This window comes from Ruegeria sp. YTSB088, assembly GCF_059609825.1.
In genome coordinates this window covers 1-56,597 of the sequence record NZ_JBXWMM010000007.1, presented here as the reverse complement: position 1 = coordinate 56,597, position 56,597 = coordinate 1, and the positions used below count along the sequence as shown (strand labels likewise).

Here is a 56,597-nt window from a genome sequence, read left to right as displayed (position 1 = left end):
TGTTTTGCCTCCAGCCCGACCTTGCCGATCTGGAACCGGGGAATTCGCAAAACCGGCTCGGGGTCTTCAAGCTTGCTGAGATCATAGTCGCTGACCGGGCCGACATAGCCGACGATATGGGCAAAATCCTCATAGCGTGGGTATTGTCGCGTCAGGCCGACCTCGGGCGTCACACCCGGCAGGGCCGGGGCATTGACCGCGACTTTCGAGATGTCTTCCCAAGTGACCTGATCCGCCAGTGTCACTGGCAGGAACGGGGCTGATCGGCGCATTTCGGTCCGGGCGCGCTCGATCTCATCATCGTTCAGCGGGATGAGTTCCGACAATTTGGCAATCACTTTGTCGACGTCTCCCGCATCCTCACGCACGATGACGATGCGATAGGATGGTGAGTTCTGACCGATGATCTGCCCGTTGCGGTCATAGATTCGTCCACGGGTCGGTGGGATCAGGCGAATGTTGATGCGGTTTTCTTCAGCCAGCAGGCGATATTCGTCGGCCTGATCCACCTGCATGAAACGCATTCGTGCAGCCAGCCCGCCGATAAAAGCCGCCTGCAAACCGCCCAGCACCAGCGCTCTGCGTGGCAGGCGTTTATAGGCAAGGCCCTGCGACTTGGGTTTGCGTTGCTTCATGCCCTGCCTCCCACGGCTCCGGCATCCGCCGCAGACAAGCGGTGGACACCAAATACGCTTTGGGTCAGCAGCACGATGACCGGGTAGAAGGCGATTGTCAGCACAAGTTGAATCACCACTGGCCACAAAGCGGCCTGCTGCACCGACAAGATCGACAAAACGACTCGGTTCATCAAAAACACCATGGCAATCACCACACCGACCGACATCCATTCTCCGACAAATCCCGTGTCCTTCATACCCGGAGCGGCGGCGCGCAGATAGGCTGCGCCAAACACCACCAAGGCGGCCAGAAGGCCGGGCGGGCGTTGCAGCAAAAGGTCCGCCATCAGCATGACAAACGCAACCAGAAGGGTGGGCACATAATCGGGGCGCCGCAACACCCAGGCAAAGGTCAGTGCAATCAGCACATCGGGAAAGGGCCAGCGATCCGGTTGCGCATCAAGCGGCAGCAAATGCAGGAACAGCACGACAAAGGACAGCGCAGCGTAAAGGCCGCGCATGGCCCAGCTGTATGAGGCCGGCCTATCCATCACTTACCTCATCCGGTACAAGCGCAGTTTCGGGTCTCGTTGGCCCGACGATCCCACCCGGATCCTGAATTGGGGGGGGCGAATGGAAGCGCAGAACACGAAGAAATTCGAGCCGTTCAAAATCCGCCGAAAGGCGAACGCGCAGGCGGCCGCCCGGATCGGCGGCGATCTGGCCGATTAGCAGACCTGCCGGAAACACGCCACCGTCGCCGGATGTGATCACCCGATCACCGGGACGGACCAGCTCGCGGTTTTCCAGGAACTCGACCACTGGGGCCGGGGTGTTATCTCCTTTGATCAGTGCGGTCTGACCAGAAGGCTGGATCGTTGCCGGGATGGCACTGGTGGCGTCCGTTACCAGAATCACCCGTGCCGTATCCGGCCCGACGCCGGAAATCCGGCCTACCAGTCCGATGCCATCCATCGTGGCCCATCCATCGACGATCCCGTCGCGCTCCCCCACATTCAACAGGACGGACTGTCGGAAGGGGGAGCCGCTGTCGGCCATCACGACGCCCGTGATGTATGTCAGGCGCGGGTCGAGGCGAACATTGTTCAGATCCAGCAGCCGTGCATTTTCCTGCTCCAACTGCAGTGCGGCCTCTTTCCAGGCACGCATCAGGCGCAGTTCGCTACGCAACTCGCGGTTTTGCTCGCTCAGGCGCTGATAGCTTTGGAAATCGCGGATAAGGTTTACAGCGGCAGTCACGGGCACCATGGCCCAATCCATCGAGGGCACGATCGTGTCCACCACCTGGGCGCGGAACCGCTCGACGCGCGGGCTGTCGATCCGCCAAACCAGAAAGATGCCCAGCAAGCACAGAATGACGATCCCCAGCAACAATCTGCGCAGAGGGGTCGTGTAGTCATCGCGCTGTGATCGGTCTTTTGCCACAGGTTACCTTCCCGTGCTGCTCGTGCCGAATTAAGCCTGTCCCTAAAAGGTGCGTGCCTTAGCTTTCGTAGTCAATCGCGTGGCGTAGCTGTTTTTCGTATTCTAGCGCCTTGCCCGTGCCCAAAGCCACACAATTCAGGCTTTCGTCCGCAATGGACACGGCCAGGCCGGTCTGTTCGCGCAGGGCGAGATCAAGATCGCCCAGTAATGCACCACCACCGGTCAGCATGACGCCCCGGTCCACGATATCGGCGGCCAGATCGGGCGGAGTGGTCTCGAGCGCAGTCATCACTGCCTCGCAGATCTGCTGGACGGGTTCCGACAGCGCCTCGGCGACCTGGGCCTGGCTGATCTCGATTTCCTTCGGTACGCCGTTCAGCAGGTCACGACCTCGGATATGCATCGACTGGCCGCGTCCATCATCGGGCATACGCGCCGTGCCGATTGTCGTCTTGATGCGTTCCGCAGTGGATTCACCGACCAGCAGGTTCTGCTGGCGACGCAGGTACGAGATAATGGCTTCATCCATGCGGTCACCACCAACGCGGACCGAACGGGCATAGACAATGTCGCCCAGCGACAGAACCGCCACTTCGGTTGTACCACCGCCGATGTCGACGACCATGTTGCCGGTCGGGTCGGTGATCGGCATGCCCGCGCCAATCGCGGCGGCGATCGGTTCGGCGATCAGGCCAGCACGGCGGGCACCAGCGGACAGAACCGACTGACGAATTGCGCGTTTTTCAACGGGTGTCGCGCCATGGGGGACGCAGACAATGATCTTGGGCTTCGAGAAAGTTGAGCGCTTGTGAACCTTGCGGATGAAGTGCTTGATCATTTCCTCGGCGGTATCGAAGTCAGCAATCACACCTTCGCGCATAGGGCGGATGGCTTCGATCGAACCGGGCGTTCGCCCCAGCATCAGCTTGGCATCTTCGCCGACAGCCAGAACTTTTTTCACGCCGTCCTTGACGTGATAGGCTACGACCGAAGGCTCAGACAGGATGACACCGCGCCCCTTGACGTAAACCAGCGTGTTCGCTGTTCCAAGGTCAATGGCCATGTCCGCTGTGAACAGGCCGCCCAGATTGCCAAAGATCCCCATGTTTCCCCTGATCCTGTATGTCGGTTTTTCTACTGCCCGCGACTCGACGGTTCCGGGACGGATGACTTATAGGGTGCCATCACGCCCGGTAAAAGGGCTGATTCCGCGACGATCAGCACCTTTCCGCCTTATTGATTGGGACTTTAGAAGGCAAAATGCTCTCTTATCAACACATTTACCATGCCGGGAATCTGGCTGACGTCCAAAAGCACGCGTTACTGGCGTGGGTGCTGGATTATTTGACGCGCAAGGACAAGCCGCTCAGCTATATCGAAACGCATTCCGGGCGGGGTCTGTACCAGTTGGACGCGGACGAATCCATGCGGACAGGCGAGGCGGCGGCTGGGATCGTGCGCGCGCAGAGAGAAGGGTGGTTCGGACCCGAGCATCCAATGGCGCGGGTTCTGGAAAACGTACATGCCCGGCACGGTGACGCGGCCTATCCGGGGTCGCCGATGATTGCAGCAAGTCTGTTGAGGGATCAAGACAGTCTGCATTTTGCAGAGCTGCACCCTCAGGAACATGCCGCGCTTTCTTTGGCGATGTCGCCGTTTAGGGCGAGGGTGTATCAGCAGGACGGGTTTGAACTGGCGCAGTCCCTGCTGCCTCCGACGCCTCGACGGGGAATGTTGCTGATCGACCCAAGCTATGAGGTGAAGACCGATTACGATCGACTGCCCGGTGTGATTGCCAAACTTCACCGGAAATGGAATGTCGGGGTGATCGCGCTGTGGTACCCGGTCCTGACGGACAAGCGTCATACCCGAATGATCGCGGCGCTCAAATCGCAAAACTTCCCTAAGACCATTTGTCATGAGGTGACGTTTCCACCGGTGCGCGAGGGGCATCGGATGGTGGGATCAGGGATGTTCATCCTGAATGCACCATTCGGCATCGAGGAAGAAACGTCCCGTCTGTCGCAGCTATTTGAAGGTCTCTGAGGTCAACCAACGGGATTCCAACCGATACTCCCGCCTTGTTTGCCTGCATCAGAGATGCCGTCAAACATGTTGGGCCCGGCAGCGCGCTGCCGGGCCCAAAGCTGCAAAGGTGTCCGGCGCAGCCGGGCAACCGCAGGTGCGGGAGCCCTTTATCGCGCCATTATTTGAATCAGGTCAGGTCTTTGTAGCTGATTTCGCGGGCATCCGCGCCCGGGCCGGTCTTTTCCCGGCGCACGATCAGGCGGTTCAGCGCGTGGATATAGGCTTTGGCCGAGGCCACGACGGTATCCGTGTTCGCCGACTGACCCGTGGCAATCATGCCATCTTCTTCCAGCCTGACCGAAACCGTGGCCTGCGCATCGGTGCCTTCGGTCACCGCATGAACCTGATACAGCTGCAAACGGGCTGTGTTGGGATAAATCGCACGGATCGCCTTGAAGGTCGCATCAACCGGCCCGTCACCATGTTCAGTTGCGATGACGTCCTTGCCGTTGACTTCCAACTCGACTGTCGATTCCGCCTGACCGCCGGTGCCGCAGGTGACTTTCATCGACACCAGTTGCAGATAGTCGTCCGCCTCATCCAGCGTCATCAGCGCAATGAGATCGTCGTCGAACACTTCTTTCTTGCGATCCGCCAGGTCCTTGAAGCGCACAAAGATATCTTTGAGTTGATTGTCGCCAACTTCAAAGCCAAGCGTCTCAAGTTTGTCGCGCAGTGCCGCGCGCCCGGAGTGTTTGCCCAGTGGCAGGGATGTGCCCGACAGGCCGATATCCTCGGGACGCATGATCTCGAAATTGTCGCGGTTTTTGAGCATTCCGTCCTGATGGATGCCGCTTTCGTGGGCAAAAGCGTTCTTGCCGACAATGGCCTTGTTGAACTGCACGTTGAAGCCCGACACCGTAGCGACCCGGCGTGAGATATGCATGATCTTGGTCGTGTCGATCCCGGTGTGGAAGGGCATGATGTCATTGCGCGTGCGCATTGCCATAACGACCTCTTCCAACGCGGTGTTGCCGGCACGTTCGCCCAGGCCGTTGATGGTGCATTCGATCTGGCGCGCACCGCCGATGACGGCCGCCAGCGAATTCGCTGTCGCCATGCCAAGGTCGTTGTGGCAGTGGGTGGCAAAGATCACCTCATCTGCGCCCGGAACCGTCTCGATCAGGCGTTTGATCAGATCCGCGGATTCCAGCGGCGCAGTATACCCCACGGTGTCAGGGATGTTGATGGTGGTCGCCCCGGCCTTGATCGCGATTTCGATCACGCGACACAGGTAATCCCATTCGGTTCGGGTTGCATCCATCGGCGACCACTGCACGTTTTCGCACAGGTTGCGCGCGTGGCTGACCGTTTCGTGGATTTTGTCAGCCATCTCGTCCTGTGTCAGGTTCGGAATGGCGCGGTGCAGCGGAGAGGTGCCGATGAAGGTGTGAATGCGGTTCTGTTCCGCATGTTTGACCGCCTCCCAGCAGCGATCGATATCGGTGAAATTGGCGCGGGCCAGTCCGCAGATGCGGCTGTTTTTCGATCGTTGCGCGATCTCGGACACCGCTTTGAAGTCACCTTCTGATGCGATCGGAAAACCTGCTTCGATGATGTCGACGCCCATGTCATCCAGCAGTTCGGCAATCTCAAGCTTTTCGTCATGGGTCATGGTCGCGCCGGGGCTCTGCTCGCCGTCGCGCAAAGTGGTATCGAAGATCAAGACGCGGTCTTGGTCGGTCACGTTGGTCATGGGAATCTCTTTCTTGTCTGTCCTAAAGCCTGTTGGCGCGCTGGCGTCCTCCTCTGAGCGGGCGCGCCGGATGGCACGCTCAGAGGCGGATTAGGATCAGTAGGCCACGCAGAGACACACCGCGAAGGGCGGAGTCGACACAAAGGATATCTGCGCGGTTGATCATGGAATTGAGGTTATACAGACGACGACAAGAATGAAAAGAACCAATTTTCGACAAGTTGCGGTGTAGGTGTTTCCAAATTCCTTTTCCCTTGATTGATCCGGCCATGCCGCTAGCTGATCGCAGATGGATACAGCTTTGATCATTGGTGCGTCCGGCGGGATTGGTGCGGCCGTACGCGAGCAATTGGAGGCACAGGGCGTTGCGGTGACGTGCCTCTCGCGCTCTGTCGAGGGGTTCGATCTGATGGAACCAGACCGAGCGAGCCGGATGCTTGACCGCCTTTCAGGACCGTTCGATCTTGTTCTTGTCGCTTCCGGGGCGCTGGAAGTTTCAGGCAGTGCGCCCGAAAAGACCATTCGATCTGTTTCGGCAAGGGCAATGATGGACCAGTTTGCTCTGAATGCCGTTGGTCCGGCGTTGGTGCTAAGCCGGGCCCATCAGTTGTTGCCGCGACAGCGGCGTTCGGTATTTGCTGTTTTGTCCGCGCGGGTCGGGTCCATCGGCGACAATCGGATGGGCGGCTGGATCAGCTACCGCGCGGCCAAAGCAGCGGTTAATCAGATCGTCCATACTTCGGCAATTGAATTGGCCCGGACACATAAACAGGCGATATGTGTTGCGCTGCATCCGGGTACGGTCAAGACAGAGTTCACTCGGAAATATCTGAACCGGCATCCCGCCGTTGAACCCGGCGAAGGCGCGCGCAATCTGTTGTCTGTGATCGGCGGGTTAAGCCCAGCAGATACCGGTGGGTTCTTTGACTGGGCCGGAAAACCTGTTCCCTGGTGAGTGATCATTCGCCAGATGGAACTGGTTGTACCGCCTCTGTATCAGGGTCTGTCTGCTGTGCCGGAGTGTCAGCGCCGCCCTGTTGATCCGGGGTTTGATTTGGCAACACACCGTTTTCCCAAATTCCGGTTTCCTCTTGCCCGTTGGCGTAACGCATGGTCCCGCTGCCCTGTCTCTTGTTGTCGACAAAGTTGCCCTCATAGACATCGCCGTTCGAGTAGGTCGCTTTGCCTTCGCCGTTGATTTTGCCCTCGGACCAGTCGCCACTATACTTGAATCCGGCAGGGGTCACGATTTCTCCTTTGCCGTGACGTTTTCCGTTCATGAAGTCTCCGGTGTATACCGTGCCATCAGAGTAGGTCGCCTTGCCTTTTCCCTGACGGACCCCGTTGAACCAATCCCCGTCATAGATCGAACCGTCTGCGCGGGTCATCACACCCTTGCCGTGGCTTTGAGCGTTCTTGAACTGACCCTTGTAGATCATACCGGTGGCATAGGTCGCCGTACCCTGACCTTCGATTACGCCTGCGATCCACTCACCCTCATAGGTGGAGCCGTCGGGATAGGTAATGCGGCCGTTTCCTTCCGCCAGGTCGGCCACGAAATCGCCCACGTAAACCGAGCCGTCGGGATAAGTCAGCTCACCCAGGCCTTCTATCTGACCCTGGTTCCAGTCGCCGGTGTACACAAAACCATCGGTTCCGGTGAACGTGCCCTTGCCATGGCGGCGATCATCGACAAAGTCGCCCTCATAGACGTCCCCTGACGCGTGAGTTACTTTGCCCTTGCCCTGGCGGCGCCCTTCCACAAGCTCACCTTCATACACATCGCCATTGGCATAGGTCAGGCGACCTGTCCCGGTGATCTGGTCCTGCGTCCATTCGCCCTCGTATATCATTCCGTCAGGCATCGTCTGGGTGCCCGTGCCGTCGCGCAAGCCGGCGTTGACATCGCCTTCGTAGACGCTGCCATCGGCATAGGTGATCGTGGCTTTGCCTTGCCGCTGGCCGTCTACCCAATCGCCATCGTAGATGTATCCGTCGGGAAAGGTCAGTTTGCCCTTGCCGTGCCGTTGTGCATTCTTGAACTCACCCTCATAGCTCGAGCCGTTGGCAAATTCAGCTAAGCCTGTGCCGTTGATGGACCCGTCAGACCACTCACCGTCATAGCTGCTGCCATTGGCATAGACGATCTTGCCGCGGCCTTCCGGCTGACCTTTTGCGAACGAGCCTTCGTAAACCGATCCATCAGGGTACTTGGTGATGCCCTGACCCTGAATCTCGCCTTCCACCCACTGGCCGGTGTATTCGAACCCGTTGGGCAGCCGATACGTACCCGTCCCGTGGCGCAGGCCGTTTTCATAGGTGCCCTCGTAGACGCCGCCCACTTCGTCATCCTTGACGATAACCGTACTGTCCTGCGCGAAAGCGGTCACAGCTGCCAGGCTCATGGCCACAGCTGCAATTGAGTTTCGGATCACGTTCATTTTTGGTCCTGCCTGCCGGATCATCGTTGGTTGCATCCCTGTGCGCAAAACTAGGGTACCGTCGAGGGCAGGGCAACGGGTTTTGCCGCATTGGCCTTTTACTCGCGCGGTGATCTGCTAAATGGCAATAGGACTGACGAGGCAAGAGGGCAGCATGGCCGACCGATTCCGCATCACTCTGGCGCAATTGAACCCGACAGTAGGGGATATCGAAGGTAACGCGGCCAAGGTCGTTGCCGCGTGGGAACAAGGCAAGGCCGAGGGTGCCGATCTGGTGGCGTTCCCCGAGATGTTCATCACCGGCTACAACACGCAGGATCTTGTTCTGAAGCCGGTGTTTCATCACGCGGCCATGGATGCGGTCGAGTCTCTGGCCGAGAAATGCGCCAAAGGGCCCGCGATTGCCTTGGGTGGTCCGTGGGTCGATGACGGAAAGCTGTATAACGCTTATCTGATCCTGAAGGGGGGGCGGATCACCAGCAAGGTTCTAAAGCACCACCTGCCGAATGAGACTGTTTTCGACGAAGTGCGCCTGTATGATGCGGGTCCTCTGGGCGGTCCGTATTCGGTTGGCAACTTCCGGATCGGCAGCCCCATCTGCGAGGATGGCTGGCACCCGGATGTGGCGGAAACGCTGGAGGAAGCCGGGGCCGAGTTTCTGCTGATCCCCAATGGATCGCCCTATTTCCGGAACAAATACGATGTACGTCTGAACCATATGGTCGCGCGCGTGGTCGAAACGGGCCTGCCGCTGATCTACCTGAACATGGTTGGCGGGCAGGACGATCAGGTGTTTGACGGTGTCAGCTTCGGTCTCAACCCGGGCGGAGAACTGGCCTTCCGGATGCCGGTGTTTGACGAAGTGGTTGCGCAGGTGGATCTTGCGCGTGGCGATGATGGCTGGCGCATTGTGCCTGCCGAGATCGTGCCTCAGCCGGATGTGTGGGAGCAGGACTATCGCGCGATGGTTCAATCCCTGCGGGACTATATGGGCAAGACCGGTTTCAAAAAGGCATTGCTGGGATTGTCCGGCGGGATCGATTCCGCGTTGGTGGCAACTATCGCGGTGGACGCTATCGGGGCCGACAACGTTCGCTGCGTGATGTTGCCGTCGGAATATACCAGCCAAGCATCATTGGACGATGCCGAGGCCGTCGCCAAGGCACTGGGTGTGCACTATGACTATGTGCCGATTTCGGAAAGCCGGGCTGCTGTCACCAACACTCTGGCTCCGTTGTTTGCGGGGTTGGATGAGGGATTGACCGAGGAAAACATTCAGTCCCGCCTGCGCGGGCTATTGCTGATGGCGATCTCGAACAAGTTTGGTGAAATGCTGTTGACCACCGGCAACAAGTCCGAGGTCGCGGTAGGTTATGCCACGATCTACGGCGACATGAATGGCGGTTACAACCCGATCAAGGATCTGTACAAAACCCGCGTGTTCGAAACCTGCCGTTGGCGCAACGCCAATCATCGAAACTGGATGATGGGGCCTGACGGAAAGGTCATTCGCCCGTCAGTCATCGACAAGCCACCTAGCGCCGAACTGCGTGAGGATCAGAAGGACAGCGACAGCCTGCCGGACTATCCCGTACTGGACGGGATACTTGATATTCTGGTCGATCAGGATGGGTCCATCGCGGATTGTGTCGCCGCTGGATTTGACGAGGCGGATGCGACACAGGTCGAACATCTGATCTATATCAGCGAGTACAAGCGTTTCCAGTCCGCTCCGGGTACGCGCCTGAGCAAACGGGCATTCTGGCTGGACCGGCGGTACCCGATCGTGAATCGCTGGCGCGAACGTCGCTGAAAGCCGAAGGTTCACCAGGTAATTGGAAACAGTGAAGTTTCCTTTGCGCGCATTGTTCCCAGGTCGGGGGGTGTTGCCTGTGGAAAGAGGCAAAAAAGGCCAACCCAGACTTGTTTGGATGACATTTTTCTGACACATTTTTGCTTGGAAGTTGCCCAATGTGGGGCGGATGCGACGCATTGTTTGTTGAAATTGCAAAGCTGATTTTGGTGAACGCGACGTATCCGAGGTTGGATGTCTGAGTGAATGGTTTGGTGTTAAAATGTACGAGGACTATGGAAGATCGCTTCATGCGCCTTTGAGATGGCGCACAATGGAATCTTCGCCGCAAGAGTTGGATGAAGAGAAGCTGGATTCAGCAATTGCCGATTTGTTGAATGAGCAGCGGCAGTCGGAAGATCAGAGAGTGGCGATGTTGCGGCCAGAGTTTCCGCAATTGCTTCCACAGGAAGATGTGTCTGCACAAGCAGCACTGAAAGAAAAACGGTTGTCTGCGATCTTGCGCCAGAAATGGGCGGAACTGTCCGGCGCAGCGTAACCTTCGGCCCGCATTCATAGCCTCAGGCGTCTGGGTCACAGATGCCAAAATTCGCTTGGTCGCGGTGACGGTTTGTATTGCCTATGCTTTGTCTCTTGGTCTCCATAACGGTCCAAGCGACAGAGTAAGGCCTATCGATGACCGCTCCTAAACCGACTCCTGTAGAATCTGATCTTGCCCTGCCAAAATCCGTTGATGTTGTGGTCATTGGCGGCGGTATCATTGGCGTTTCAACAGCGCTGGAACTTGCAGAGCGGGGCGCCTCGGTCCTTTTGTGCGAAAAAGGGCAGATTGCCTCCGAACAAAGCTCTCGCAACTGGGGGTGGGTCCGTCTTGGGATGCGGGACCCAAGGGAAATTCCCCTGATGCAAGAATCGTTGCGCATCTGGCAGACGCTTGATCACCGGCTGGACCGCAAGACAGGGTATACCCAATCCGGTATCCTTTTTGGCGCATCAGGTAAGCGGGATGCGGGGAACATGGAACGTTGGCTGCACCACGTGGAGGGTTTGCAGACCGGCGCGCGGATGGTTTCGGGCGGTGAGTTGGCAGACCTTTTGCACGGCAACCAAACGGGCATTGAAACCGCGCTGTACATGCCACAGGACGGACGTGCTGAACCACAATGGACAGCCCCTGTAATCGCCCAGGCTGCGCAGGATCGGGGCGCTGTGATCATGACGAATTGCGCCGTACGCAGTGTGGACGTTCAGGCTGGCTGTATCGCTGGTGTTTTCACGGAACGTGGCAAAGTTGCCAGCAGCAGTGTCGTTCTGGCCGGGGGCGCGTGGTCGCGCCTGTTTGCTGGCAATGCGGGGATCGAACTGCCGCAGCTGAAAGTCCTGAATACGGTGCTGCGCACATCCCCCATCGCAGAGGGGCCCGAGGCATCGTTGTGGTCGGATGACTTTGCGATCCGAAAACGGGCCGATGGTGGTTACACAATTGCGTCCGGTCACGAGAATACTGTGGACATCGTGCCGGACAGTTTCCGGTTGGCGATGCGGTTCCTGCCAGCTTTCGCACAGGAGTGGAAATCTCTGCGCTTTCGCCTGTCCAAACGCTGGCCGGTCGAAGCAAAACAGAACCGGATATGGCTGCCAACCGATGTGACACCATTCGAACGGTGCCGGATCCTGGACCCTGAACCGTCGCAAAAAACGTTGCGACGCGCCTGGGCCAGCGCGTGCAAGGGATATCCCGCTTTGCAAAAAAGCGAGATCGTACAAAGTTGGGCAGGTATGATCGATGTGACCCCGGATGCCATTCCGGTCATCTCGGGCGTGGATGACCTGCCGGGAATGTACATCGCCACGGGGTTTTCAGGCCATGGTTTTGGAATCGGACCCGGGGCGGGACGACTGATGGCTGATCTGGTCTCAGAAACAGTGCCTTGCGTGGACCCGGCTGCCTTTCGCCTGTCGCGGTTCAGCGACGGTTCAAAAGTGCGACCGGATCCGGGGTACTGAAAGCTTAGCCCATCATCTGGTAGCTGACCGGGACAAAGCGGAAGCCTTCTCCGCGTGCCTCAACATAACCAGCACCGGGGAAAGGCATGTGATAGCCGACCATAGGCACCTTGTCGGCAGCCAGCATGCCAAGGACATTGCGGCGTGCGGCAGTTGCTGCGGCCTTGTCCATATCGAACCGGACTTCCCATTCGGGATGCGCGAAAGACCAGACATAGTGGTTGGCCAAATCCGCTGTCAGCACCAGACGTTGCCCGTTGCTTTCCAGATGGTAAACCGTGTGGCCCGGTGTGTGGCCATAAGCGGCAACCGCGGTAATGCCAGCGGCAACCTCGCCCCCGTCTTCGACAAAGGTCATTTTCTCGGCCAGTGGTGTGACTTTTTCAGCGACCAGATCGCCCACACGATTGCCTGCGTCCTGCGCAGCCCAAAAATCATATTCCGAAGCCGCCGTCACGTAGCGCGCATTTGCGAAGGTGGGCGTGCCTTCGGTCGTCATGCCACCGATATGGTCAGGGTGCATATGCGTTATCACGACCACATCGATCTGATCCGGGGTCACACCTGCATCTGCCAGAGCGGCCTGTATGCCGCCTTGCCCCAGGCCGGTATCGAACAGAACCAGCTCTGAGCCTGTATTGACCAGCGAGGGGGTAAAGAAAAACTGTGTGACGTCCGATGGAATAAAGTTCTCAGAAGAAACCCGGGCGAATTCTTCGTCCGACGCTCCGCCCCCAAAAATCTCTTTGACTCCGTCGCGTGGAAAGCTGCCATCCAGCAGGGTCGTGACCGTGAAGTCGCCAACATGAAATGACTTGGCGATGGTCGAGTTTGCTTTGGTTTCCGGGCTTGCGGCCAGAACCGGTGCGGCCGCAGTTGCAAACGGCAAGGCGGCAGCAGTTCCCAAAGCGGCGCGGCGTGTGAGTTTAATTGTCATCTTCGTTCTCCCTGTCAGGACTTCATTGGTTCAGTTAGGGCGTCGTGAGTCTGTTGCCAGTTTATACGCCATCCAGATGGGGTGCATGGATGAATATTACGTGTTAAATTTTGTTCATGGCGCGATCAGACAACAAGACAGTTCCGACGGATCAAAGCGTTGAGCATTTCCTGACGACGGTTCAACCGGCACGTCGCGCCGAAGACGCGCACGAGCTTGACAAACTGTTTCGCGCCACCACCGGGTATACACCGCTCATGTGGGGACCGTCGATCATCGGGTATGGCCGCTACCACTATCGCTATAAATCGGGTCGTGAAGGGGACTTTCTGGCAACCGGATTTTCACCGCGCAAATCAGCTTTGGTGATTTATATCATGCCGGGTTACGCAGATTTTGGAGATCTGGTGGCCAGATTGGGAAAGCACAAACTGGGTAAGTCCTGTCTTTATGTCAACAAGCTGGCGGATATCGACTCGGGAGTATTGTCCGAGCTAATTCGCGCCGGATTGGACGATCTCAACAGGGTGTGGCCGGTAAAACCTTTCTGAATCACCTGATGGACCAAGCGGCGGCTGGACAAAAACGCCCCCATGTGACAAGAGCCGCGCCAACAGGAGACACCCATGACAACCACCCGTTTTGCCCCGTCGCCCACCGGTTACATCCATGTGGGCAACCTGCGCACCGCCCTTATGAACTATCTGATTGCCCGCAAAGCAGGCGGTACGTTCATCCTGCGCATCGATGATACCGACCCTGAGCGGTCGAAAGAAGAATATGTCGATGCCATCAAGCAGGACCTGGAATGGCTGGGTTTGCATTGGGACCGGGTCGAGCGTCAGTCGGACCGTCTGGATCGCTATGCCGAGGCGGCCGATAAGCTGCGCGCGATGGGCCGTTTGTACGAGGCATTCGAAACGCCGACCGAACTGGATCTGAAGCGCAAGAAGCAACTGAACATGGGCAAGCCGCCGGTCTATGACCGCGCTGCGCTGAACCTGTCGGAGGCCGAGAAAGAAGCCTTGCGCGCCGAACGTGGCAACGGCGTCTGGCGCTTCAAGCTGGATCATGAACGTATCGAATGGAATGACGGCATTCTTGGCGACATCTCGATTGATGCGGCGTCGGTTTCCGATCCGGTTCTGATCCGTGGCGATGGTCAGGTTCTCTATACGATTGCGTCGGTTGTGGATGATATTGAAATGGGCGTAACTGATGTTGTACGTGGTTCAGACCATGTGACCAACACGGCGACGCAGATCCAGATCATCAAGGCGTTGGGCGGGCGTTGTCCGCGTTTTGCCCACCACTCTCTGCTGACAGGTCCGCAGGGTGAGGCATTGTCGAAACGGCTGGGCACGCTGGCCTTGCGCGATCTTCGTGAACAGGGTGTGCAGCCAATGGCGTTGCTGAGCCTGATGGCGCGTCTGGGCTCGTCGGATCCGGTCGAGCTGCGCTCGGAAGTGGAAGAGCTGATCGACGGGTTCGATGTGAACCGATTTGGCGCCGCACCGACCAAGTTCGATGTGCAGGATCTGTTCCCGCTGACCGCCAAACATTTGCAATCGCTGCCGCTGGCCGATGTGGCCGGTGCAGTTGCGGATGCCGGCGTTCCCGATGAATTGGCGGAACCTTTCTGGGCCATGGCCCGCGAAAACATCACCACCCTGGCCGATCTAAAGGACTGGTGGGAGCTGTGCCGTGACGGGGCCGATCCCTTGATCGCCGAAGAAGATCAGGAATTCATTGCCGAGGCGATGGCTTTGCTGCCCGAGGGTCCGTTCGACGGCGAGACCTGGAGCACCTGGACCAAAGCCGTGAAAGAGGCAACCGGTCGCAAAGGCAAAGGCCTGTTCATGCCATTGCGCAAAGCGCTGACCGGCATGGAGCGCGGCCCGGAAATGGCTGCTTTGATGCCGCTGCTGCAGGTGATCCGCGCGCGCGGCTAACGCTGTGGTACACGACAGTTATGGGCCACGTCATCGGCGTGGCTCTTTTTCGTCAAGCCGGTTGCTCAATCCGAACCGACAAACTGGTCAGGCGGTCATCGACAAAATCACGCTCGACAGGTTTGAGTTGCTGGTGGCGTGGATAACGCGGTTCGGCGCGATCATTCAGGATCGGGGCGTCCCAGCCGGTTGTCGTCTCAAAGAATCGATCCGCGCCGTCCTCGCCGAAGGCCCGCAAGTAACCCTGCACGACAACATCGATATAGCTGAGCAGCAACGGGTGGTGATTGCTGGGCTGGCTGTGCCGATCTTGCGGGACGGCGTAGACAGCTATTTCGACATCGTGAGTCAGGGGATGCGAAACCGAATGCGTTGCAGGAATTCGGTCATACGCCCATTCCCGCTCATCCAGCGCGGCCCAGTCATTTTTTGGCACATGCGCAATCATGCCGTCGATCTCAGACTCGGGGTCGGGCACAGCAGTCAGAAATGCCACGGGGCGCAGATCAGTGTGCCTCCAGGCCCGCCGCCAACCTTTCAGTCGCGCGGGGCGCGGATCGGGAAAATCATGCGTCGCGAGGTTCACAAGGCTGCCATAGCCAAAGAAATAGGGGTCGGCCATCCGAGAAGTGTCCTTTCGGTCGATTGATGTATGTCAAACCGCTTTTTTCCCGGACATGCAATAAGGTTGCATCTTGAGTTTAGGGAGGCCCTCATGCGGATTACCAAACGGACGAATATCGCTGTGCGCCTGTTGATGTATTGCGCAGCTCACCCGGACAGGCTGGTCACGAAATCCGAAATCGCCGAAGTGTGCAACATTTCGGAAAACCATCTGGCGCAGGTGATCAATCAGTTGAGCCAGCTGAATTATCTGAGCACGCAGCGCGGTCGTAACGGTGGAATGTCGCTGGCGCGCCCGGCGGACCAGATACGCATAGGTGCGGTATTCCGGCATGTTGAAGGCGCTTTGCCCATTGCCGAGTGTTTCGCCGACGCTGACAACACGTGCCCGCTCACGGATGCCTGCCGGTTGAGGCTTGCGCTTCAGGATGCGGCAGAGGTGTTCTATGCGTCCCTGGACGATGTTACCCTGGATGCGTTGGTATGTGACAATGATCCGCTGCTGAGGCTCTTGCAGCCTGTGGCCTGCGTGCGCTGATTTCAATCGCTCGCGCGCAATATGCGCGCCGGACGCACTGAAAGTGGACGCAGGGCAAATGCCAGTCCTGCACATAACGTGACGCCTATCCCGGCCAGAACGATGCCGAAGGCCGATGACCAGATGACCGTGAACTCTGTGTCGAAGATGTAGGTAGCGACGGCCCAGCCGCCCAGAATACCAACGAACAGCGCGACGCAACCCGCGGCGGCCCCAAGCAGAACAGATCGCAGGCCAAAGCTGCGCAGAATATGGCCGCGGTCTGCACCTAGTGTCTTGAGGATTGCTGCTTCGTATCTGCGGGCAGGTTCGCCCGCCGCCGCTGCGCCGATCAGCACCAGAAATCCGGTCAGCAGAGATACTCCTGCGCCATACGAGGTTGCTGCGGCGATGCCTGCCAACAGGCCCGATACACGGTCAATGGCGTCGCGCACCCGAATGGCCGTGATATTGGGGAACTGGCCTGCAAGATCCCGCAGGATGGCCGCCTCGGCCTGTTCTTCGGCATAGACTGTCGCGATAAAGCTGTGCGGCGCACCAGCCAGCGCAGACGGGTTCATCGACATGACAAAGCCCATTCCCGCCGTGGAGAAATCCACCTCGCGCAGGGACGTCAGTTCTGCCGTGATGTCACGCCCCAGGATATTGACGGTCAGCTGGTCGCCCAGGTTCAGACCCATCTCTTCAGCTTCTTCTGCGGCAAAACTGACCTGAGGCGCGCCCGCGTAGTTTTCAGCCCACCATTCCCCTGCGGTCAGGCGTGCGTTCGGCGGAGGCTGAACCGAATAGGTCACGCCGCGATCCCCTTCCAGCACCCAGTGATCTCCGGCCACGTCCCGAGCGGGCCGGCCGTTGATCTGCGTGATGATCCCGCGCAACATCGGTGCGCTTTCAATGCGGCTGACTGCGGGGTCGCTTTGCAGGCGCTCGGTGAAGCCGGGCATTTGATCCTTCTGAATGTCTACAAAGAAATACGAAGGCGCGACATCCGGCAGGTTGCCCGAAATAGCGTTTCGCAGGGTGCCGTCGATCTGCCCGACCGCAGCCAGCACTGACAAGCCCAACCCCAATGACAGAACCACAGACCCTGCGCCTTCGCGCGGGTCTGAGATGGCGGACAATGCCCATCTCAGTGTGGGTCGGCCGCGGGCCAGCGGAGCACTCGCCCGGGCCAGTTTGCGAACGGCATAAGCGGCGAGGCTCAAGAGCGCCAGTGCGCCAACGAGCCCGCCACTGGTCCAGAGGGTGAGCCGGGTTGAGCTGCTGAACCATGAAGCAAGGGCGATCAGCAACGACAACCCAACTCCTGTCGCCACGACAAAAACAAGCCGCGGAAATGGGCGGGCCGAGCTTAATGCGTCGCGAAACAACGTCGCGGCGCGCACATCCTCGGTTCGGGCCAAAGGCCAAAGGGTGAACAGGAACGCTGTAAGCAGACCGTAAATTGCTGCCTCAATCAGCGGCTGTGGATACAGGGAAAACACTGCGGGAACCGGCAATTGGCTTTCCAGCAGTGGGGCCAGAACAAGCGGTGCCAATCCACCCAGGGTCAGGCCGATCACGATCCCGATGACAGACAGCACGCCAATTTGAATCATGTAGGTTTGAAAAATGGTGGCGCGATCGGCCCCCAAGGTGCGCAGCGTCGCAACGGTTTCCGTCTTCTGCGTCAGATAAGCACGCACGGCAGCAGACACGCCGATGCCGCCGACGGCAAGCCCGGACAGCCCGACAAGGACCAGAAAAGCACTCAGGCGATTGACGAACTCGGATATTCCGGGGGCACCGTTGCGCGCATCCGTCCAGCGCATCCCGGTGCCTTCGAATGCCGCATCAGCCTTTGCGGATACATCCGAAAGGTTTGCGTTCTGGGGCAAGATCATCCTGTATTTTGTCGAAAACAGCGTTCCGGGTTCCAGCAGACCGGACGCCTGCAACGCCTCGGTTCGTACCAGAGTGCGCGGCCCAAGGCCAAATCCATCCGCCGCGCTATCGGGCTCGTTCAGCAAGGCCGCTGTCAGGATGAACTCTTGCGTACCAAGCGCAAATCGATCACCGATGGACACCCCAAGCCGGTCTATCAGCGCGGGTTCCATCACGGCCCCGGGTAAGTCGGAACTGCCGTTCAGGGCGTCTTGCAGCAGGATGTCGGGTTCCAGCCGAACCGTTCCAATGAGTGGGTATGCATTGTCGACCGACTTGACCTGAGTCAGTGCTCGTTCCGGATCTGTAGCGCCGGGCACAACGGCCATCGAGCGGAAATCGACAATCTCGGAAACTCGCGCAGACGCCTGTTGCATCCAGGCACGCTCGGCCTGGTCGGCAAAACGATAGGTGAACTCAAGTTCGGCATCGCCGCCCAGCAGGGATGCTCCTTCTTGTGCCAGCCCCGTCTGGATGGCCGTACGGACCGATCCGACGGCGGCAATTGCTGCGACCCCCAGCGCCAGACAGGCAAGCAATATCCGAAAACCGCGCAGGCCACCGCGCAACTCGCGACGCGCGAGCCGCCCGGCCATCCACAGGCTCATTCCGCAGCCTCCTGCCGGGTCTCTTCGGTGATCCTGCCGTTGCGTAACCGAACGACCCGATCACATCTTTCTGCCAACGAAAGGCTGTGTGTCACCAGAACTAGGGTCGCATCGAATTGCCGGCGTAAACCAAACAGCAGATCAACAATCGCGGCGCCATTCGTTTCGTCCAGATTCCCGGTCGGTTCATCAGCCAACAGGATTTTGGGACGTGGCGCAGATGCTCGCGCCAAGGCAACACGTTGTTGTTCACCGCCCGAAAGTTGCGCCGGATAATGATCACGACGATGCGACAGGCCCACGGCTTCCAGCTCATTCCCGGCCCGGTCGAACGCATCCTTGTGCCCCGCCAGTTCCAGTGGGGTCGCCACGTTTTCAAGTGCCGTCATTGTCGGGATCAGATGGAAGTTCTGAAACACCACCCCCATACTGTCGCGTCGAAACCGGGCCAGTGCGTCCTCATCCATTCCAGTCAGGTCCTGACCCAGAGCGACGACCTGACCGCGCGTGGCCTGTTCCATCCCTCCCATCAACATCAGCAGCGAAGACTTGCCCGAGCCCGAAGGCCCGATAAGCCCCAGCGTCTCGCCCTTGTTCACTGTCAATGAAATGTCATGCAGAATATCGACCCGCCCGGCATTGCCATCCAGTGACAAAGCGGCATTTTGGAGGGCAAGAACAGCAGTCGTCATGGGTCTACCCGAAAAAGGAGCGGTCTTTTGGGATATGGAGCGATCACTACATTGCGCAAGGCTTTGATGGCAGGCCTTTTCACGTGGTGCGGTTTTGCGGCCACAGCCGAACAAGTGGTGATTGCGGCTTTGGGAGACTCGCTGACTCAGGGCTATGGGCTGGTGGAGGAGAGCGGGTTTGTTCCGCAGCTTGACCGTTGGCTGCACGCGCAGGGGGCGGATGTCAGGGTAATCAACGCCGGCGTTTCGGGCGATACCACAGCGGGCGGGGCCGCGCGCGTAGATTGGACCCTGACCCCGGATGTGGACGGTATGATTGTTGCCCTTGGCGGTAATGACGTGTTGCGTGGGATCGATCCAGCCGTCTCGAAGGCCAATCTGCGCAGGATCCTGGACGTGGCGCGTGACGCGAATGTACCGGTTCTGCTGATCGGCATGCAGGCTCCGGGTAACTACGGGGCCGATTACAAGCAAGCTTTCGACGGGATGTACCCTGACTTGGCGAACGAGTTCGACGTCCTCTTCGCCGCTGGTTTCTTTGAAGGGCTTGCAGCAGGGGGTGACCCCGGTGCGGTATCACAGTTCATGCAGCCTGACGGAATACATCCAAACGCGGATGGGGTGGCAAAGATCGTTGAATCTCTGGGCCCGTCCGTGCTGAAGCTTGTTGATCAAGCCGGTGGAGAAAGATAAGCGCCCACCCAGGGACGATCAGACGACTGTAACGACAGTTCCGATTGGGACCCGGTTGTATAAATCGATCACATGTTCGTTCAGCATTCGAATGCAACCGTTGGACACTGCCCGACCGATGGTTTGCGGCTGTGTCGTGCCGTGGATACGGAAATAGGTATCGACACCGTTCTGGAACAGATACAGCGCCCGCGCGCCCAGTGGGTTGTCTCCGCCTCCGGGTTGGACATAGTCATTGTCCTTGAATTTTGCGTAAGCGACGGGATCACGTTCGATCATTTCATTGGTCGGACGCCAGGTCGGCCATTCCTTTTTCACATCGATGGTAGCTGTGCCGGTAAACTCCAGACCGGCCTTGCCGACACCGCAGCCATAGCGGATCGCTTTGCGAGGTTCAGTCACGTAGTAAAGATAGAACGAGCGGGGGGCGACCAGCAGCTGACCGGGCACAAACTGCTTTTTGATGCGCACGAATTGCGGTGTCGGATCATACTCGACCGCTTTTTTCGCGCTGGCGATACCCGGCAACATGCTGGCCGCAGCCCCAGCCAAAAAAATACGGCGTGTAAACATCGAAACCCTCATCGAATGACCAATAAAACCTGAGTACCAGTTTCATCATGATATGATATTTGGTCAATTCTAGGGCAGACATCACGTGGACGTGATGTGTCCTGCCTGCCACCGGAGGTCGCGGCGGGAAGAGGGCGAGGGGGATCCCCTCACCCGATATCAAGCTTAGGCCAGCTGGATGCTGTCGGCGCTTTCGCGGCCGTCACGACCGGCACGCAGCTCGTACGTGACTTTCTGGTTGTCGGCCAAGCCGGTCAGGCCCGAACGTTCAACGGCCGAGATGTGTACGAATACATCTTTGCCGCCCTCATCCGGTGCGATGAAGCCGAAGCCTTTAGTGGTATTGAACCATTTTACGGTGCCTGTAGGCATATCCGTGTCTCCTGTTTTAGTGCTGCCCACGGAGTTGCGGCAGCCTGGCGTCGTCGGTCTGTATCGATAGACTGACTGCCGATGAAGGAGACAGTAGGTCGAATAGATAAACGTAAGCTCTTTTCATATGGCATCGGTGCGAGACTGTGACAAGAGATTTTGTTGGATTTGTGCAAGGGTTTGCGGGTCAATTGTCCGGTTTGTACAAGATTCCGCCGACGGGTTTGACCATCGTTTTGAGTGCTTTCTATATGATGTGTTTTTTGGGTCGGAGCATACAAACGGAAATCAGAATCCGTTAACCAGGCCCGTGATCTGGTCACGGCACGAGCGATGTCCACAGTGCCCGCATTCCCGGGGGCGAAGGTTCTTCTACCGCGTTGCTGCCTTGCCCAGCAGTGTCAAACGGATTGAGCGGCCACTCTTGATTATCACGGCTGCTGTGCGGCTTGGCATTCATGCTGCCCCAGGCTCTCTCAATCAGAAGGTCACGCCCTTTTTCCGCAGCCACGCTGGTCGCGGTGCTGTTTGCCATTGGACAGGTCGTGCCCAAGACGGGGTGGCCAGAGACAAGTGGACATGTCGATGGTTTTACCCTCTTTCAGGGGCATATGGGCTTTCTTGATGTCTTTCCGTCTAACCGGCTGACCGAAAGTACTAACCTACTCTCACTGCCAGCTCGAAAACACTTCGCGGGCCTTTTCACTTTCCGGGCGCAGATTCTCGATCCCTCCATAGGGCACACCTTTGCCCAGTGGCAGGTGAGGGTACTTTTCGATCATCTTCTGGTGCCTCTTCATCATGTCCTGAAAGGACGCACCGGACCAGAGTGAGCCGCCGATGTCCGGCGTGGATTCACGAGGGTCACGCAGTATATTGAAAACCGGGGCTGCGGCGCCGGGCACACCCGGCGGCGGCATGTGCATCTTGAATTCCTGCTTAACAATCGAACGCAAAACAGGGCCTTCATAGATATAGACATAGTCTCGGCGTGAATTCCCTTCGCCCTCCAATAGCAAGGCCGTCTGGTCGATCCCGTCAATTACCCGATCACGCGGGATATGTTCACTGCCGCCCGCGATCCGGGCAAGCGTGGTGTACAGGTCTGAGACATGAATAATATCACCGGCATAGCTGCCCGCTTCGATTGCGGCCGGCCATCTGACAAAAGCATCGACGCGCACTCCTCCCTCAAGATGTTCAGCTTTTCCACCCCGATAGATCAGTTCCATCATTCCTGAATCCGGGGAATACTGCTTGAAAATCCCGTTGTCCGCCATCAGGACGACAAGCGTGTTTTCGGACACGCCCAAGTCATCAATCCTGGACAGCAACTCTCCTATCCACGCATCCACAACTTCCATCTTGTCCGCCATGAAGCCGCCATTCCGGCTGGTTTGCTGTTCGGAATAGGTGAAGTTCAGCGGGTACAATGGCCAGTATTGAAGAAAGAACGGAGCGTCTTCCTGTGAAAGCCTTTCAAGCTGCTCCATCGCCTGAGCTTGGTAGCGTTCGTTCATCCGTTCGTAATGCGCCTGCGTCCATTCTTCACCCGGAGCAAGATCGACTTCACGGGCCAAACCGCCTTCTTCAGCTTCCAGGCCCGTTACAAGCCCGTAAGGTTTGAACAACTCGTCGATGGCAAACTGACCAGATTGTGTGGACCGGTGCCAACCATTCAGGTTGGTCGCTGCCGCGGCTTCGGGAGTCATCAAGCTCAACTGCACTTGCTGATGAACGGGAAAGAACGCCTGATCAAACCCCTGATTATGCGGGAACGATTGCTCAATGTCCCCCTGATGCCACTTGCCAACATGGGCGGTGTTATATCCCGCTTTCTTCAGGATCTCTGCCAGAGTCACTTCGTCCGCCGACAGACCTTCGCCAACCAATGCCACCTTAACTTCTTCCTGGCCTGCACGAACAGGGTGTCGACCTGTCAGGAATGCAGTTCGCGTAGGGGTACATGATGGCTCTGTATACATTCGCATCAACGACAGGCTTTCTGATGCAAAATCGTTGATCTCCGGGGTGTCAAATCCAGCCACGTAATTCAGCGCTCGATTGCCCATCAGGCCGAAACTCACGTCGTCAATCAAGATATAGACAATGTTCGGAGGGCGGTCGTTGTTGGCGGATCGAATATCTGCCAGCTTTGCGCTCAAATCGGCATCTTGGGCGTCCCATCGGTCGCCGAACTGAGCCCTGAGAAACTGGTACTCACCGTCATGCACTATCGGCTGATCCTGAGCATGAAGAAGTGTTGCGGCAGTTACTGCCAGTGAAAAAACAACGTGAAAACGCATCTGTCCCCCCCCAGACTAATTCACATGGAGGATAACGGCCGGAAGCAAGTAGTCAAATATTCGATTTGGAGAAAGTGAGTAGCCGCGTTTCGCCTAGAGACGTACGACTGCACCTTGGGTGCGAGTCATGAGTGCATCGTTTGCGAGGTTTTGGTTGCGCTCAGCCTCGCTGAACGCGCCCTTTACCCGTAAAGTGCTCGTGCCTCGGCGAAGGACAACAGGCGGCGGCTCTGCTCGTCCCACAGATGCAGGCGCGCGTTGGCGAGGCTTTCGCGGATTGTCATCCGGTTGCTGTTCGCCAGCTCATCATGATCGCGCAGTACTTCGGTCAGGCGGTAGAACGGAATACGGCTGTAGAGGTGGTGTACATGGTGGATGCCGATATTGGCGCTGAACCACTGCAACACCGAGGGCAGGATGTAGTGCGAACTTCCGTGCAACGCCGCTTCGTGTAGTTGCCAGTCTTCATCGGATTCCCAATGTGTGTCCTCGAACTGGTGTTGTACGTAGAACAGCCAAACTCCGGCCGTAGCGGCAATCAGTGTCGAGGGCAGGAAGATCAGCAACATCGGCATCAGCCCGCCAAAATAGTAGATGGCCACGAGTGCAACCAGAATGGCAAGATTGGTGGCCATCGCGCTGACCCAGAACCTGACGCTGTCTGTCAGGCCCAGCGGAAGGCGGTTTTGAAACAGGAACAGATAGCCAGGGCCAAGCACGAACAGGGTAATCGGGTTTCGATACACGCGGTACCAGAACCTGTTCATCGGTGTTTTGGCCTGATACTCGGCCACGGTCAGGGTGTGGATATCGCCCATCCCGCGCTTGCCCAGATTGCCGGAACTGTTGTGATGTGTGGAATGGGTGCGGCGCCAGACGTCATAAGGCGTCAGCGTCAGAACTCCGATTCCACGCCCGATCCAGTCACTGATCGTTCGATTCTTGAAGAACGCGCCGTGCCCGCAATCATGCTGAATGGCGAACAGTCGCAACAGGAAGGCCGCGTTGAGGACGGAAATCGCAAAGGCCAGCCAATAGCTGACTGACAGCGACATCCAGGACAAACCCCATAACGCGAAGAAGGGGATAATACTGACACCCAACTCGAAGAAGCTGCGCAGCTGGTCCGGTTCGCGATATTTGGCAAGCGTCGTTACCCAGTCGCGTGCAGCGGTAGTCTCCGGCTTATCCCGGAGCGAGAGAGAGGGTTCAGTCATACGCCTGCCAGTCTAGTGTTTGCAGGCAACCGGATAGACTACCACCCCGGCATGGCAAGAGGTTTTTGACAAAGTTGCTATATTTCGCAGTCAATTTTCGGTCAGAAGCGGGCTGGGGTGCCCTTTCTGTATCACTTGGACAGCCTGGTTCGGGACCCTCTGCCGACATCGCAAGGCGGATGGCAATCTACAGGCTTGTCAAGTGTGGTTATCGGGCCTATACGCCTGCGGTGGCTTTCCGCCACGAGAATCAAAACCAAGAAATGCCGTGTTTGGCCCATCACGCTTCGGGGTCATATCCGGCTTAGGAGAAGCGAAATGAAACTGAATGAATTGCGCGACAATCCTGGCGCCTCAACGAAACGCACGCGCGTTGGTCGTGGTCCGGGTTCCGGCAAAGGTAAAATGGGTGGCCGTGGTATCAAAGGCCAGAAATCCCGTTCGGGTGTGGCCATCAATGGCTATGAAGGCGGTCAGATGCCCTTGTACCAACGTCTTCCCAAGCGTGGCTTCAACAAGCCGAACCGCAAGGAATTCGCCGTTGTCAACCTGGGTCTGATCCAGAAATTCGTCGAAGCCGGCAAACTGGACGCTACGGCTGCGATCACCGAAGACGCTCTGGTTGCGTCCGGTCTGGTCCGTCGCAAGCTGGACGGTATCCGCGTTCTGGCCAAAGGCGAAATCAGCGCCAAGATGAACCTGGAAGTGACCGGTGCTTCGAAATCTGCTGTCGAGGCAGTTGAGAAAGCGGGCGGTTCACTGAAGGTCACAAAAGCTGCTGCGGCAGAGTAATCGCTTGTGAGCGGGCAAAGACCCGCTTACATAGACCTCAGAGTTTTCCAAGACGCCGTCCGAGCCGGAAAACGGTTCCGGGCGGCGTTTGCATAAGAGAGACCGATTTATGGTATCAGCAGCAGAACAAATGGCAGCCAACACAAGCTGGGCTGCTTTAGGCAAAGCCACCGATCTGCGCAACCGCATCCTGTTCACGCTGGGTTTGCTGATCGTCTATCGTCTGGGCACCTTCATTCCGGTGCCGGGGATCGACGGAGCAGCATTGCGCGAATTCATGGAGCAGGCGGGGCAGGGCATCGGCGGCATGATTTCGATGTTCACCGGCGGGGCGCTGGGGCGGATGGGTATCTTTGCCCTTGGCATCATGCCCTATATCTCGGCCTCGATCATCGTTCAGCTGCTGACATCGATGGTTCCCGCGCTCGAGCAACTCAAGAAAGAGGGCGAGCAAGGGCGCAAGAAGATCAACCAGTACACCCGGTTCGGCACCGTGGCGCTGGCCACCGTTCAGGCCTATGGTTTGGCCGTTTCGCTGGAATCGGGCGATCTGGCGACCGATCCGGGTCTCTATTTCCGGATGTCGACCATGATAACGCTGGTTGGCGGCACCATGTTCCTGATGTGGCTGGGTGAGCAAATCACCGCACGCGGTATCGGCAACGGCATCTCCCTGATTATCTTCGTGGGTATCATTGCCGAGGTTCCGGCCGCTCTGGCGCAGTTCTTTGCAAGCGGACGCAGCGGTGCGATCAGCCCTGCCGTCATCGTTGGCGTGATCGTCATGGTGATCGCTGTCATCACCTTCGTGGTGTTCATGGAACGTGCATTGCGCAAGATCCACATTCAGTATCCGCGCCGTCAGGCCGGTATGAAAATCTACGAAGGCGGCTCAAGCCACCTGCCGGTCAAGGTCAACCCTGCGGGTGTCATTCCGGCGATCTTCGCCAGCTCGCTGCTTCTGCTGCCGGTCACGATCTCGACCTTCTCGTCAGGTGCTGCGAACGGACCGATCATGTCTTGGCTGCTGGCCAATTTCGGCCCCGGACAGCCGCTTTACCTGCTGTTCTTTGCGTCGATGATCGTGTTCTTTGCGTATTTCTATACGTTCAACGTGTCGTTCAAACCGGACGATGTGGCGGACAACCTGAAAAAGCAGAACGGATTTGTGCCCGGTATCCGGCCCGGCAAGAAAACCGCCGAGTATCTGGAATATGTGGTCAACCGCGTTCTGGTGCTGGGTTCGGGCTATCTGGCGGCGGTCTGCCTGCTGCCCGAGATCCTGCGCGGCCAGTTCGCCATTCCGTTCTATTTCGGTGGCACCTCGGTTCTGATTATCGTCTCTGTGACCATGGACACGATCCAGCAGGTTCAGAGCCATCTGCTTGCGCATCAATACGAAGGGCTTATCGAAAAGTCCCAACTGCGTGGCAAAGGCAAGAAACGCGGCAGAAAGGGAGCTGCTCGTCGATGAACATCATTCTTCTGGGCCCCCCGGGGGCAGGCAAGGGAACGCAGGCGCGTCACCTGGTTGAAACCCGCGGTATGATCCAACTGAGCACGGGTGACATGCTGCGCGAGGCGCGGACCAGCGGCACAGAGATGGGCAAGAAGGTTGCAGCGATCATGGACGCGGGCAAGCTCGTCACCGATGAGATCGTCATCGGTCTGATCGAAGAGAAACTGACCACCGAAAAAGGCGCTGGCTTCATCTTTGACGGTTTCCCGCGCACATTGGCACAAGCCGATGCGTTGGCAGCTTTGCTGACCAAGCTGGGCCAGTCGCTGCACACTGTGATCGAGATGCGCGTAGACGATGACGCCCTGGTGGATCGGATCACCGCACGCTCGACCTGTGGCGGATGTGGTGAGGTCTACAACGACAAGACCAAGCCGATCCCGGCTGATGGAAAGTGCACCAATTGCGGCAAGGAAAATGACTTCGTGCGTCGCGCCGACGACAACGAGGATAGCCTGCGCACGCGTTTGATGGAGTATTACAAGAAGACGTCGCCGCTGATTGGGTATTACTACGCCAAGGGTGATCTGCGTCCGGTGAACGGGCTGGCGGATATCAAGGAAGTCACCGCTTCGATCGAAGCCATCTTGGGCTGAACGTCAGGTTTTTGGTGTTCTAGAATGCCTACAACAAGGCTTCTGCCGTATTTCTGGTTGGCCTTCTTGGGGGCATTGTACTGTGTAGATTAGCCGTGATGAGTACTAGGTGGCCTGAATACCCATATGGATTTTTGTAACGACCAAACCAGCATTCATTTCATCTTCGATCAGTATGTCAGAGAGAAGGTTTGCTGGCCAGATTGATATGGACTTGACGCCAAGCTTAAAAGCCCATATCGACCCCCATCCCTAAAGGGAATCAAGATCGCGTGAGGGATTCGTCGCTTGCGCCCCGACCACCTCGAATAATACTGGACCCTCTGGCGTCACTGCCACGGTCAGGTGTTGTGAAAAAAGGTTCCGGAGTTACGGAACCGCAACAAAAAGGAAAGTGACACGTGGCACGTATTGCCGGCGTAAACATCCCGACTGCAAAGCGGGTACCTATCGCCCTCACATATATCACCGGTATCGGAAACACCTCGGCCAAAGCGATCTGCGATGCCGTAGGTATTGAAGCGCACCGTCGCGTCAATGAATTGTCCGACGCCGAAGTTCTGGCCATCCGCGAGCACATCGACGCAAACTTCACCGTCGAAGGTGACCTGCGTCGTGAAGTTCAGATGAACGTGAAGCGCCTGATGGACCTGGGCTGCTATCGCGGTCTGCGTCACCGCCGCAACCTGCCGGTTCGCGGTCAGCGTACCCACACCAACGCTCGTACCCGCAAAGGCCCCGCAAAGGCCATTGCTGGTAAGAAAAAATAAGGGAGGGTCTGACTGATGGCACGTGACAAGACTCGCGTTAAGCGCAAAGAGCGCAAGAACATCGCATCGGGCGTTGCCCATGTGAACTCGACCTTTAACAACACCAAGATCCTGATTTCGGACGTGCAGGGCAACGCCATTGCATGGTCCTCTGCCGGGACCATGGGTTTCAAAGGGTCGCGTAAATCGACACCCTACGCCGCTCAGATGGCTGCAGAAGACGCAGGCAAGAAGGCGCAGGATCACGGCGTCAAAACGCTCGAAGTCGAAGTTCAGGGGCCCGGTTCGGGCCGTGAATCGGCACTGCGCGCGTTGGCTGCAGTGGGCTTCAACATCACATCGATCCGAGATGTGACACCGATTGCTCACAACGGTTGCCGCCCGCCGAAGCGTCGTCGCGTCTAAGCGATTTGGAATTGAGCTGGGGCTGTGTGTACGCACGGCCCCAGCACGTCATTTTGAACCTCGGGCGTCTGCACCTTGTTGGTCATGGGGCGCGGACAGGAATGGAGGGATTACATGATCCACAAGAATTGGGCAGAATTGATCAAGCCGACCCAGCTGGAAGCCAAGCCGGGTAATGATCCTGCACGTCAGGCCACCCTGGTTGCTGAACCGCTGGAGCGTGGCTTTGGTCTGACCCTGGGCAACGCCCTGCGCCGCGTCCTGATGAGCTCGCTGCAAGGTGCGGCCATCACCAGCGTCCAGATCGACAACGTCCTGCACGAGTTTTCGAGCGTGGCAGGCGTTCGTGAAGACGTCACCGACATCATCCTGAACCTCAAGCAGGTTGCCTTGCGCATGGAGGTCGAAGGCCCCAAGCGCCTGTCGATCAATGCCAAAGGCCCCGCAGTCGTCACCGCCGGCGACATCAGCGAGAGCGCCGGCATCGAGGTTCTGAACCGCGATCACGTCATCTGCCACCTGGACGATGGCGCAGACCTGTTCATGGAACTGACCGTCAACACCGGCAAAGGGTATGTCTCGGCTGAGAAGAACAAACCCGAGGATGCGCCTATCGGCCTGATCCCGATCGACGCGATCTATTCGCCGGTCAAGAAGGTTGCCTACGACGTTCAGCCGACCCGTGAAGGTCAGGTTCTGGACTATGACAAGCTGACCCTGAAGATCGAAACCGATGGTTCGATCACGCCGGAAGACGCGCTGGCTTTTGCCGCTCGTATCCTGCAGGATCAGCTGTCGATCTTCGTCAACTTCGACGAGCCGGAATCGGCAAGCCGTCAGGACGAAGACGATGGTCTGGAATTCAACCCGCTGCTCCTGAAGAAGGTGGACGAGCTGGAACTGTCGGTCCGTTCGGCAAACTGCCTGAAGAACGACAACATCGTTTACATCGGCGACCTGATCCAGAAGACCGAAGCCGAGATGCTGCGCACCCCGAACTTCGGCCGCAAGTCGCTGAACGAGATCAAGGAAGTGCTGTCCGGTATGGGTCTGCACCTCGGCATGGATGTCGAGGACTGGCCGCCCGACAACATCGAAGATCTTGCCAAAAAATTCGAAGACGCGTTCTAAGCGCGTCTTCCCCAATGCCCGGGTTTCCGGGGACAAAATGGGCATATCCGCCCCAAGGAGAGCCGGTGACACGCATCGCCGGCCAGACAAAGCAAAACGCTGAAGAAGGAACTAGAAAATGCGTCACGCACGTGGTTACCGCCGCCTGAACCGTACTCATGAGCACCGCAAGGCTCTGTTTGCGAACATGGCTGGCTCGCTCATTGAACATGAGCAGATCAAGACAACTCTGCCCAAGGCAAAAGAACTGCGCCCGATCATCGAAAAGCTGGTCACTCTGGGCAAACGCGGCGATCTGCACGCCCGCCGTCAGGCCGCATCGCAACTGAAAGAAGACAAGGACGTCGCCAAGCTGTTCGAGGTTCTGGGCCCTCGCTACGCCGAGCGTCAGGGCGGTTATGTCCGCATTTTGAAAGCTGGCTTCCGCTATGGTGACATGGCCCCGATGGCGATCATCGAATTCGTTGACCGCGATCTGGACGCCAAAGGCGCGGCCGACAAGGCACGCGTTGCCGCCGAAGAGGCTGCCGAAGAATAAGATCTGACACATGGTCAGGTTCGAACCTCCGTTCGGGAAACCGGACGGAGGTTTTTTCGTTCTGGCTTTCCGGGACATGTTACGGGACATACTGGAGCGCCGACTTGCAATTCAGATTGCGTGTCAGCATATCTGGGCCAATCACAAAAAAACGGAGCCACCATGATCCGCGCAATGCTGACCCTTGTTGCTTTGACCTGCGCTACGCAAGGTATGGCCGAAACGACAGTTCCGCAGTCACAGGCTGAGATTTCGCTGGGATTCGCACCGGTCGTAAAACAGGCCTCACCAGCGGTTGTGAACATCTATGCCAAGATCGTCCGGCAGGACCGGGCAAGCCCGTTTTTTTCGGATCCGTTCTTTCAGGACTTCTTTGGCCGGGGTTTTGAAGAACCCCGTCAGAGAGTTCAAAACTCGCTGGGTTCTGGGGTTATTCTGTCTGGCGATGGGTACGTTGTTTCCAACTATCACGTGGTCGGGTCCGCGACCGAGATCCGGGTTGTCACGACGGACCGACGCGAGTTTTCGGCTGAGGTTGTGCTGGGTCACGAGGAAAGCGATATCGCGATCTTGCGTCTGGAAGGGGCCGAAGACCTGCCTTACCTGACCCTTCGCGATTCCGATCAGGTCGAAGTCGGAGAGCTGGCCCTGGCCATCGGAAACCCATTCGGGGTGGGGCAGACGGTGTCGTCCGGCATCATCTCGGGGCTGGCGCGCACGGGCACGGCAACCGGGAATAGCCGCGGGTATTTCATTCAGACAGATGCTGCAATCAACCCGGGTAACTCCGGTGGGGCGCTGATTGATGTGAATGGCCATCTTATCGGGATCAATACTTCCATTCTGACCCGATCGGGTGGATCAAATGGCATCGGCTTTGCTATCCCTGCCAATCTGGTGGCGCAATTCCTGAAGCAGGCGCAGCAGGGGAATGACAGTTTCGTCAGCCCGTGGGCGGGAATGTCGGGTCAACACATGAGCGCAGATATCGCGGAATCCCTTGGTCTGGCCATCCCGTTGGGCGTTGTGATCTCTGACCTGCATGAACTCAGCCCGCTGCGCGACGCGGGGCTCAGAGTGGGAGATGTGGTAACGCATGTGGACGGGGATGAGGTAAACTCGCCGGCCGAGATGAAGTTTCGGATGTCGGTCGCCGGGGTTGGTGGAACCTCGGTTCTGACCCGTTTGCGCGGCGCGCAAAGTGAAGGTGTTGAGGTGGCCCTTATCAAAGCCCCCGATGTTCCGGCCGCCGAAGAAACGACGTTGAATGACAGAACCGTTCTTCCGGGCTTGGTGGTATCTCGGGTCAATCCTGTCATGATCACCAAGATGGGTTTGTTGCTGTCGCAGACCGGTGTCGTCGTGGTGGATCCCGGTCCGTACGGCGCAAGGGCGGGTTTGCGATCCGGTGATATTCTTGAAAGCATCAATTCTGAAGAAATCCAGCGCCCTCGGGACGTTGAGACGGCGCTGACCGACCCGGGCCGTCGCGTGCAGATAGGTCTGCTGCGCGGGGGGCGGTCCGTTTCTTTGCGGTTCCGGTTGTGACCTGTGAGTGATCTGTTCGATACCGGGCCGGCAGAACCTGCCGCTTCCCCACACCGGCCTCTGGCTGACCGGTTGCGGCCTCGATCCCTGGCCGAGGTGATCGGGCAGGAACAGGTGCTGGGCCCCGAAGCCCCGCTGGGTGTTATGCTGGCGGCAGGTAGTTTATCCAGCCTGATCTTCTGGGGCCCACCCGGAGTTGGAAAGACGACGATTGCACGGCTGTTGGCACAGGAAACCGATCTGCACTTCGTTCAGATCAGTGCGATCTTTACCGGTGTGCCGGATCTGAAGAAAGTCTTCGAGTCCGCCAAAATCCGCCGCCAGAACGGGCAGGGCACGTTGTTGTTCGTGGACGAGATCCACCGCTTCAACAAGGCACAGCAAGACGGGTTTCTGCCCCATATGGAAGACGGCACCATCCTGTTGGTCGGCGCAACGACCGAGAACCCGTCCTTTGAACTGAATGCCGCTGTACTCAGCCGGTCGCAGGTGCTGGTGCTGGAACGGCTCAGCCTTGCCGATCTGGAGCGTCTGACCCAGCGGGCCGAAAAAGAGCTGAACCGTGCGTTGCCATTGACGCCTGCCGCACGCGATGCGTTGCAGGAGATGGCCGATGGCGATGGTCGGGCTTTGCTGAACCTGATCGAACAGGTTTCGGCGTGGAAGGTGGATGCGCCGCTGGGCCCCGATGCGCTGTCGACGCGATTGATGCGGCGGGCTGCGAAGTACGACAAGTCTGGTGATGAGCATTACAACCTGATCTCGGCCCTGCACAAATCGGTGCGCGGCACTGACCCGGATGCGGCTTTGTATTGGTTTGCGCGCATGCTGACCGGGGGCGAGGACCCAAGGTATCTTGCACGCAGGATCACACGCATGGCCGTCGAGGATATAGGCTTGGCCGATCCACAGGCGCAGGCCATTTGCTTGCAATCGTGGGAAACCTACGAACGTCTGGGTTCCCCGGAAGGAGAGTTGGCGCTTGCTCAGGCGCTGGTCTATCTAGCCCTGGCGCCAAAATCCAACGGCACCTATGTCGGCTACAAGGCGGCAATGCGATTGGCCAAGCAATCCGGCAGCGAGCCACCGCCCAAGCATATCCTGAACGCGCCGACCTCTTTGATGAAGGATCAGGGATATGGTGCAGGCTATGCCTATGACCATGATGCCGAGGACGGGTTTTCCGGTCAGGACTACTTCCCCGAGACAATGAAACGCCCGGTTCTGTATCAACCGGTCGAACGTGGGTTTGAGCGTGAGTTGAAGAAGCGCCTCGATTACTTTGCCAAGTTGCGGACGCAGCGGAACAGCTAGTTACGCGGGTCAGTTGTGGACCTTCCGCGGCGTCACAGACGACAGGATTGAAATTGGACACTTCCCTTGGGTTAACGCTTGCAGGGGAGGACTTGGTATGCCGATTTCAATCGAAAAATCCGAGAGTGTCTGGACCGTCATCCACGACAGACCGGATGCGCGGAATGCCGTTGATACGGAACATGCCGAGGCTCTGGTTGAGGCATTTCTGAGTTTTGAGGCCAGTTCGGCCAAGGCTGCGGTATTCTGGGGCAAAGGTGGCAATTTCTGTGCAGGGTGGGATCTGAAACTTGCCGCATCGCTGGCCGATCCCGAGCGACGCGAAGCATATTTCGACAAACACAGCTTCCCCATCGGGTCGGCTCCTTCAACGCTGGGGCCCATGGGGCCTTCGCGGTTGGAGCTTTCGAAGCCCGTCATTGGCGCGATTGAGGGCGCGGCAGTGGCCGGAGGAATGGAGCTTGCCTTGTGGTGCGATATCCGGGTCATGGCGGAAACGGCTTACTTGGGTGTTTTTTGCCGACGTTGGGGGATTACCCTGATGGATGGTGGCTCGGTCAGGTTGCCGCGTCTGGTGGGGCAGGGCAAGGCGTTGGAGATTGCTCTGACCGGACGCAAGGTCGAAGCTGAAGAGTGTTGCAGGATTGGGTTGGCGGAAAAGGTCGTCTCACATGGCACAGCACGCAGTGCAGCCGAAAAAATGGCCCATGAAATAGCCCGTTTTCCACAAGAGGCCGTTCGGGCAGACCGCCGATCAATCATTGAAACACATGGAATGCCGGTTCGGGACGCGCTGAAGATCGAATGGGCCAACGGGTTGGACGCCATTCGCCGAGAAGGTACCGCTGGGGCTGGCCGGTTTCGGGATGGAGCAGGGCGACACGGTAACTTCTCGAACATCTGAGAACCACAGCCAGATACCTTGACTCTTGCCGCGTTGCGCGCGACAGACGCCCATGATTTCTGGGACACGGGTAAACACGCAATCCGGGCGGATCACCCGCGCGGAACAAGGGGTAATGGCATGAGTGGCGTACAGATGATTACAGTCGCTGAAGGGGATGGGGACCAGCGTGTAGACCGTTGGCTGCGCCGCCTGTTTCCGCATGTCAGCCAGGGCCGCATTGAAAAAATGTGCCGCAAGGGAGAATTGCGTGTTGACGGAAGCCGCGCCAAGGCCTCGACCCGACTAGAGGTAGGGCAGGTGGTTCGCGTGCCGCCCCTTCCGGATGCCGATCACAAACCGGCTGAGGTCAAGAATCGTACCTCGGATGCGGATGCCAGGATGATCCAGTCCTGCGTGATCTACCGTGACGATCACATTCTGGCCCTGAACAAGCCGCATGGCTTGCCGGTGCAAGGCGGTAGCGGGCAGACGCGACATGTTGACAGCCTGTCCGAAGCATTGCGGTTCGGCTATGACGAGAACCCTCGGCTGGTCCATAGATTGGACAAGGACACGTCAGGTGTTTTGCTGCTGGCCCGCACGCGGGAGGCCGCCAAGGGTCTTACGGCCGCCTTCCGTCATCGTGATACGCGCAAGATCTACTGGGCGCTGGTTGCCGGTGTTCCGACACCGTACCTGGGTGAGATCAAAACCGGCCTTGTCAAAGCGCCGGGTCATGGAAAGCACGGTGAGGGTGAAAAGATGATCCCCGTGCATATGAGCGAAATTGACAGCACTCCGGGCGCGAAACGCGCGCATACGCATTACGCAACCCTCTATCGGGTTGCCAGCCGCGCTGCATGGGTGGCGATGGAGCCGATCACCGGACGTACGCACCAATTGCGGGCTCATATGGCCGCAATCGGGCATCCGATCATAGGCGACGGAAAATACGGCGGTTCGGGTCAGGAAAACCTTGGCGACGGATGGGGCGCGCAACTGGGCGGGGTCATCAGCAAAAAGCTGCATTTGCACGCACGGCGGCTGTCCTTCCTGCATCCGATGACGCGGAAACCGGTGACGGTGACGGCGCCCCTGCCCGAGCATATGAAACACAGCTGGGATACGTTCGGATGGAGCGAAGATCTGGCGGCTGACGACCCGTTTGAGGAGCTGCAATGAGCGCACCCTTGCGGCTGGTCCTGTTCGACGTCGATGGTACCCTGGTCGACAGTCAGGGCAGCATTGTTCACTCCATGACCACCAGCTTTCAGGCCGTGTCCGTGCCGGTTCCGACGCGTGAGGCGATCCTGTCCATTGTCGGCTTGTCGCTGCCGCACGCTATCGCGCGGTTGGTGCCGGAACAGCCTCATTCGGTCCAGAACGATCTGGTCGAAGGATACAAAGAGGCCTATCACGCCCATCGGCTTGACTTGGGCGCGGCAAGTTCGCCGCTGTACCCCGGCGCAAGAGAGGCAATTGAAGCACTGTACGCCGTGCCCGACGTGCTTCTTGGCGTGGCAACCGGCAAGTCGCAGCGCGGGTTGGACGCGCTGATCGAAGCGCACGGGTTGGAAGCGTATTTCGTGACCCGGCAAGTCGCGGATCACCACCCTTCAAAGCCGCATCCGTCCATGGTGCAGACCGCATTGGCGGAAACCGGGGTCGATCCGGCCTGTGCAGTGATGATCGGTGATACGAGCTATGACATGGATATGGCTGCGGCTGCCGGAGTTCGTGGCATCGGCGTAATCTGGGGCTATCATGACCGATCGGCTTTGACCGCTGCCTCTTGCATTATCGAAACCTTTGACCAGTTGCCAAATGCGCTGGCCGGGATGTGGGACTAGAACATGAGCGACTGGAAACCGAAGCGCTTTTGGAAAAACAGCACCGTAGTCGAGGCCGATGGCGGGTTTACAGTTGAGCTTGATGGACGCCGTGTCAAAACACCCGCCAAGGCAGGATTGATTCTGCCAACCCGTCCCATGGCCGAAGTGGTCGCAGCGGAATGGGACGCCCAGGAAAAAGAGGTTGATCCCGCAGAAATGCCGTTCACCCGTTCTGCAAATGCAGCGATTGACAAAGTCCGCATCCAGCACGGGGAAGTTGCCGACATGCTGGCCGACTATGGCGACTCTGATTTGTTGTGTTATCGCGCAACCCATCCGCAAGAGTTGCAGGATCGCCAGACAGCCGAATGGGACCCCGCCCTGGATTGGGCCGAGACCGCGCTGTCCGCCCGTCTGGTTCCGGTTGCCGGCGTACTGCATCAACCGCAGTCGGGAACTGCCCTGGCGACATTGCGGTCTCGGGTGCGTGGGCTGGATGCGTTCCAACTGGCCGCTTTTCACGATCTGGTCAGTTTGTCGGGGTCATTGATTCTTGGCTTTGCGGTCGCCATGAACTGGCGCAAACCGGACGAGATATGGCGCATTTCTAGGTTGGATGAAACCTGGCAGATTGAACAATGGGGCCATGACGAAGAAGCCCATGAGGTTGCCGAGGCCAAGAAAGCGGCCTTCATGCATGCCAAACGCTTCTTTGACCTATCGGTTTGATCCTTAATTCCTGATTTTTGAGCAAATCTGTAAACAGCTTGGGGCCTGATCCATCGTTTTCGATGATCCGGCCCTTGACGTTTGTTTATGAATACGCCCAAACTCAGTGCCACTAAAGGGGAGACACCTTTGGGGTAACCTATCCGGCATCCACTTGCCGGGCAGAGCCGTCTCGGACGGGGCGGAAAATCAGGAAGAGGTAAAAATGAAAAAATCCGTAATCTTGGGCGCGGCAACGATTGCCGGTCTTGCTGCTGGCGCAGCCATGGCAGGGACCGTTGACGACGTTAAAGCACGCGGCAAGCTGAATTGTGGTGTGACCACCGGTCTGGTTGGTTTTGCTGCGCCCGACGCAAATGGCGAATGGCAGGGCTTTGACGTATCGCTGTGCCGCGCTGTTGCTGCTGCCGTTCTGGGCGACGCCAACGCCGTTGAATTCGTTCCGACCACTGGTAAGACACGCTTTACCGCTCTGGCCTCGGGCGAGATCGACATGCTGGCAAGGAACACCACCTGGACCTTCAGCCGCGATGTTGACCTGAAGTTCGAATTCACCGGCGTGAACTATTATGACGGTCAGGGCTTCATGGTTCCCAAAGCGCTGGGCGTCAGCTCTGCCAAGGAACTGGACGGTGCCCGTGTCTGCATCCAGACCGGTACCACCACCGAGCTGAATCTGGCCGATTTCTTCCGTGCCAACAACATCAGCTACGAGCCGGTTCCGATCGAAACCAACGCCGAAGCGCAGCAGCAGTACCTGGCTGGTGCATGTGACGTCTACACCACCGACGCATCGGGTCTGGCTGCAACTCGCGCCACCTTCGAAGCGCCGGACGAGCACATCCTGCTGCCCGAAATCATCTCGAAAGAGCCGCTGGGCCCGCTGGTCCGTCATGGCGACCACGAGTGGGGCGACGTCGTGCGCTGGACTCTGAACGCACTGGTTTCGGCTGAAGAGCTGGGCGTGACATCGGCAAACATCGACGAACTGAGCGCCGGCACCGACAACCCGGAAATCAACCGCCTGCTGGGTACAGAAGGCACTCTGGGTGAAATGCTGGGTCTGGACGCCGACTGGGCTGCCAAAGCGATCAAAGCTGGTGGTAACTATGGTGAAATCTTCGCCAAGAACATCGGTGAAGAAACACCGATCGGTTTGGCGCGAGGCCTGAACGCACAGTGGACCGAAGGTGGTCTGCTTTACTCGCCTCCGTTCCGCTAAGACATCAATGGAAGAGGGCGCAGGGCAACCTGCGCCCTCTTCTACAATAAATTGCTGCGGGCAGATGCAGAGCGGGGAAAACCTCGCCGATATTTAACAGCTCGCAAGCCACGGGGATCCCAAAATATGTCGACTATGACTGACCCACCGAAAGCAGATTTTCGGTTGTCTATGCTCATAAACGATACCCGCTATCGCTCTCTTACATTTCAGGTGATTGCGGCCATCGTTATTGCGCTTTCGATCTGGTATCTGGGCAACAACCTGATCCAGAACCTCAGGGCCGCAGGGCTCAATATTTCCTACTCTTTCCTCGGCGATTCCGCCGGGTATGACATCAACCAGCGTCTTGTAGAATATGACAGTCAGTCATCACATGCACGCGCAGCGCTCGTAGGTTTGCTGAACACACTGCTTGTCGCCTTTCTGGCTTGTATTACAGCAACGATTTTTGGTGTGATCGCGGGTGTTCTGAGACTGTCGAACAACTGGCTCGTATCGAAGCTGATGGCGGTATATGTCGAGATCTTCCGGAACATACCGGTGCTGATCTGGATCATCATCATCTTCACGATCATGACGGCTGTGCTGCCGCCGCCAAGCGAGTTCCGTGGGGAAAACCCGACGTCATCGATGCTGTTTGGTTCTTTTGCCTTTACCAACCGGGGCATTTATTTCCCGCGTCCTGAATTCGCCAGTGGCGTGTTTGCATCGGCAGCCCTGAACTGGTTGCTGGTCATCGCCGTTCTGATCGGATCGTGGTTTGTCAGTGGCGAAGTTGAAAAACGCGCAACGAAGAAACAGGAAGAAACCGGCGAGCGTCCCGCGACGCTGTTGCCGAAACTGGCAATCTGGCTGGTGCCGTTGGTGCTGTTGATGGTCATCATGGGCCTGACCTGGGACGTCCCCGAGCTGAAGCGCTTTAACTTCAGCGGTGGACTGAATGCAGGCGGCCCGCTGATTGCGTTGTGGTTCGCCCTGTCGATCTACACCGGAGCCTTTATCGCGGAAAACGTGCGCGCGGGTATTCAGGCGATCAGCAAAGGTCAGACCGAGGCTGCCGCCGCGCTGGGCCTGCGTCAGGGACGGATCATGAAACTGGTCATCCTGCCCCAGGCATTGCGGGTTATCATCCCGCCGCTGATCTCACAGTATCTGAACATCACCAAGAACTCGTCTCTTGCGATTGCTGTTGGCTATGCGGATATCACCGCGACACTGGGTGGTATCACCCTGAACCAGACCGGTCGAGCGATCGAATGCGTTCTGCTGCTGATGTTGTTCTATCTCACAGCTTCACTGCTGATTTCGACGGGGATGAACATCTACAACGCTTCCGTCAAGCTGAAGGAGCGCTGAGCCATGAGTGATCAAGCAACAAACCCGATCGCCTTCGTGGCCGAAGGCACAATCCCGCCCTCTCCGCCGCCGGCGAATGAGACGGGTGTCATCAAATGGCTGCGTGAGAACCTGTTTTCAGGGGTCGCCAACTCAATCCTGACGGTGCTGTCACTGATCCTGATCTACATTCTTCTCAAGAATACCCTGCCATGGATTCTCAACGGAGTGTGGAATGCCAACTCGCTGGCAGAGTGCCGCGAGATTCTGGGGGATAAGACCGGAGCCTGTTTCGCGGTTCTGACGGAACGCTGGCCTCAGCTGATCTATGGGTTCAAGTACCCCACCGATGCTTTTTGGCGCCCGAATCTGGCTTTTGTGCTGATGCTGGTGGCCATTGCCCCGGTGCTGTTCTTTGACCTGCCCCGCAAGATGCTGTTGTTCACTGCGGTCTATCCCTTCCTGGCGTTCTGGCTGATCTGGGGTGGCACGATCCTTGTTCCTCTGGTTGCACTTGTCGGCTGCGTTGCTGCTGGTGGCGTTTTCCAGAAGCTGGGCAACAACAGCTTTGCTGCCGGGTTCTTCGGAGCAATCGTGACCGCCCTGGTCATCTGGAAAGTCGGTGGAGCCCTGATCCCGGAAGGTGCATCAGATAATGCGTGGCTGACGGCCGTTCCCAGCCGTGATCTGGGTGGTTTCATGCTGAACATGATGCTGGGCGTGACCTGTGTTTCGCTGTCGGTGCCACTCGGGATCGCACTGGCCCTGGGGCGACAGTCGAACATGCCGCTGATCAAGTGGGTCTGCGTCATCTTTATCGAATTCATCCGCGGCGTGCCTTTGATCACGCTGCTGTTCGTGGCTTCGGTGATGCTGGCGTATTTCTTCCCGCCTGACAGCACGGTCGACCTGTTCCTGCGCGTCGTGATCATGATCACCATGTTCTCATCCGCCTATATCGCCGAGGTGATCCGCGGCGGTCTGGCAGCGCTTCCACGGGGGCAGTACGAGGCGGCAGATAGCCTTGGGCTGGATTACCCGCAGGCAATGCGGCTTATCATCCTGCCGCAGGCCCTGAAGATCTCGATCCCCGGGATCGTGAACGTGGCCGTGGGCCTGTTCAAGGATACGACACTGGTTTCGGTCATCTCGATGTTCGATCTTGTGGGCATGATCCGGGGTCCCATCCTGGCGTCGACCGAATGGAACGGCGTTTACTGGGAACTTCTGGGCTTTGCTGCGCTTCTGTTCTTCGTCGTCTGCTACGGCATCTCTCAATATTCACAGTGGCTCGAGCGTCGCCTTGCCACCGATCATCGTTAAGGAGTTCAACGCATGTCTGAACTTGCAATTGACCGCGAAATCGACCGCTCCAAGATGCAGGTGAGCGACGAAATCGCCATCGACATCAACCAAATGAACAAGTGGTACGGGTCCTTCCACGTGCTTCGCGACATCAATCTGACCGTCAATCAGGGCGAGCGGATCGTGATCGCGGGCCCGTCGGGCTCGGGCAAATCCACCCTGATCCGCTGCCTGAACGCGCTGGAGGAACACCAGCAAGGCACCATTGTGGTGGACGGAATCGAGCTGTCGAATGATCTGAAGAACATCGACAAGATCCGGTCCGAGGTTGGCATGGTGTTCCAGCACTTCAACCTGTTCCCGCACCTGACCATTCTGGAAAACTGCACGCTGGCCCCGATCTGGGTGCGCAAGACGCCCAAGAAAGAGGCCGAAGAGCGCGCCATGCACTTCCTGGAAAAGGTGAAAATTCCCGAACAGGCCGACAAGTTTCCCGGTCAGCTTTCGGGTGGTCAGCAGCAGCGTGTGGCGATTGCCCGAAGCCTGTGCATGATGCCGCGTATCATGTTGTTCGATGAACCGACATCGGCGCTGGACCCCGAGATGATCAAAGAGGTGCTCGACACCATGATCGAACTGGCCGAAGAAGGCATGACCATGCTGTGTGTAACCCACGAGATGGGTTTTGCCCGCCAGGTCGCCAACCGCGTGATCTTTATGGATGCCGGTCAGATCGTGGAGCAGAACGAACCCGAAGAGTTCTTCAACAACCCGAAAAGCGAGCGGACCAAACTCTTCCTGAGCCAGATTCTGGGTCATTGATCCACACAAGGACTGAAAGAGCGAAGGCGGGGTATTGCCCCGCCTTTTTCTATTCGATCAAGTCGCGTGGGATGGTGAACCCCAGCACTGTCCCGGTGCGCCATTTGACTTCGGCCCAGCTGTTTTCGTCGAATGCCATAACAATTGTTGCACAGGTTGGATAATCGAAAAAGCGTATGTGATCAGGCGGTTGTCGCACCAGACGGTCGGCGAAATCGGCAATCCCGGGATTGTGGCCCAGCATCAACACAGTCGGTTCCGTAGCGCCCGAAAGCTCTCGCAACATGACCTCTGAATCAGCGTGGTAGAGCGCGCTGTGAAAACAGATTTTATCGGCCTGCAAGCCCATCCGATCCCATGTCTCACGGGTACGGGTTGACGTCGAGCACAAGATTTCATCCGGGAGCCAGCCGTTTTGCCGCAACCAAGCAGCGATGGCCGGGGCAGACTTTCGTCCACGTTTGTTAAGAGGGCGTTCATGATCACCAAGACCCGGGTTATCCCAGCTGGACTTCGCATGACGTGTCAGGATCAGAGTTCGGGTCATGACGGATGAAAGGCTCTCATATGATGGGCCGATTGTTCGGGGTCGCGCCCTGCGCCTGTACTGAGGGGGCACGCAAGGCGGGCCAGACACCCACCAGACATGCAGGTCTGACCTTCAGAAGTGTCAAGATGGTCGTGGCAGCCACCGATGTTGTAGAAGTCCTGCGCGTTCAGGGCGCTGACCGGACAGGTCGTCGTGCAAGGCGCGGCGCAGGTTTCGCAAGGCGATACCCCGGAGGGGTCTGGGATGGCGAATTCTTCGGCAAAATGCAGTGCGCCCCGATAGGAAATCATCATGCCAACGGTATCATGCACCAGTGCGCCGACCGGGCTGCTGAACGTACGTCCTGATTTGAGCGCCCAGTCGATAAATGGGGTGTACGGGGGGCCGCCAAACGGAAAATACGCCTGGGCGCCGAGCGCCTCGGCCATCTGACTGACCACCCTTTTCGACCATTGGTCTACGGGGTCGGGCCGGTGCCATTCTGGTGAGGCTTTCAGTACGGGCCAGAAGTCTGCGCCGGCCCCCAACAGGATCAGGGTTCCGGTGTCCAGTTGTTTGACTGCAACGTGGCGAGGATGCAGCGCGCCCATGACCATCAACCCTGCATGGCTGGCGGCGTTTTCAACCTGTTCATAAGGCGTAACGTCAGGATCAGAGGAAGGCTGTGCAAGATGTGTCATGTCTCCTCCTCTCGTGCGGGGGTCAGTCCGGACGTATCAGTGACCCGGCCCCATGTTCCGTGAACAGCTCCAGCAGCACGGCATTCGGTGCACGTCCGTCCAATATGACAACCGCCCGCACGCCGCTGTATAGGGCGTCCAGCGCGGTTTCTGTCTTTGGTATCATACCGCCTGCAATAGTGCCTTCGCGGGTCATTTCCCTTATCTGACCGGCCTTCAGTTCGGTCACAACGTCACCCGCAGCGTTCTTAACACCTGAAACATCTGTCAGCAGCAACAGACGGTCTGCCTTGAGAGCTGAGGCAATCGCCCCGGCTGCCGTGTCACCATTTACGTTGAATGTCTCGCCGTCGCGACCCGCACCAAGCGGCGCAATGACCGGGATTACGTCATGGGAAAACAGATCATGCAGGATCTTCGGATTCATCTCGGCAGGAGTGCCGACAAAGCCCAGCGACGCATCTGTCTGATCGCAGACCATCAGGCTTGCGTCCTTGCCAGACAAGCCCACGGCCGACCCCCCCTGATCATTGATCGCCTGTACGATGCGTTTGTTCACGAGGCCGGACAGAACCATTTCGACCACTTCAACCGTGGCCTTGTCGGTCACACGTTTGCCGTTCACGAAATCGGATTGAATGTCCAGCTTGCCCAGCATTGCATTGATCATCGGACCACCGCCGTGGACGACCACCGGGTTCACACCGACCTGGCGCATCAAAACCACGTCCCGGGCAAAGCTTTCCATCGCCTCGTCGCTGCCCATGGCGTGACCGCCAAGTTTGATGACGACGATGGCTCCATCATAGCGCTGCAGATAGGGCAGGGCGCTATTGAGTGTGGCTGCGGTGGCGATCCAGTCCCGGTTCATATCTCGTGTCTTCATTGCTAAAGTCCTTCTGGAAAACCGTGTTAGGACCTTTACCGCACGCTGCCAAGGGCGAAGCTATTCCAGATTCGCAATGATGGACCGCAGGGTCGCGATGCCATCGCCCTTCTCGGAAGACGTAAGCACAATTTCCGGAAAGGCTGCGGGATGTTTGGACAACGCGGCCCGGGTTTGTTCCAGCACCTTCTCGCGCTCGTTGGCTTTGACCTTGTCTGCCTTGGTCAGCACGCATTGAAACGTCACGGCGCTGGTGTCCAGCAGCTTCATGATTTCGTCATCGACCGGTTTTACACCGTGGCGCGAGTCAATCAGGACAAAGGCACGGCGCAGCGTCTGGCGCCCGCTGAGATATTGTTTCAGCAGCTTCTGCCACTTCTCGACCACTTTCACCGGCGCATTTGCATAACCATAGCCCGGCAGGTCCACGAGATAGAGCTCCGGGCCTTGGGTGAAAAAGTTAATCTCTTGCGTGCGACCGGGTGTGTTGGATGCGCGGGCCAGACCCTTCGTGCCGGTCAAGGCATTGATCAGGCTGGACTTGCCCACGTTCGAGCGCCCTGCAAAACAGACTTCCAACCGGTCAGGGGCAGGCAGACCGTTCATGGCGACAACGCCTTTGACGAACTCGGAAGGGCCTGCAAACAGTTTGCGGCCTTGTTCCATGGCGAATTCATCAGGGTCTTCGACCAGAGGGAAGGGTAGTGTGGTCATAGCACCTGCACCTCATCGTTGACGCGGATTTCGCCGCCTTTGATGACCTCGGCGTAAACGCCGAAATCCTGATGATCCCAGCTGTTCAGGGCGCGCAGTGTGTCCGCGTCCCGCTCGCCGGTTTCGGGATTGGCGGTGGTGGCCATACAACGCGTGATCCGCTCGCGTACGCGAAGCACGGCCTCGCCAATGCGAACGTCACGGCCCAGCCAGTCAAACTCATCCCACAACGGCAGACCTTCGAACCAGATATTGCCGCGCCACCGATCAATGGACAGAGTCTGGTCCAGTTTCTGCTCGACTGCGCGGTGCGATGCCATGTTGCACAGGCTGATCGACGGGAAATCGCTGTCGGTCATGCCGCGCCCGGGAACCCGAACGATCCGGGCAGATGCTGCACGATCCGCAGGCATAAGCGGCTTAACCCAATCCAGAAATACTTCCTGCTCCGTATCAGGTTCAAAAGTCAATTCCGGTCGCTGCGGGTGGCGCAATGTGACCCGGTCGCCCAGCAATTCGGCCGAAATGGCCATCAGCTGCGGCGCTTTCGAACAGCGGCTGAAATTGAAACAGGGGGCCCAGTTCGAACCATCGGTTTTGGCCGCCTCATGAGCGACCGCCCAAACGCGATCCCCGGGCATGGTTTGCCCGGGGATGACTGTGACTTGGCTCAGGGCTTCACGCCCGTGGCTTTTGATCGGGTGGCGCCAAAGGCCTGAAACCGCTCCGCTCATTTGTTGTCCGTATTTGGCGTCCGCTTGAAACCGGACTTGATGTTTGCGAACACATCCGGCTTGTAGCCTTGGCTGCGCATGATCAGATATTGCTGCGTGAACGTGATCGTGTTGTTCGCAATCCAGTATACGACCAGGCCACTTGCGAAACTACCCAGCATGAACATGAAGACCCAAGGCATCCAGGCAAAGATCATCGCCTGCGTTGGGTCAGTTGGTGCCGGGTTCAGCTTCTGCTGCAGCCACATCGAGATACCCAGCAGCAGCGGCAGAATACCGATGAAGATCAACGCCATCAGGGTGTCAGGCTGCGGGCCGGCCCAAGGCAGCCAGCCGAAGAAATTCATGATCGATGTCGGATCCGGCGCGCTCAGGTCCTGGAACGGGCCGAACCATGGGGCCTGACGCAGTTCGATCGTCACGAAAATAACCTTGTATAACGAGAAGAAGATTGGAATCTGCAACAGAATTGGCAAACAACCCGCGGCAGGGTTTACCTTTTCCTTTTTGTACAGCTCCATCATGCCCTGCTGCATCTTCTGACGGTCGTCGCCTGCGGCCTCTTTCAGGGCTTCCATCTGCGGCTGCAATTCCTTCATCTTCGCCATCGAGACGTAGGACTTGAAGGCCAGCGGGAACAGGATTGCCTTGATGATCAGCGTCAGGCCGATGATCGACCAGCCCATGTTTCCGATCAGGGCGTTGATGTTGTGCAGCAGCCAGAAGATCGGCTTGGTCAGGAAGTAGAACCACCCCCAGTCGATGCTGTCGATGAACTTCTGAACACCTTCTGCCTGATACTCTCGGATGGTTTCCCATTCCTTGGCACCGGCGAACAGTCTGGTCGTGACCTCTTCCGTGGCGCCGGGCGCGACTGTAAGGGTCGGCAGTACTGTTTCTGTCTGGTAAATCTTGCGACGTGAGTCGTACTTGGCAGCGGCCTTGAAAGCAGCGCCCTCGGCCGGGATTAGGGTGGTCATCCAGTAGTGATCAGTGAACCCGACCCAGCCGCCTTCTTTAACCTGATAGACCTCTGCCTGCGCGCGTTCATCGGGATCGATATCGAAATCGCGCACATCGCCATAGTCGATCTCATCCAGAACGCCGTCAGCCATGACCATAACGCCTTCATGAAGAATGAAGAAATTCTTCAGGCCCGGCAGGTCACCGTCTTCGCCGATACCGTGGCGTGCGAGGATACCGTATGGCGCCATGCCGACCTCGGCGTCTGTGGCGTTCTCGACCGACTGAGTGACAGAGAACATGTAGTTTTCATCCACGGCAATGGTGCGGCGGAAGGTGAGGCCGTTCCCATTATCCCAGGCCAGAGTAATCGGTGCGTCAACACCCAGAGTTTCGCCCTGCTCAAGCGTCCAAAGGGTGTTCGGGCCGGGAACGTCCGTGGCCGACAAGCCTGCGCCGGGGGCCCAGCCATAAAGGGCATAATATGCGGATTCACTTCCAACCGGGGACAGAAGCTCGACGATCGGAGAATCCTCGGCCAGTGAAACCTTGTAGTCTTTCAGCGACAGCTCATCAATTCGGCCACCGGCAAGCGACAGGCTACCAGTCAGACGGGGCGTGTCGATGCTGACCCGGGGCGCCTCGGCTTCGGGTTCGGCTTCGGTGGCGGTCGCAGTAGCTTCGCCGACGGTGCCGGTATCGGCGGCGCTGGGCGCCTGAACCTCATTCCCTTCGATGCTGGCGATTTCAGCCTGCTCCGTGGTTGGTGTGGGTTCCGGAGGAGGGAACAGCACGAACCAGACCAGGATCACGAGAAAGCTGAGCGCGGTTGCGAGGATGAGATTCTTGTTCTGATCGTCCATCTGGGACAGCCACCTTGAGCAGTGAAAGACACCCGCAGGGTTCAACAGAGTGCAGGCCCAAAGGTCAAGCGGAATCGCTCGTCATTTCGTCACGGATCGGTCTTCTGTGGCGCAGTTTTTGGTTCTTTAGCCCGTTTGCCGTCCGATTTTGGGCATTCTGTCTATCTTGTCGCGATGAGATGTGATCCAGTTCTTAGTTTTTTCAAAAGGCATGGGCTTGCCGATACCGAACCCCTGAACATGGTCACATCCCAATTGCGCCATCAAGGCATGTTCCCCTGGCGTCTCGACACCTTCTGCGAGTGTTTCCAGATTCAACCGTTCTGCCATGGTCAGAATTGCGCTGGCCAGCTGCTGCTGGCTTGGGTCCTGGTCGGCCTTTGTCACAAAAGAGCGGTCGATTTTTATCCGGGACACATTGAACCGCTTGATTGACGCGATCGAGGCATGCCCTGTGCCAAAATCATCCAGATCAATGCAACACCCCATCGCGGCCAGGCCCGTGACATTGCGGGTGATTACGTCATCCGGCCGTCTGGAAAACACGGTCTCCAACACCTCGACCGCCAATCTGTCCGGCGTCAGATCGAATTGATCCAGTTCCCATTTCAGGCGGTCGATCAATCCTGGGTCGCGCAACTCGTCCGACGAGAAGTTGATACCGATGCGCGGCACAATCAGACCGGCGCGATCCCAGTCGCGCATTGCGGAAAAGGCGTGATGCCGCATCGCCTGTCCCAGTTTACCCATCAACTCGGCCTGTTCAGCAAAGGGTAGAAAGACATTGGGACCCAACACGCCCTTTGTCGGATGTTCCCAGCGGGCCAGCGCCTCAAACCCGGACACGCGCCCGGTATCTGTCGAGATCTGAGGTTGAAACCATGGACGAATTTCACCACTTTCCAACGCAGCGTCAAATTCCCTGCGCAGATTGGTTCTGACCTGAGCTCTGCGACGTGTTTCGGACGAAAAGGCACGAATCGTCGAGGGCCCGTTTTGCTGTGCCTCCTGCAGCGCGTTGTTTGCAGCGTCGCACCAGTCTGTCGCAGAACCGTCGGGGACATCGCTGCTGAGGCAGAAACCAATGGAGCAGGACATGTAAACTCCGGTGCTGTTCAGCATGATCGGGTCTTCGACTGCGGATTGCATTCGTCCCGACATCTGAATGCAGGTTTCCAGATCAAGCTGTTGTGCAGGGTGCAGAACAACCAGCATCTTGTTTCCATCGACCCGGGTTGCGGAGTCATTGGCGCGGATCATGGACATGATACGAGAGCAGAATTGCTGCGCTGCGTGGTTTGCTGCTGCCTGGCCATGTAGATCAAGCATTTGCACATAGTCGTCCAGGATCACAGCGAAACAGGCCGAAGTTTCACCCCTGCGGCGGCTATCCGAGAGTACCTCTGCCAGAACGGTTCCGAACCGGTCTTTCGGCAGCAGACGACTCTGTTGTCGTTTCCTGTTTGCCGGGTTGGGTGCAATTGCCCCAATGCCGGCAAGTATCAAAGGTAAACCCAGTGTCACTGCGATCAAAGCGCGTTCACCGCCGAGCCAGAATGCACCCAGGCTCATTGCCGGAACAAAAGCAAGAACGGCAGGGCCGAATGCCACGTTTCTCAAAGATTCAATAACACGGTCGACATAAGGATGATTCCGCATCGGGTCCTGGCCTTGGGCATGGATTGTATGCCGAGCCTAGGAAACCAGTCTGAGTCAGTCGTTAACGCAGAAGCGGTATTTCTTCCAAATTTTCTGATTTTTCGTCAGAGTTTACGGAAAGATTAACAAAATCAAAGAGTTTCGCATCCAGAAGGTGCGACGGGCGCGCATTGGTTAACGCGCGGAACATAACCTGACGCCGACCTGGGCTGTTCTTTTCCCACTGATCGAGAATCTGTTTGACCTGCTGCCGTTGCAACCCGTCCTGACTGCCGCACAAATCGCAGGGGATGATCGGATACTGCATGGCCTTGGCAAATTTCGCGCAATCGGCTTCGGCGACGTGGGCAAGCGGGCGGAAGACAAAAAGATCGCCCTCTTCATTCACCAGTTTCGGCGGCATGGTGGCCAGACGGCCTCCGTGGAAGAGGTTCATGAAAAACGTCTCGAGAATATCGTCGCGGTGGTGCCCCAGCACAACGGTGGAACAGCCTTCTTCCCGGGCAATGCGATACAGGTTGCCGCGGCGCAGTCGCGAACACAGGGCGCAATAGGTTCGGCCCTGCGGAACCTTGTCCATCACAACAGAGTAAGTGTCCTGATACTCGATCCTGTGTGGCACACCCATGCGGTCCAGAAACTCTGGCAGGACCGTGGCCGGAAATCCGGGTTGCCCCTGATCCAGATTGCAAGCCAGAAGATCGACAGGCAGCAATCCGCGCCATTTGAGTTCGTAGAGGACGGCCAGCAGCGTATAACTGTCCTTGCCACCCGAAAGGCAGACAAGCCAGCGTGGCGGTTTGCCGTCCTTGTCGTGGGCGGACGGGTCCACCATCCCGTATTGCTCGATCGCTTCGCGGGTTTGGCGCACGATGCGTTTGCGCAGTTTCTTGAACTCGGTGGTCGAGGGCGCGCCAGCAAAGAGCGGGTGGATATCATCTGCATCATCAAACATGCGCTGCCCCTACAGCAGATGGCGCAACCGGGCAAGTGGCGGGTCAGCCAAGCCGCGCCAGCAGGGCGTCGGTATCCAACCCGGCTACTGCTCCGGGAATGCGGCCGCTATCACCGGAAAGACGTGTGGCAATAAAGCCGTCAGCCACCGCCCCGGGCGCATGGCGCAGCAGTTGCGAGGCTGTCAGCAGCAGTGCCGTGCGTTCAGTGTACCAACGCGCTTCGGCCTCAGGCGGCAGACCGGGCCAGCGGTTGCGATGCGCGGTCAGTGCTGCGTCATAATTTCTGTCTGCGCCTGTCACCGTATCCAACTCGGCCTCCAAAACCTCGGCAGCCAGCGGCTCACGTGCCAGAGTGCGCAGGATATCGAGGCAGATCACATTGCCTGACCCCTCCCAGATGCTGTTCAGGGGCGCTTCGCGGTAGATCAGGGGCAAGGGTGTGTCTTCGACATAACCCATGCCGCCCAGTACTTCCATCGCTTCGATGACGACGACCGGGCAGCGTTTATTGTTCAGGAACTTGGCCAATGCGACACCGATCCGGGCGAAGGCCTTGGCTTCGGGCGTTTGACCGTCAAATGCCTGCGCGACACGCATTCCCAAGGTCAATGCGCCTTCCCAGTCCAGAACAAGGTCGGACAGGACCGCTTGCATCAGCGGTTGATCGATCAATCGTCGCTGAAATGCGCTGCGATGTGTCACCCAATGATGCGCCTCGCTGAGCGCGGCACGCATCAGCCCGGCCGGCGCCATGGCTGTATCGAGCCGCGTGTGATGCACCATTTCCAGTATGGTGCGCACACCCGCTCCTTCTTCCCCCAACTGATAGGCCAGCGCGTCATGATACTCAATTTCCGAGGATGCGTTGGATTTGTTGCCCAGCTTGTCCTTCAGACGCATCAGGTGGATTGCATTGCGCTCGCCCTCGAGCCAGCGGGGCACCAGAAAGCAGGTCAACCCGCTGGGCGCCTGCGCCAGCGTCAGGAACCCATCCGACATTGGCGCAGAGCAGAACCACTTGTGCCCACGCAGGCGCCAGTGATCCCCGTCGCGGGCCGCAACGGTCGTATTGGCACGTATATCCGAGCCGCCCTGTTTCTCGGTCATGGCCATCCCCAGCGTCGCGCTGATCTTTTGACCGATCGGTTCCTCCGAAGGATCATAGTGCCGGGCCAAGAGTTTTGGCTGCCAGATTGAGGCAATGTGTTCATTGGCAGCGAGTGCAGGGATTGCTGCATAGGTCATGGTCATCGGGCAGCAATGCCCGGGTTCGACCTGTCCTGCCAAATAGACCATCGCCGCATGGGTCGCATGTCCGCCGGGCTGTCCATCCCAGGCCTGTGCGGCATAGCCCGCTGATTGGCTGATCTGCATCATCTGATGATAGGCCGGATGAAACCGCACCTCGTCCAGACGTCTGCCACCCGGGTCGAACAGGCGCAGCTCTGGTGGATGCCGGTTGGCGTCCCGTCCCAGTTCCTGCGTTTCTTCGGTTCCGAGCGTCTTACCATATGCCGCCAGATCCAAAGCGCGCGCGCCCGCTGTTCTTGCTGCGTCTTGCAGGACCGGATCGGACAGCCAAAGATCGGTGTCGCCGCGCACGGGCGGTTGGTTCAGGACATCGTGGGTCGGCAGGGTGTCGCGCGCTGGGGATTTCATCGGGACCTCGGGTTGGACTGGTCCAACTGTTCAGGCGCTGCGTATACCGGTCAAGTCTGACGGGGGGTCAGGACGAAGGGTCGTTATGCTTGTGGTCAGGTACCGGATCATACCCGTCGCCGCCCCAGGGGTGGCAGCGGCAAATCCGGTGAGCGGCCAGATAGGAGCCTTTGACTGCCCCGTGTTTCTCCAGCGCCTCAAGCGCGTAGGCTGAACACGTGGGTTGGTAGCGACAGTTGAAACCGACCCATGGGCTGAAGATCAACCGATACGCCCGAACAGGCAGGGCGACGATATGGGACAGGAAGGTCATTTTTCTGCCGCATGCACCTTGCGGAGCGCATAGCGCAGGTCGTCCAACAATGCGTCATAGGGGCGGTTGGCGGTGACTTCGGCACGGCCGATCAACACGTAATCCCACCCGTCGCGGCCGGCCTCGGGCAGGACGGCCCGTGCGGCTTCGCGCAGACGGCGCTTGACACGGTTGCGGGCCACGGCATTGCCCACTTTCTTTGAGCAGGTGAACCCTACGCGCATCCCGTTGCCCTCGCCGGGGGCACGCTTGCGGGCCTGCATCATCATCGAAGACGTACCTTGTCGACGAGCACGCGCGGCTTTCAGAAAGTCGGACCGTTTCTTGAGAACGGTCAGAGGTTCAGGCACACAAACGGACGCCGCCGGGGGCGTATTCCCGGGGTGGTTCCTACCAACCTCAGGGGCCTCCGGCGGCGTCATGTTCATAACCTGATCGGTGAGCGGTTTACGCGCTCAGCGATTTGCGGCCGCGTGCGCGACGTGCGTTCAGGATCTTGCGGCCGGCCTTTGTGGCCATGCGCGCGCGGAAACCGTGGCGGCGTTTGCGAACCAGGTTCGAAGGCTGATAGGTGCGTTTCATCGCTCCGTCTCCAATCTATGCGGTCGGGTGCGGCGCGGATTCGCCTGCCCGTGGTGTTCGAAGCCCGTCCTCTACTGCCAAGCGGGGGGTAAGTCAAACCCCAACGGCCAGGTTTTCGCAGCTTTTGCAACAATTCTGTAACCGGCAACGGCAAAAGGTTTCAAAATACCCGTTTATCACCGAAATCCCTCACATTCGATGCCACACAGATCAAGGCCCCGTGATCCCCCTGTTGCTGGCCCTCCAAGCAGCGCATCTTGGGCACAAGATGAAGAACAAAGAACCGGAAAACCTGATGTCCGACACAAGCCATGCACCGCGCAACGGTTTCGCGCGCCACATTCCGCTGCTTGTAATCCTTAGCGTTGCCGTTGTCGGCTTTTTCACACTTGGGGATTACCTGACCTTCGAGACCTTGCGGGACAATCGCGAGGCGCTTCTGGCGTGGCGGGACGGTCACTATTGGATCATGGCTGCCGCTTTTGTTGCCATTTATATCGCCATAGTGGCCTTTTCCCTGCCGGGTGCTGCGGTGGCTTCAATGACGGGCGGCTTTCTTTTCGGTCTTTTTGCGGGAACCGTTTTCAATGTTGTGTCTGCCACCATCGGCGCGTCGGCGATCTTTCTGGCGGCGCGCTGGGGCTTGGGCGAAGCCCTGACGTCGCGGCTGGAATCTTCAGAGGGGACAGTCAAGAGGCTGAAAGACGGTCTGCGGGAAAACGAAATCTCGGTCTTGTTTCTGCTGCGTCTGGTGCCGGTCGTGCCGTTCTTTGTTGCCAATCTGGTGCCGGCTTTGGTCGGTGTAAAGTTCCGTAATTTCCTTTTGACGACCGCGCTGGGCATCATCCCCGGAGGTATCGTGTACACGTGGATCGGAGTCGGTTTGGGTGGTGTGTTCGACCGCGGGGAAATGCCTGATGTTTCATTGCTGTGGGAGCCGTTCGTGATCGGGCCGATTATCGGGTTGTGTGTATTGGCCGCCTTGCCCATCGTTTTCAAAGCACTGCGCGCGAAAAGGGGCACCTGAGTCATGAAAGACCTGAAAACCGATCTCCTGGTCATTGGCGCCGGGTCCGGAGGATTGTCCGTCGCCGCTGGTGCAAGCCAGATGGGTGCGGACGTTATTCTGCTGGAAGGGCACAAGATGGGCGGTGATTGCCTGAATTTCGGCTGTGTCCCGTCGAAGGCCCTGATTGCAAGCGGCAAGGTGGCCTATGGTCAGGCGCATTCCATTCGTTTTGGCGTCGCTGATACAATCCCGCAGGTCGACTATGCCGCCGTAAAGGACCATGTCCATGATGTGATCGCTCAGATCGAACCGATGGACAGCCAGCAGCGGTTCGAAGGCTTTGGCGTGAAGGTCATTCGCGAATACGGCGCGTTCATATCCCCAGAAAAGGTGCAGGCCGGAGATCATGTCATCTCTGCGCGTCGCATCGTCATTGCGACCGGTTCGTCGCCGCTGGTGCCGCCGATTCCGGGGTTGGACACGGTGCCCTATTATACGAACGAAACCATCTTTGACTTGAGAGAGCGGCCAGATCATCTGCTGATCATCGGGGGCGGCCCGATCGGGATGGAGATGGCGCAGGCCCATATACGCCTCGGCAGCAAGGTGACGGTTGTCGAAGGGCTCACAGCCTTGGGCAAAGACGATCCCGAGGCTGCGTCCGTGGTGCTGGATACCCTGCGCAGTGAAGGAGTGGATATCCACGAAAACGCCTTGGTCGCGCAGGTCCGCGGAACAGAAGGTGCTGTGGAAGTCGTTACCGAAAACGGTGATATTCATCGTGGCTCACACCTTTTGATCGCTGCCGGACGCAAAGCCAATATTGAGCGTCTGAACTTGGACGTGGCCGGAATTGATCGCACGAGAACCGGCCTCAGGACGGATGACGCGCTGCGCACGACCAATCGCCGCGTCTATGCGATCGGAGATGTGGCGGGTGGCCTGCAATTCACCCATGTTGCCGGGTATCACGCAGGTGTCATCATTCGTTCGGCCCTGTTCGGTCTGCCGTCCAGGGCGAAAACGGCACATGTCCCTTGGGCCACCTATACGGACCCGGAGTTGGCCCAGGTCGGACTGACCGAAGCTCAGGCGCGCAAAGCGCATGGTGAAAAGCTCGAAATTGCTCGCTTTGACTATCACCACAATGACCGGGCGATTGCTGAGCGCAAAACCGAAGGTTTCATCAAAGTCGTGGTGGTGAAAGGCCGGCCCGTCGGCGCCACAATCGTCGGACATCAGGCAGGCGAGTTGATCAACTTGTGGTCGTTGGCTTTGGCCAATAACCTGAAGATGGGACAGATCGCTGCTATGGTTTCACCTTATCCGACGATCGGAGAGCTTAACAAACGTGTGGCGGGTGCTTATTTCTCGCCAAGGCTGTTTGAGAATCAGACAGTTAAACGAGTGGTCAGGTTCGTCCAGCGCTGGATTCCCTGACCTGAGGAGGGGCGCAAATTGAACTCGCTGTCGGGCCGATTTCTGATCCTGACGACGGTCTTCGTCATGTTGGCCGAAGTCCTGATCTTTGTCCCGTCGATCGCCCGGTTTCGCGAGGATTTTCTGCTGAACAGGCTCGAACGCGCGCAGATCGCCTCGCTGGCTTTGCTGGCGGACGATATGCTGGCGGAAGATCTTGAGGCGGAACTGCTGGCAAACGCAGGCGTCTATAATGTCGTATTGCGACGGGATGAGGTTCGGCAACTGATGTTGTCGTCGCCTATTCCGGGCGCAATCGCCGAAACGTTCGATTTGCGGGATGCAAGCCCCTGGGTTCTGATCCGGGATGCGATCAGCCGCTTCTTTGAGCCCGAAAACGAAGTCATCCGGGTCATCGGAGAGCCCGTCAAGGGTGCAGGCCTTCTGATCGAAGTCACCACGGACAGCATGCCCTTGCGAACGGCGATGGTTGACTACGGGTTGCGTATTCTCGGCCTGTCTTTTGTCATTTCCATCATCACGGCGTTTTTTCTGTTTCTCGCTGTGCGCGTTGTACTTGTGCGCCCCATCAAAAGCGTTGTCGGCTACATGCAGCGCTATGCCAGTGCGCCAGAGGACGCGCGTGGCATAATCACACCGAATTCGAAGGTAACGGAGCTGCGCGAGGCCGAGGAAGCACTGAAGATGCTGCAAACTGACCTGACCCAGGCGCTTAAACAGCGAGAAAGGCTGGCGCAGCTGGGGGGGGCCGTAGCCAAAGTCAGCCATGACCTGCGCAATATCTTGACGTCGGCGCAGTTGTTTACGGACCGGATCGAGGCCAGCGATGATCCGCTGGTGCGGCGGATGGCACCAAAACTGGTGAATTCCATCACCCGGGCTGTGTCCCTTTGTGAAAGCACATTGGCGTTTGGCCGCGCGGAAGAGCCCGCGCCCACTCTGACAATGGTTCCGATACGCGCAATCGCGGCGGATGTCGCGGCCAGCGAACAGCTCGCCGTTGCCGATGCCTGCATCGAGATCGTGAACGAAGTGCCCGAAGCGCTTGTCGCCCGCGCGGACCCCGAACAATTGTACCGAGTCATCATGAACCTCGTGCGCAATGCAAGGCAGGCCCTGGTTGCTTCCGGAAAACTTGGTCGGGTTACCATTGCCGGGTGTGAATACGACGACACGTGGTGCATCGAAATCCGCGACACGGGGCCGGGCCTTCCCCCCAAAGCACGCGAAAACCTGTTCACGCCTTTCCAGGGGGGGGTCCGAAAGGGCGGCTCTGGCCTGGGGCTGGCAATCTCTCAGGAGTTGGTGCGCGGGCACGGGGGTGATCTGGTCTTGAAAGAGACGGGCCCCGAGGGAACTGTCTTTGAAATCAGCCTTCCGCGTGGGGACATGACTTTTTGATTTTTTTTTGAAGAATCGGCTTGCACGTCTCGGGCGGCAGGTCTAAACAGCGCCTCACCAACGCGGACCGATAGCTCAGCTGGATAGAGTACTTGACTACGAATCAAGGGGTCGGGGGTTCGAATCCTCCTCGGTCCGCCACTGGTTTCCTGTTGAACGTCACACGAACCTGACCCAACTGTCACAGTTGGACCAGAAAAGCAGTGAACGTTCGACATCAGAAGGCACCCCCAACGCTGGACATCAGTTGGATTTGATCTTTGCGTCATCAGGTAACACGCCGTCTCCATTTCATACTCCCGCAGGTAGTTTGGTTTGATCTGACTTCCCTTTCGGAAAATCAGAGCTGATTTGTAGGTCAGACAGCGAAGCTGCCTGTTCCTGCTAATCTGCCACGTGGCGAACGCGGGAAGGGGCGAGGCAATGCTATTCGACAGGGGTGGTGCGGCCCGCAGGCGCAGCCGAGGACACGGCCCTGTCTAATGGGGTTGCCCGAGGGGGAGGGCCGCGCCCTCACCCTGACGGCCAGGGCGTTTGGCTTGTCCAAATCCCGCTGGCCCACGAAGGGAAAGTAAGGGGAAATAGGGCCCGCCGCCCTTTGCGATTGTACCATTTTGTCAAACTGCAAGAAGCAATGGCCACCCAACAGCCGTTCGCCGCGCTTGCAGCATCAAACCCTACAAACGGCTACAATGCGCAGGAAGCTGACTCTGCAAAGCTGCTGCGCATCTTTTTAATGCTGCCATTGACTGTATTGAAGAAGTCTACGGTTTCCACCAATAATGGCTACGATAGACGACCTCAGAAGCACCGGCGAATGTCTTAGGTTCTGGACCCATTAATTTGGTTGCCGCCATCTCGGCTGCGTGATTCAAGCCCCTGAGTTTCAGGGGTATAT

At 58.0% G+C, this 56,597-nt stretch carries 55 protein-coding genes and 1 tRNA gene (1 of these 56 running past the window's edge); 30 read left to right on the top strand and 26 right to left on the bottom strand.

All coding sequences use genetic code 11. The features are described 5' to 3' along the window. The 4 genes in view from mrdA to AC2FFA_RS12590 are tightly spaced (at most 58 nt apart) and all read right to left on the bottom strand, a layout consistent with a single transcriptional unit that may run on beyond the window. A protein-coding gene (gene mrdA / locus AC2FFA_RS12605; protein ID WP_496851889.1) for a penicillin-binding protein 2 crosses the window boundary here: on the bottom strand, positions 1-635 show its 5' portion. The gene continues 1,315 nt to the left of window position 1, outside the view; only the first 635 of its 1,950 coding nucleotides appear in the window; its start codon is at positions 633-635; its stop codon lies off the left edge, out of view. Next, entirely contained in the window at positions 632-1,168 is a 537-nt protein-coding gene (locus AC2FFA_RS12600; protein ID WP_117870226.1) for a rod shape-determining protein MreD, read from the bottom strand. The genes mrdA and AC2FFA_RS12600 overlap by 4 nt, the downstream gene beginning before the upstream one ends. After that, positions 1,161-2,063 carry a rod shape-determining protein MreC gene (gene mreC / locus AC2FFA_RS12595; RefSeq protein ID WP_299643591.1) on the bottom strand — a complete coding sequence of 301 codons (903 nt, stop codon included), beginning with the start codon at positions 2,061-2,063 and terminating at the stop codon, positions 1,161-1,163. Before mreC ends, AC2FFA_RS12600 begins: the two co-directional genes overlap by 8 nt. Before the next feature lie 58 nt (positions 2,064-2,121). Further along, positions 2,122-3,168, bottom strand: a complete 1,047-nt coding sequence (locus tag AC2FFA_RS12590) for a rod shape-determining protein (protein ID WP_039523195.1) — start codon at positions 3,166-3,168, stop codon at positions 2,122-2,124. A 155-nt stretch (positions 3,169-3,323) separates the two neighbouring features. Here AC2FFA_RS12590 and AC2FFA_RS12585 point away from each other — a divergent pair, with 155 nt between their 5' ends. Beyond that, the gene (locus tag AC2FFA_RS12585) at positions 3,324-4,109 is read left to right on the top strand and encodes a 23S rRNA (adenine(2030)-N(6))-methyltransferase RlmJ (protein WP_496851888.1); all 786 of its coding nucleotides are present in this window, start codon (positions 3,324-3,326) and stop codon (positions 4,107-4,109) included. 169 nt (positions 4,110-4,278) lie between these two features. Here the strand turns inward: AC2FFA_RS12585 and AC2FFA_RS12580 are convergent, their stop codons facing one another. Next, the gene (locus AC2FFA_RS12580; RefSeq protein ID WP_117870220.1) at positions 4,279-5,847 is read right to left on the bottom strand and encodes a 2-isopropylmalate synthase; all 1,569 of its coding nucleotides are present in this window, start codon (positions 5,845-5,847) and stop codon (positions 4,279-4,281) included. A 289-nt stretch (positions 5,848-6,136) separates the two neighbouring features. Between AC2FFA_RS12580 and AC2FFA_RS12575 the strand changes: the two genes are divergently transcribed. Then, positions 6,137-6,802 carry an SDR family NAD(P)-dependent oxidoreductase gene (locus tag AC2FFA_RS12575; RefSeq protein WP_117870218.1) on the top strand — a complete coding sequence of 222 codons (666 nt, stop codon included), beginning with the start codon at positions 6,137-6,139 and terminating at the stop codon, positions 6,800-6,802. A 4-nt stretch (positions 6,803-6,806) separates the two neighbouring features. On the opposite strand, the gene AC2FFA_RS12570 is transcribed toward AC2FFA_RS12575, so the two are convergent. Continuing rightward, entirely contained in the window at positions 6,807-8,288 is a 1,482-nt protein-coding gene (locus AC2FFA_RS12570; RefSeq protein ID WP_496851887.1) for an MORN repeat-containing protein, read from the bottom strand. 154 nt (positions 8,289-8,442) lie between these two features. Between AC2FFA_RS12570 and AC2FFA_RS12565 the strand changes: the two genes are divergently transcribed. The 3 genes from AC2FFA_RS12565 to AC2FFA_RS12555 all read left to right on the top strand — a co-directional run bounded on the left by AC2FFA_RS12565 (position 8,443) and on the right by AC2FFA_RS12555 (position 12,108). After that, complete coding sequence (locus AC2FFA_RS12565; protein WP_496851886.1) at positions 8,443-10,101, top strand: NAD+ synthase; 1,659 nt, start codon at positions 8,443-8,445, stop codon at positions 10,099-10,101. A gap of 313 nt (positions 10,102-10,414) precedes the next feature. Continuing rightward, complete coding sequence (locus tag AC2FFA_RS12560; RefSeq protein ID WP_496682639.1) at positions 10,415-10,639, top strand: hypothetical protein; 225 nt, start codon at positions 10,415-10,417, stop codon at positions 10,637-10,639. Between the two features lie 137 nt (positions 10,640-10,776). Further along, complete coding sequence (locus tag AC2FFA_RS12555; protein WP_496851885.1) at positions 10,777-12,108, top strand: NAD(P)/FAD-dependent oxidoreductase; 1,332 nt, start codon at positions 10,777-10,779, stop codon at positions 12,106-12,108. A 4-nt stretch (positions 12,109-12,112) separates the two neighbouring features. Here AC2FFA_RS12555 and AC2FFA_RS12550 read toward each other — a convergent pair whose 3' ends face one another. Next, positions 12,113-13,045 (bottom strand): MBL fold metallo-hydrolase, encoded by a 933-nt coding sequence (locus AC2FFA_RS12550; protein ID WP_496851884.1) that lies wholly within the window; start codon positions 13,043-13,045, stop codon positions 12,113-12,115. A gap of 116 nt (positions 13,046-13,161) precedes the next feature. On the opposite strand from AC2FFA_RS12550, the gene AC2FFA_RS12545 reads away from it, so the two are divergent. Together AC2FFA_RS12545 and gltX are read left to right on the top strand one after the other, a co-directional pair. Then, positions 13,162-13,596 carry a DUF1801 domain-containing protein gene (locus AC2FFA_RS12545; RefSeq protein WP_496672217.1) on the top strand — a complete coding sequence of 145 codons (435 nt, stop codon included), beginning with the start codon at positions 13,162-13,164 and terminating at the stop codon, positions 13,594-13,596. 75 nt (positions 13,597-13,671) lie between these two features. After that, positions 13,672-14,997: a glutamate--tRNA ligase gene (gltX, locus tag AC2FFA_RS12540; protein ID WP_496851883.1), complete on the top strand. Its 1,326-nt coding sequence runs from the start codon at positions 13,672-13,674 to the stop codon at positions 14,995-14,997. 52 nt (positions 14,998-15,049) lie between these two features. On the opposite strand, the gene AC2FFA_RS12535 is transcribed toward gltX, so the two are convergent. Beyond that, positions 15,050-15,619 carry a gamma-glutamylcyclotransferase family protein gene (locus AC2FFA_RS12535; protein ID WP_496851882.1) on the bottom strand — a complete coding sequence of 190 codons (570 nt, stop codon included), beginning with the start codon at positions 15,617-15,619 and terminating at the stop codon, positions 15,050-15,052. A 93-nt stretch (positions 15,620-15,712) separates the two neighbouring features. Between AC2FFA_RS12535 and AC2FFA_RS12530 the strand changes: the two genes are divergently transcribed. Continuing rightward, the gene (locus AC2FFA_RS12530; protein WP_170346430.1) at positions 15,713-16,159 is read left to right on the top strand and encodes an RrF2 family transcriptional regulator; all 447 of its coding nucleotides are present in this window, start codon (positions 15,713-15,715) and stop codon (positions 16,157-16,159) included. A 2-nt stretch (positions 16,160-16,161) separates the two neighbouring features. Here AC2FFA_RS12530 and AC2FFA_RS12525 read toward each other — a convergent pair whose 3' ends face one another. After that, positions 16,162-18,690 carry an ABC transporter permease gene (locus AC2FFA_RS12525; RefSeq protein ID WP_496851881.1) on the bottom strand — a complete coding sequence of 843 codons (2,529 nt, stop codon included), beginning with the start codon at positions 18,688-18,690 and terminating at the stop codon, positions 16,162-16,164. Next, positions 18,687-19,382, bottom strand: coding sequence for an ABC transporter ATP-binding protein (locus tag AC2FFA_RS12520; RefSeq protein WP_496851880.1), 696 nt, complete (start codon positions 19,380-19,382; stop codon positions 18,687-18,689). The genes AC2FFA_RS12525 and AC2FFA_RS12520 overlap by 4 nt, the downstream gene beginning before the upstream one ends. A gap of 66 nt (positions 19,383-19,448) precedes the next feature. Here AC2FFA_RS12520 and AC2FFA_RS12515 point away from each other — a divergent pair, with 66 nt between their 5' ends. Then, on the top strand, positions 19,449-20,075 hold the full coding sequence (locus AC2FFA_RS12515; RefSeq protein WP_117870199.1) for an arylesterase: 627 nt from the start codon (positions 19,449-19,451) through the stop codon (positions 20,073-20,075). 18 nt (positions 20,076-20,093) lie between these two features. Here AC2FFA_RS12515 and AC2FFA_RS12510 read toward each other — a convergent pair whose 3' ends face one another. From AC2FFA_RS12510 to AC2FFA_RS12495, 4 genes are all read right to left on the bottom strand, one after another. Then, complete coding sequence (locus AC2FFA_RS12510) at positions 20,094-20,648, bottom strand: L,D-transpeptidase (RefSeq protein ID WP_496851879.1); 555 nt, start codon at positions 20,646-20,648, stop codon at positions 20,094-20,096. A gap of 165 nt (positions 20,649-20,813) precedes the next feature. Next, positions 20,814-21,020 carry a cold-shock protein gene (locus tag AC2FFA_RS12505; RefSeq protein WP_117870195.1) on the bottom strand — a complete coding sequence of 69 codons (207 nt, stop codon included), beginning with the start codon at positions 21,018-21,020 and terminating at the stop codon, positions 20,814-20,816. A gap of 668 nt (positions 21,021-21,688) precedes the next feature. Continuing rightward, a complete protein-coding gene (locus AC2FFA_RS12500) occupies positions 21,689-23,326 on the bottom strand; it encodes a sulfatase-like hydrolase/transferase (protein WP_299899032.1) in 1,638 nt (545 codons plus the stop codon). A 182-nt stretch (positions 23,327-23,508) separates the two neighbouring features. After that, the gene (locus AC2FFA_RS12495) at positions 23,509-24,543 is read right to left on the bottom strand and encodes a fatty acid desaturase (protein WP_117870189.1); all 1,035 of its coding nucleotides are present in this window, start codon (positions 24,541-24,543) and stop codon (positions 23,509-23,511) included. Between the two features lie 318 nt (positions 24,544-24,861). Between AC2FFA_RS12495 and rplO the strand changes: the two genes are divergently transcribed. From rplO to AC2FFA_RS12410, 17 genes are all read left to right on the top strand, one after another. Further along, positions 24,862-25,335, top strand: a complete 474-nt coding sequence (gene rplO, locus AC2FFA_RS12490; protein WP_117870187.1) for a 50S ribosomal protein L15 — start codon at positions 24,862-24,864, stop codon at positions 25,333-25,335. Between the two features lie 109 nt (positions 25,336-25,444). After that, positions 25,445-26,809 (top strand): preprotein translocase subunit SecY, encoded by a 1,365-nt coding sequence (gene secY / locus AC2FFA_RS12485; protein WP_117870185.1) that lies wholly within the window; start codon positions 25,445-25,447, stop codon positions 26,807-26,809. After that, positions 26,806-27,450: an adenylate kinase gene (locus tag AC2FFA_RS12480; protein ID WP_496851878.1), complete on the top strand. Its 645-nt coding sequence runs from the start codon at positions 26,806-26,808 to the stop codon at positions 27,448-27,450. The genes secY and AC2FFA_RS12480 overlap by 4 nt, the downstream gene beginning before the upstream one ends. Before the next feature lie 401 nt (positions 27,451-27,851). Further along, entirely contained in the window at positions 27,852-28,220 is a 369-nt protein-coding gene (rpsM, locus tag AC2FFA_RS12475; RefSeq protein WP_496851877.1) for a 30S ribosomal protein S13, read from the top strand. A gap of 15 nt (positions 28,221-28,235) precedes the next feature. After that, positions 28,236-28,625, top strand: coding sequence for a 30S ribosomal protein S11 (rpsK, locus tag AC2FFA_RS12470; protein ID WP_058283499.1), 390 nt, complete (start codon positions 28,236-28,238; stop codon positions 28,623-28,625). 114 nt (positions 28,626-28,739) lie between these two features. Continuing rightward, on the top strand, positions 28,740-29,756 hold the full coding sequence (locus AC2FFA_RS12465) for a DNA-directed RNA polymerase subunit alpha (protein ID WP_117870179.1): 1,017 nt from the start codon (positions 28,740-28,742) through the stop codon (positions 29,754-29,756). A gap of 118 nt (positions 29,757-29,874) precedes the next feature. Beyond that, on the top strand, positions 29,875-30,294 hold the full coding sequence (gene rplQ / locus AC2FFA_RS12460) for a 50S ribosomal protein L17 (RefSeq protein ID WP_117870177.1): 420 nt from the start codon (positions 29,875-29,877) through the stop codon (positions 30,292-30,294). A gap of 162 nt (positions 30,295-30,456) precedes the next feature. Further along, entirely contained in the window at positions 30,457-31,842 is a 1,386-nt protein-coding gene (locus AC2FFA_RS12455; RefSeq protein WP_496851876.1) for a trypsin-like peptidase domain-containing protein, read from the top strand. 3 nt (positions 31,843-31,845) lie between these two features. Then, positions 31,846-33,156, top strand: coding sequence for a replication-associated recombination protein A (locus AC2FFA_RS12450; RefSeq protein WP_496851875.1), 1,311 nt, complete (start codon positions 31,846-31,848; stop codon positions 33,154-33,156). Positions 33,157-33,253: 97 nt separating this feature from the next. Continuing rightward, on the top strand, positions 33,254-34,060 hold the full coding sequence (locus tag AC2FFA_RS12445; protein ID WP_496851874.1) for a crotonase/enoyl-CoA hydratase family protein: 807 nt from the start codon (positions 33,254-33,256) through the stop codon (positions 34,058-34,060). A 120-nt stretch (positions 34,061-34,180) separates the two neighbouring features. Further along, positions 34,181-35,224 carry an RluA family pseudouridine synthase gene (locus AC2FFA_RS12440; RefSeq protein ID WP_496851873.1) on the top strand — a complete coding sequence of 348 codons (1,044 nt, stop codon included), beginning with the start codon at positions 34,181-34,183 and terminating at the stop codon, positions 35,222-35,224. Next, a complete protein-coding gene (locus AC2FFA_RS12435) occupies positions 35,221-35,892 on the top strand; it encodes an HAD-IA family hydrolase (protein WP_496851872.1) in 672 nt (223 codons plus the stop codon). Before AC2FFA_RS12440 ends, AC2FFA_RS12435 begins: the two co-directional genes overlap by 4 nt. A 3-nt stretch (positions 35,893-35,895) precedes the next feature. Then, positions 35,896-36,603: an ATP12 family chaperone protein gene (locus tag AC2FFA_RS12430; RefSeq protein WP_117870168.1), complete on the top strand. Its 708-nt coding sequence runs from the start codon at positions 35,896-35,898 to the stop codon at positions 36,601-36,603. Between the two features lie 205 nt (positions 36,604-36,808). After that, positions 36,809-37,825 (top strand): amino acid ABC transporter substrate-binding protein, encoded by a 1,017-nt coding sequence (locus AC2FFA_RS12425; protein ID WP_117870166.1) that lies wholly within the window; start codon positions 36,809-36,811, stop codon positions 37,823-37,825. 126 nt (positions 37,826-37,951) lie between these two features. After that, positions 37,952-39,184, top strand: a complete 1,233-nt coding sequence (locus tag AC2FFA_RS12420) for an amino acid ABC transporter permease (RefSeq protein WP_117870164.1) — start codon at positions 37,952-37,954, stop codon at positions 39,182-39,184. Between the two features lie 3 nt (positions 39,185-39,187). Then, entirely contained in the window at positions 39,188-40,486 is a 1,299-nt protein-coding gene (locus AC2FFA_RS12415; protein WP_117870162.1) for an amino acid ABC transporter permease, read from the top strand. A 12-nt stretch (positions 40,487-40,498) separates the two neighbouring features. Further along, positions 40,499-41,290: an amino acid ABC transporter ATP-binding protein gene (locus tag AC2FFA_RS12410; protein ID WP_117870160.1), complete on the top strand. Its 792-nt coding sequence runs from the start codon at positions 40,499-40,501 to the stop codon at positions 41,288-41,290. Positions 41,291-41,339: 49 nt separating this feature from the next. On the opposite strand, the gene AC2FFA_RS12405 is transcribed toward AC2FFA_RS12410, so the two are convergent. The 12 genes from AC2FFA_RS12405 to rpmH form a co-directional block, all read right to left on the bottom strand. Next, on the bottom strand, positions 41,340-41,837 hold the full coding sequence (locus AC2FFA_RS12405; protein ID WP_496851871.1) for a SixA phosphatase family protein: 498 nt from the start codon (positions 41,835-41,837) through the stop codon (positions 41,340-41,342). Continuing rightward, entirely contained in the window at positions 41,834-42,520 is a 687-nt protein-coding gene (locus AC2FFA_RS12400; protein WP_496851870.1) for a ferredoxin, read from the bottom strand. The genes AC2FFA_RS12405 and AC2FFA_RS12400 overlap by 4 nt, the downstream gene beginning before the upstream one ends. Positions 42,521-42,542: 22 nt before the next feature. Next, a complete protein-coding gene (gene argB, locus AC2FFA_RS12395) occupies positions 42,543-43,406 on the bottom strand; it encodes an acetylglutamate kinase (protein WP_496851869.1) in 864 nt (287 codons plus the stop codon). 60 nt (positions 43,407-43,466) lie between these two features. Next, on the bottom strand, positions 43,467-44,120 hold the full coding sequence (gene yihA, locus AC2FFA_RS12390) for a ribosome biogenesis GTP-binding protein YihA/YsxC (RefSeq protein ID WP_496851868.1): 654 nt from the start codon (positions 44,118-44,120) through the stop codon (positions 43,467-43,469). Further along, the gene (locus AC2FFA_RS12385; protein ID WP_496851867.1) at positions 44,117-44,854 is read right to left on the bottom strand and encodes an MOSC domain-containing protein; all 738 of its coding nucleotides are present in this window, start codon (positions 44,852-44,854) and stop codon (positions 44,117-44,119) included. The genes yihA and AC2FFA_RS12385 overlap by 4 nt, the downstream gene beginning before the upstream one ends. After that, complete coding sequence (yidC, locus tag AC2FFA_RS12380; protein WP_496851866.1) at positions 44,851-46,680, bottom strand: membrane protein insertase YidC; 1,830 nt, start codon at positions 46,678-46,680, stop codon at positions 44,851-44,853. The genes AC2FFA_RS12385 and yidC overlap by 4 nt, the downstream gene beginning before the upstream one ends. A gap of 126 nt (positions 46,681-46,806) precedes the next feature. Beyond that, on the bottom strand, positions 46,807-48,339 hold the full coding sequence (locus AC2FFA_RS12375) for a bifunctional diguanylate cyclase/phosphodiesterase (protein WP_496851865.1): 1,533 nt from the start codon (positions 48,337-48,339) through the stop codon (positions 46,807-46,809). A 61-nt stretch (positions 48,340-48,400) separates the two neighbouring features. Further along, positions 48,401-49,294: a tRNA 2-thiocytidine(32) synthetase TtcA gene (ttcA, locus tag AC2FFA_RS12370; RefSeq protein ID WP_496851864.1), complete on the bottom strand. Its 894-nt coding sequence runs from the start codon at positions 49,292-49,294 to the stop codon at positions 48,401-48,403. Positions 49,295-49,337: 43 nt separating this feature from the next. After that, complete coding sequence (locus AC2FFA_RS12365; RefSeq protein ID WP_496851863.1) at positions 49,338-50,954, bottom strand: acyl-CoA dehydrogenase family protein; 1,617 nt, start codon at positions 50,952-50,954, stop codon at positions 49,338-49,340. 67 nt (positions 50,955-51,021) lie between these two features. Next, positions 51,022-51,267 carry a membrane protein insertion efficiency factor YidD gene (gene yidD / locus AC2FFA_RS12360; protein WP_496718063.1) on the bottom strand — a complete coding sequence of 82 codons (246 nt, stop codon included), beginning with the start codon at positions 51,265-51,267 and terminating at the stop codon, positions 51,022-51,024. After that, positions 51,264-51,689: a ribonuclease P protein component gene (gene rnpA, locus AC2FFA_RS12355; protein ID WP_496851862.1), complete on the bottom strand. Its 426-nt coding sequence runs from the start codon at positions 51,687-51,689 to the stop codon at positions 51,264-51,266. The genes yidD and rnpA overlap by 4 nt, the downstream gene beginning before the upstream one ends. 25 nt (positions 51,690-51,714) lie before the next feature. Further along, positions 51,715-51,849 (bottom strand): 50S ribosomal protein L34, encoded by a 135-nt coding sequence (rpmH, locus tag AC2FFA_RS12350; protein ID WP_005980833.1) that lies wholly within the window; start codon positions 51,847-51,849, stop codon positions 51,715-51,717. 295 nt (positions 51,850-52,144) lie between these two features. Between rpmH and AC2FFA_RS12345 the strand changes: the two genes are divergently transcribed. The 4 genes from AC2FFA_RS12345 to AC2FFA_RS12330 all read left to right on the top strand — a co-directional run bounded on the left by AC2FFA_RS12345 (position 52,145) and on the right by AC2FFA_RS12330 (position 55,840). After that, entirely contained in the window at positions 52,145-52,876 is a 732-nt protein-coding gene (locus tag AC2FFA_RS12345) for a TVP38/TMEM64 family protein (RefSeq protein WP_117872864.1), read from the top strand. Positions 52,877-52,879: 3 nt separating this feature from the next. Next, positions 52,880-54,298 (top strand): dihydrolipoyl dehydrogenase family protein, encoded by a 1,419-nt coding sequence (locus AC2FFA_RS12340; RefSeq protein ID WP_496851861.1) that lies wholly within the window; start codon positions 52,880-52,882, stop codon positions 54,296-54,298. Positions 54,299-54,316: 18 nt separating this feature from the next. Then, positions 54,317-55,699, top strand: a complete 1,383-nt coding sequence (locus tag AC2FFA_RS12335; protein ID WP_496851860.1) for a sensor histidine kinase — start codon at positions 54,317-54,319, stop codon at positions 55,697-55,699. A gap of 64 nt (positions 55,700-55,763) precedes the next feature. Continuing rightward, a tRNA-Arg gene (locus AC2FFA_RS12330) sits at positions 55,764-55,840 on the top strand. The last annotated feature ends 757 nt before the right edge of the window (positions 55,841-56,597 follow it).

Bases quoted from the DNA above. Each gene is read 5' to 3' on its own strand.
- rplO (WP_117870187.1), top strand. From the start codon at position 24,862: ATGAAACTGAATGAATTGCGCGACAATCCTGGCGCCTCAACGAAACGC.
- AC2FFA_RS12420 (WP_117870164.1), top strand. From the start codon at position 37,952: ATGTCGACTATGACTGACCCACCGAAAGCAGATTTTCGGTTGTCTATG.
- yihA (WP_496851868.1), bottom strand. From the start codon at position 44,120: ATGACCACACTACCCTTCCCTCTGGTCGAAGACCCTGATGAATTCGCC.
- rplQ (WP_117870177.1), top strand. From the start codon at position 29,875: ATGCGTCACGCACGTGGTTACCGCCGCCTGAACCGTACTCATGAGCAC.
- AC2FFA_RS12550 (WP_496851884.1), bottom strand. From the start codon at position 13,045: ATGACAATTAAACTCACACGCCGCGCCGCTTTGGGAACTGCTGCCGCC.
- AC2FFA_RS12585 (WP_496851888.1), top strand. From the start codon at position 3,324: ATGCTCTCTTATCAACACATTTACCATGCCGGGAATCTGGCTGACGTC.
- AC2FFA_RS12505 (WP_117870195.1), bottom strand. From the start codon at position 21,020: ATGCCTACAGGCACCGTAAAATGGTTCAATACCACTAAAGGCTTCGGC.
- AC2FFA_RS12345 (WP_117872864.1), top strand. From the start codon at position 52,145: ATGTCCGACACAAGCCATGCACCGCGCAACGGTTTCGCGCGCCACATT.
- AC2FFA_RS12340 (WP_496851861.1), top strand. From the start codon at position 52,880: ATGAAAGACCTGAAAACCGATCTCCTGGTCATTGGCGCCGGGTCCGGA.
- AC2FFA_RS12535 (WP_496851882.1), bottom strand. From the start codon at position 15,619: ATGGCCGACCCCTATTTCTTTGGCTATGGCAGCCTTGTGAACCTCGCG.
- AC2FFA_RS12495 (WP_117870189.1), bottom strand. From the start codon at position 24,543: ATGACTGAACCCTCTCTCTCGCTCCGGGATAAGCCGGAGACTACCGCT.
- AC2FFA_RS12520 (WP_496851880.1), bottom strand. From the start codon at position 19,382: ATGACGACTGCTGTTCTTGCCCTCCAAAATGCCGCTTTGTCACTGGAT.
- AC2FFA_RS12465 (WP_117870179.1), top strand. From the start codon at position 28,740: ATGATCCACAAGAATTGGGCAGAATTGATCAAGCCGACCCAGCTGGAA.
- yidC (WP_496851866.1), bottom strand. From the start codon at position 46,680: ATGGACGATCAGAACAAGAATCTCATCCTCGCAACCGCGCTCAGCTTT.
- ttcA (WP_496851864.1), bottom strand. From the start codon at position 49,294: ATGTTTGATGATGCAGATGATATCCACCCGCTCTTTGCTGGCGCGCCC.
- AC2FFA_RS12600 (WP_117870226.1), bottom strand. From the start codon at position 1,168: ATGGATAGGCCGGCCTCATACAGCTGGGCCATGCGCGGCCTTTACGCT.
- rpmH (WP_005980833.1), bottom strand. From the start codon at position 51,849: ATGAAACGCACCTATCAGCCTTCGAACCTGGTTCGCAAACGCCGCCAC.
- yidD (WP_496718063.1), bottom strand. From the start codon at position 51,267: ATGACCTTCCTGTCCCATATCGTCGCCCTGCCTGTTCGGGCGTATCGG.
- AC2FFA_RS12445 (WP_496851874.1), top strand. From the start codon at position 33,254: ATGCCGATTTCAATCGAAAAATCCGAGAGTGTCTGGACCGTCATCCAC.
- AC2FFA_RS12575 (WP_117870218.1), top strand. From the start codon at position 6,137: ATGGATACAGCTTTGATCATTGGTGCGTCCGGCGGGATTGGTGCGGCC.
- secY (WP_117870185.1), top strand. From the start codon at position 25,445: ATGGTATCAGCAGCAGAACAAATGGCAGCCAACACAAGCTGGGCTGCT.
- rnpA (WP_496851862.1), bottom strand. From the start codon at position 51,689: ATGACGCCGCCGGAGGCCCCTGAGGTTGGTAGGAACCACCCCGGGAAT.
- gltX (WP_496851883.1), top strand. From the start codon at position 13,672: ATGACAACCACCCGTTTTGCCCCGTCGCCCACCGGTTACATCCATGTG.
- AC2FFA_RS12440 (WP_496851873.1), top strand. From the start codon at position 34,181: ATGAGTGGCGTACAGATGATTACAGTCGCTGAAGGGGATGGGGACCAG.
- AC2FFA_RS12425 (WP_117870166.1), top strand. From the start codon at position 36,809: ATGAAAAAATCCGTAATCTTGGGCGCGGCAACGATTGCCGGTCTTGCT.
- AC2FFA_RS12530 (WP_170346430.1), top strand. From the start codon at position 15,713: ATGCGGATTACCAAACGGACGAATATCGCTGTGCGCCTGTTGATGTAT.
- AC2FFA_RS12480 (WP_496851878.1), top strand. From the start codon at position 26,806: ATGAACATCATTCTTCTGGGCCCCCCGGGGGCAGGCAAGGGAACGCAG.
- AC2FFA_RS12565 (WP_496851886.1), top strand. From the start codon at position 8,443: ATGGCCGACCGATTCCGCATCACTCTGGCGCAATTGAACCCGACAGTA.
- AC2FFA_RS12545 (WP_496672217.1), top strand. From the start codon at position 13,162: ATGGCGCGATCAGACAACAAGACAGTTCCGACGGATCAAAGCGTTGAG.
- AC2FFA_RS12560 (WP_496682639.1), top strand. From the start codon at position 10,415: ATGGAATCTTCGCCGCAAGAGTTGGATGAAGAGAAGCTGGATTCAGCA.
- AC2FFA_RS12570 (WP_496851887.1), bottom strand. From the start codon at position 8,288: ATGAACGTGATCCGAAACTCAATTGCAGCTGTGGCCATGAGCCTGGCA.
- argB (WP_496851869.1), bottom strand. From the start codon at position 43,406: ATGAAGACACGAGATATGAACCGGGACTGGATCGCCACCGCAGCCACA.
- AC2FFA_RS12525 (WP_496851881.1), bottom strand. From the start codon at position 18,690: ATGAGCCTGTGGATGGCCGGGCGGCTCGCGCGTCGCGAGTTGCGCGGT.
- AC2FFA_RS12405 (WP_496851871.1), bottom strand. From the start codon at position 41,837: ATGACCCGAACTCTGATCCTGACACGTCATGCGAAGTCCAGCTGGGAT.
- AC2FFA_RS12435 (WP_496851872.1), top strand. From the start codon at position 35,221: ATGAGCGCACCCTTGCGGCTGGTCCTGTTCGACGTCGATGGTACCCTG.
- AC2FFA_RS12455 (WP_496851876.1), top strand. From the start codon at position 30,457: ATGATCCGCGCAATGCTGACCCTTGTTGCTTTGACCTGCGCTACGCAA.
- rpsK (WP_058283499.1), top strand. From the start codon at position 28,236: ATGGCACGTGACAAGACTCGCGTTAAGCGCAAAGAGCGCAAGAACATC.
- AC2FFA_RS12375 (WP_496851865.1), bottom strand. From the start codon at position 48,339: ATGCGGAATCATCCTTATGTCGACCGTGTTATTGAATCTTTGAGAAAC.
- AC2FFA_RS12430 (WP_117870168.1), top strand. From the start codon at position 35,896: ATGAGCGACTGGAAACCGAAGCGCTTTTGGAAAAACAGCACCGTAGTC.
- AC2FFA_RS12385 (WP_496851867.1), bottom strand. From the start codon at position 44,854: ATGAGCGGAGCGGTTTCAGGCCTTTGGCGCCACCCGATCAAAAGCCAC.
- AC2FFA_RS12590 (WP_039523195.1), bottom strand. From the start codon at position 3,168: ATGGGGATCTTTGGCAATCTGGGCGGCCTGTTCACAGCGGACATGGCC.
- AC2FFA_RS12510 (WP_496851879.1), bottom strand. From the start codon at position 20,648: ATGTTTACACGCCGTATTTTTTTGGCTGGGGCTGCGGCCAGCATGTTG.
- AC2FFA_RS12580 (WP_117870220.1), bottom strand. From the start codon at position 5,847: ATGACCAACGTGACCGACCAAGACCGCGTCTTGATCTTCGATACCACT.
- AC2FFA_RS12415 (WP_117870162.1), top strand. From the start codon at position 39,188: ATGAGTGATCAAGCAACAAACCCGATCGCCTTCGTGGCCGAAGGCACA.
- AC2FFA_RS12500 (WP_299899032.1), bottom strand. From the start codon at position 23,326: ATGCGTTTTCACGTTGTTTTTTCACTGGCAGTAACTGCCGCAACACTT.
- AC2FFA_RS12410 (WP_117870160.1), top strand. From the start codon at position 40,499: ATGTCTGAACTTGCAATTGACCGCGAAATCGACCGCTCCAAGATGCAG.
- AC2FFA_RS12400 (WP_496851870.1), bottom strand. From the start codon at position 42,520: ATGACACATCTTGCACAGCCTTCCTCTGATCCTGACGTTACGCCTTAT.
- AC2FFA_RS12365 (WP_496851863.1), bottom strand. From the start codon at position 50,954: ATGAAATCCCCAGCGCGCGACACCCTGCCGACCCACGATGTCCTGAAC.
- AC2FFA_RS12555 (WP_496851885.1), top strand. From the start codon at position 10,777: ATGACCGCTCCTAAACCGACTCCTGTAGAATCTGATCTTGCCCTGCCA.
- AC2FFA_RS12515 (WP_117870199.1), top strand. From the start codon at position 19,449: ATGGCAGGCCTTTTCACGTGGTGCGGTTTTGCGGCCACAGCCGAACAA.